This is a genomic window from Modestobacter altitudinis (assembly GCF_005930475.1).
Taxonomy (GTDB): Bacteria; Actinomycetota; Actinomycetes; order Mycobacteriales; family Geodermatophilaceae; genus Modestobacter; species Modestobacter altitudinis.
On the sequence record NZ_SJEW01000003.1, the window covers coordinates 1 to 56,640 of the forward strand.

Sequence of the window (56,640 nt, forward strand, 5' to 3'; positions counted from 1 at the left end):
GGATGAAGTAGCCTCCGCCCGGTGCTGCGCAACGACCCCGCCCAGTACGACGGCCTGGCCGACCAGTGGTGGGAGCCGGCGGGCGGCTTCGCCATGCTGCACTGGTTGGCGGCCGCGCGAGCGCAGCGGGTGCCACCGGCGACCCGCCCCGGTGCCGTGCTGGTCGACCTGGCCTGCGGCGGGGGTCTGATGGCACCGCACGTCGACCGGCTCGGCTACCGGCACGTCGGGGTCGACCTCGGGCTGGCGGGGCTGCAGGTGGCCCGCGACCACGGCGTCGCGCCGATCCGAGGCACGGTCCTCGCCGTCCCCCTGGCCGACGGGTGCGCCGACGTCGTCCTCGCCGGTGAGGTGCTCGAGCACGTCGAGGACGACGGTCAGGTGATCGCCGAGTGCGCCCGCCTGCTCAAGCCCGGCGGCACGCTGGTCATCGACGCCATCGCCCGCACCAGGCTGGCCGACGTGATCGCCGTCCGGATCGCCGAGCGCATGCCCGGCGGGCCGCCGCCCGGCATCCACGACCCGGCGCTGTTCGTCGACCGCACCCGGCTGCTGGCCACCGCCGACCGGGTCGGGCTCGACCTGCGACTGGTCGGCATCCGGCCCTCGGTGCGCGACCTCGTCGCCTGGCGCCGCGGACGGCGCGAGGGCGTGCGGATGCGCGAGATCGCACTGACCACCGTGCTCTTCGCCGGGTACGGCACCCGGCGATGAGATCGGCCGGGTGCCACCGGAGCGCACACGTCCGGGTCCGCACGTACCGTCGGGGCATGATCGGGACTCTGCTGGTGGCGGGCTGGTGACGGCCGCCGTCGTGACCGGCGCCGGGCACGCGCTGCCGGCGACCTACGAGCAGGGTCAGGTCTGGGACGGGTTCTTCGCCGCCCAGTACGCCGGGCTGCGGGCGGCGGAGCGGGTCTTCCGTGCCGCCGGGGCGCAGCGCCGGCACGCGGTGGTCAACCCGGTCGACGAGGACGTCTCCGGCTGGGGGACCGGCGCCCGGATGGAGCGGTACGTCACCGAGGCGCTGCCGCTGGGCAAGCAGGCGGTCGCCGGTGCGCTCGACGCGGCCGGGCTCGCACCGGGTGACGTCGGGCTCTTCGCCGTCGCCACCTGCACCGGCTACGCCACCCCGGGGCTGGACATCCGGCTGGCCAGCGACCTCGGCATGCCGCTGGGGCTGCAGCGGCTGCTGATCGGGCACATGGGCTGCTACGCGGCGCTCCCCGGCATCGCCGCGGTCAGCGACTTCGTGACGGCGCGGTCCCGACCCGCGGTGCTGCTCTGCCTGGAGCTGACCAGCCTGCACGTGCAGCCCGCCGTCGCCGACCTCGAGCAGGTGGTCACCCACGCCCTGTTCAGCGATGCCGCAGCCGCCGTCGTGCTGGAGCCCGACGCCGGCGGGGGCCGCAGGGTCGCCGGCATGGTCGCCCGCACCGACCACTCCACCGCCGACCACATGACCTGGGACGTCACCGACCTCGGGTTCCGGATGGGCCTGTCGCCGCGCGTGCCCGACGTGCTCGGCCGGCACGTCGGCGGGGTGGTCGAGGAGCTGCTGGGCGAGGCGGGCCTGCGCATCGAGGACGTCGCGGGCTGGGCCGTGCACCCCGGCGGACCGCGGATCCTGGACGTCGTCCGGGACACCCTCGGACTGACCGAGGAGCAGATGGGCGCCTCCCGCCGGGTGCTCACCGAGCACGGCAACTGCTCCTCGGCGACCGTCCTGCTGGTGCTCGAGGAGCTCGGCGACGTCGACGGCCCGGTGGTCGCGATGGCCTTCGGCCCCGGGCTCACCCTCTACGCCACGCTGCTGCTGCCCACCGGCTAGTCCAGGTGGGCCTGCTTGGGCGCCAGGCCGCGGAGGGCCTCGGCGGCCACCCGGTCGCGGTCGGCACCCCCGGCGGCGACGACCACCGCACCGACCAGGCCCTCCACCAGCGGCGCGGAGCTCAGCACGACGCGCTCCCGGACGTCGTCGTCCACGAGCTCGAGCGCCGTCTCGGCCGACATCACCGCGCTGCCCAGGTCCATCAGGACCACGACGCCGTCACCGGAGTCGGCCGCGGTGATGGCGGCGGAGACGGCGACCGCGTCGGTGCCCAGCCCACCGTCGTCGGTGCCGGCGGCCACCTCGACGGTCACCTCGGCGCTCGGCAGCATCTGCCGGGCCAGGGTGACGGCCGCCTCGGCGAGCGGCCGGCTGTGCGAGACGACGACCAGTCCGACCCGGGACACCGGCGTCAGCCCGCGCTGCCGGACAACACGGTCACCGCGGCGTCCAGCAGGAGTGCGGTCGAGGTCGCCCCCGGGTCCTGGTGGCCGGCGCTGCGCTCGCCCAGGTAGCTCGCCCGGCCCTTGCGGGCGACCAGCGGCACGGTGGCGTCCCGGCCCTCGGTGGCAGCCGCGGCGGCCGCCGCCAGCGCCGCGCCGAGCGGCTGCCCCTCGGCGAGCGCGGCGTCCAGGGCGTCGCAGGCGGGTGCCAGCGCGTCCAGCATGGTCTTGTCCCCGGGCGCGGCCTTGCCCCGGGCGACGACGCCGTCCAGCCCGGCCCGCAGCGCCCGGGCGAACGTCTCGTCGTCGGCCGGGTCGGGGCCCAGCACGCCGGCCATCCGCAGGAAGAATGTGCCGTACAGCGGTCCGCTGGCCCCGCCCACCTTGCTGACCAGCGTCATCCCGACCTGCTTGAGCAGCGCGGCGGGGTCCGCGGGTGGTGCGGCCTCCAGCGCCGCCACCGCCGCGGACATGCCGCGGTCCATGTTGGCGCCGTGGTCCGCGTCGCCGATCGCCGAGTCCAGTGCGGTGAGCTCGTCCTTGTGCTCCGCGACGGACCGCGCGAACTCGCGGACCCAGGCCTCCAGCGCCGCGACGTCGAGGGAGTCCGCCACCCTCAGACCCCCCACCGCAGGCCGGGGGTGCGCACCGGGGCGTCCCAGAGCCTGACCAGGTCGTCGTCCACCTTCAGCAGCGTCACCGAGCAGCCGGCCATGTCCAGGCTGGTCATGTAGGACCCGACCAGCGACCGCGCGACGGTCACCCCGGACTTCTCCAGCACCCGCGTCACCTCCGCGTACATCAGGTAGAGCTCGATGAGCGGTGTGCCGCCGAGGCCGTTGACGAAGGCGATGACGCCGTCGCCGCCGGAGAACTCCAGGTCGCTGAGCACCGGCTCGACCAGCATCTCGGCGATCTCCCGGGCCGGGGCGACCTTCACCCTGCGCCGGCCGGGCTCGCCGTGGATGCCGACGCCGATCTCCATCTCGTCCTCGGGCAGGTCGAAGGTCGGCTTGCCGGCGGCCGGCACGGTGCAGGAGGTCAGCGCCATCCCCATGCTGCGGCCCTGGGCGTTGACCGTGCGCGCGACCTCGGCGACCTCGGCGAGCGGACGGCCCTGCTCGGCGGCCGCGCCGGCCAGCTTCTCGAGCAGCACGGTGACGCCCACGCCGCGGCGGCCGGCGGTGTAGAGGCTGTCCTGCACGGCGACGTCGTCGTCGGTGACGACGGCGACCACCTCGGTGCCGGACTCGGCGGCCACCAGCTCGGCGGCCATCTCGAAGTTCATCACGTCACCGGTGTAGTTCTTCACGATGTGCAGGACCCCGGCGCCGCCGTCGACCCCGGTCGTGGCGGCGGCCATCTGGTCGGGGACCGGGGAGGTGAACACCTCCCCGGCGCAGGCGGCGTCCAGCATCCCCATGCCGACGAACCCGCCGTGCATCGGCTCGTGGCCGGAGCCGCCGCCGGAGACCAGCCCGACCTTGCCCTGCCGCGGTGCGTCCCCGCGGAACACCACCCGGTTCTCGTGGTCGATGCGCAGCTCGGGGTGCGCGGCCGCCATGCCCCGCAGGGCGTCGGCGACGACGTCGGCCGGGTCGTTGATCAGCTTCTTCATCGGTGCTCCTGGGTCTGGGAGAGGAGGGAAGTCAACCGCGGGACTCGGTGCGCCGCTCGGCGGCGTCGGCCTCGCGGGGGGTGGGGGTGTCGGTCCGTCCGGCGGCCCGGTCGTCGGGCTCCGGGGTGCTGGCGGTCCGGCCGGGCTCCTCGTCCTCGTCGGAGACGGGGAGGTTCCGGCCGACGAGCAGGTCGTAGAGCAGCGCGCCGATGAGCGCACCGATGATCGGGCCCACGATCGGCACCCAGAAGTAGATGTCCCCGTTCTGGTCCCGCCAGGCGCCCCCGTAGCCGGTGACGTAGGACAGCAGCCGGGGGCCGAGGTCGCGGGCCGGGTTGATCGCGTAGCCGGCGTTCGTGCCCCACGCCATCCCGATGGCGACCACGATCAGGCCGATGATGAACGGTGCCAGGTTGACGCCCGGCGACGTGTTGCGCAGGTCGGTGATGGCCAGGATGAGGAACAGCAGGATGGCCGTGCCGATGACCTGGTCCCGGAGGGCGCCCCAGGTGCCGACCGGCAGGCTGCCGTTGCCCGGCAGGGTCGAGAAGATGCCCTGGGTGTCGATGGTGTGGTTAGGGTCGATCGCGGCGATGACCTCGCTGTAGTTCCAGCGCACCAGCAGCGCGGCCACGAACGCGCCGGCCGTCTGGGCGAGGGAGTACGGCAGCACCTTGCGCCAGGAGAACCCGCGGAAGGCGGCGAGGGCGATGGTGACGGCGGGGTTCAGGTGCGCACCGCTGATCCGGGCGGCGACGTACACGCCGAGGACCACACCGAGGCCCCAGGCCCAGGCGATGCTGTCGTGGTCGCCGATGCCGCCCGCGACGACCTGGGCCACCACGCCCACACCGAACAGGATGAGGATGAACGTGCCGGCGAACTCGGCGGCGAGCTCGGCGGCCAGCGTGCGCTGCTTCGGGGTCTCGACCACGGTGTCCTCCACTGGAGGCTGGTTCGGGCACGGGATGCGCCCGGCGGGGGGAAGGCTAGGAGTGATCCAGGTCGCACGGCAATGACCTTCGTCCCGCATCGTCGGACAGCCCGCGCGAGAGCCGGCGGCGGCACGGCGGAGGGCTGCGGAGGCGGCGTCGGCAAGGCACACTCGTCGCACTCGAGCCTCCCGACGGGCGGCCGGAAGGAGGGATCAGGGGAGGCGACAGACCCAGACGCGGTCCATCCAACACGGAGGAGCTCACCGATGGCAGGCAACAGAGGCGTTGCGTACATCGAACCGGGCAAGGTCGAGGTCCACGAGACCGACTACCCGAAGCTGGAACTGCTCGACGGTCCGGGGGTGAACCCGGCCAACGTGGGGCGCAAGTTGAACCACGGCGTGATCCTCAAGGTGGTCACCACCAACATCTGCGGCAGCGACCAGCACATGGTCCGGGGCCGCACCACGGCACCACCGAACCTGGTGCTCGGTCACGAGATCCTCGGCGAGGTCGTGGAGAAGGGCTCCGACGTCGAGTTCATCGACGTCGGCGACATCTGCTCCGTGCCGTTCAACATCGCCTGCGGGCGCTGTCGCAACTGCAAGGAGGGCAAGACGGGGATCTGCCTGAACGTGAACCCCGCCCGCCCCGGCGCGGCCTACGGCTACGTCGACATGGGCGGCTGGGTCGGCGGGCAGGCCGAGTACGTCACGGTGCCCTACGCGGACTGGAACCTGCTGAAGTTCCCCGACCGGGACCAGGCGCTGGAGAAGGTCCTGGACCTGACCATGCTCTCGGACATCTTCCCCACCGGGTTCCACGGCGCGGTCACCGCCGGCGTGAAGCCCGGCGCGACGGTCTACATCGCCGGCGCCGGCCCGGTCGGGCTCGCCGCCGCTGTCGGCGCGCAGCTGCTCGGCGCGGCGGTGGTCATCGTGGCCGACCTCAACGAGGAGCGGCTGGCCCAGGCCCGCAGCTTCGGCTGCGAGACCGTCGACGTCTCCAAGGGCGCGCCGCAGGAGCAGATCGAGCAGATCCTCGGCGTGCCCGAGGTGGACGCGGGCGTGGACGCGGTCGGCTTCGAGGCCCGCGGCCACGGTGAGGGCGCGGGCAAGGAGGCGCCGGCCACGGTGCTGAACTCGCTGATGGAGGTCACCGCGGCCGGTGGGGCGATCGGCATCCCCGGGCTCTACGTGACCGGCGACCCGGGCGGCATCGACGAGGCCGCGAAGGTCGGTTCGCTGTCACTGTCACTCGGCACCGGCTGGGCGAAGTCGATCTCGTTCACCACCGGGCAGTGCCCGGTGATGCGCTACAACCGCGGCCTGATGATGGCGATCCTGCACGACCGGGTGCAGATCGCGAAGGCGGTGAACGCGACCCCCATCTCGCTGGACGAGGCGCCCCAGGGCTACCGGGACTTCGACTCGGGGGCGGCGAAGAAGTACGTCATCGACCCACACGGGATGGTCCGCGGCGCAGCGGCCTAGCGGCGGTCGGCGCCGGCCCGGTGCTCCTGCCCCGGGCCGGCGTCACCACAGGTCGCCGGGCCGCCAGTCGCAGAGCAGCCGGGTGGCGGTGTCCAGCCCGGCCGGGGTGTACGGCGTCGGCAGCACGAACACCGCCTCGCCGGGGCTGTCGACGACGCCGTGCGGGGTGAACGCGCCGACGGCGCCAGACCACCGCTGCCAGCCGCGCGCGGCGTAGAACCCCACCGCCTCCCGGCTGGAGGACAGCGCGCCGAGCTCGAAACCGCCGGCGACCAGCCGCTCCACCTCGGCCATGACCGCCGAGCCGACGCCGCGCCCGCGCCAGGGGGAGAGGGTCGCGACCGCCTCGACGTAGCCGGTGCGCAGCGTGCGGTCCCCGGCGACGAGCTGCCGGAGGACGACCGAACCGTGCCCGACCAGCTCGTTGTCCGCCGCAGCGAGCACGTGCACGCCGCCCAGCGCGTGCGACCAGTCGGCGTCGCCGAAGTGCGCGGGGAAGGCGCCCTCCAGCAGGGCGCGGAGCGCGGTGCGCTCGGCGGGGGAGAGGTCGGCGGTGGGCGCGGTCCGCAGTCGGACACCGGAGGGCGGCACGGCACCAGCCTGGCCGAAGGGCGGCCCGGGGTCGAGGGAGCGGGTGACGAGAATCGAACTCGCACTGTCAGCTTGGGAAGCTGATGTTCTACCATTGAACTACACCCGCGACGGCCTGAGCTGCACGTTCCTGTGCTGCTCGCGGCCTCGGCAGACAGCGTAGCAACACCGCCGCGCATCGCCGGAACCGGTGCCGTCCGCCCCGGGAGGTGGCCGACCCGGCGGGGGCACTCCCTAGACTCCGCGCCATGCTGCTGTCCGACCGCGACATCCGGGCCGCCCTGGCCGACGGCCGGCTGGGCCTGGCGCCCTATGACGCCGCGATGGTGCAGCCCTCGAGCATCGACGTCCGGCTCGACCGGTTCTTCCGGGTCTTCAACAACGCCCGGTACACCCACATCGACCCCGCGCAGCAGCAGGACGACCTGACCACGCTGGTGGAGCCCGACGGCGACGAGCCGTTCGTGCTGCACCCCGGCGAGTTCGTCCTGGGCTCGACGCTCGAGGTCGTGAGCATCCCCGACGACCTCGCCGCGAGGTTGGAGGGGAAGAGCTCGTTGGGGCGTCTCGGGCTGCTGACGCACTCGACCGCCGGCTTCGTCGACCCCGGGTTCTCCGGCCACATCACCCTGGAGCTCTCCAACGTCGCCAACCTGCCGATCACGCTCTGGCCCGGCATGAAGATCGGCCAGCTGTGCCTGTTCCAGCTCAGCTCGGTGGCCGAGCACCCCTACGGCTCGGCGGTCTACGGCTCCCGGTACCAGGACCAGCGGGGGCCCACGCCGTCCCGGTCGTTCCGCAACTTCAGCCGGGCGGAGACCCGGCGTACCGCCGCCGGGGACGCGCTCCCCACCTGACGGGCGTCCTACCGCCGGATGAACTGTCGTGCGAGGCCGGATGACGGACGGCCCTCCGGGGTAGACAGGTCCTCATGGACCCCCGGGACACCGCTGTTCTGCTGCCGCAGCCGTCGGGTGACCCCGTCGTGGACGGCCCCTTCGACTGCGCGGAGGAGTCGGCGCACTACGCGTTCTCGGTCCAGCTGCTGCTCACCCAGTACGCGGCATTGGTCCCCTGGCAGAGCGAGGGCGTGGCCGAGCTGGGCAGCGGTGACGCCCGGGCCATCGCGCACGTCGTCCGCGCCGTCCCGGGGCTGACCGTGCACGGCACCGACATCAGCCCTCGCTCGGTGGCCCGGGCCCGCCGGACGATCGACGACCTGGGGGTCGCCGACCGGTACACCGTCGAGCTCGGCGACTTCTTCGCCTGGGCCGACTCCCCGGACGGCGCCCGCCGCTCCACCGTCATCGCCAACCCGCCCTACATCCCCGCCCCGGACGGCGACATCCTGATGCCGGAGCTGTGGGGTGGCTGGTACGGCAACGACCTGGTGCTGCGGTTGCTCAAGGCGGGCTTCGACCACCTGCTGGTCGCGCTGCCCAGCTACTCCGACCCGGCGGCGACGCTGGCTGCCGCCGGCGAGCTGGGCTACCGGGTGGCCAACTTCCTGGCGATGGGGCTGGAGTTCGGCGCGTACAGCGGCGAGCCCAAGGTCGCCGAGCACATCGCCCGGCTCACCGCCGAGGGCCACGGCTGGGCCGGTGAGGGCTCCTACGTCGTGGCGGTCGCGCTGCTCACCCGCTCGCCCGCGGTCCCGCGGGACCGGTCCACCGAGCTCCTCCGCGCCCTCCAGCTGCCGGCCTGAGGTCAGCGCTCCGGGACGACGACCGCGGGCTCGGTGCCCGCCACCTCGACGGCGGCGTCGCCCCCGGCGGGCGAGGTGCCGCCGAACAGCCCCGGCACCTCGTCGTCGACGTAGCGCTCGCGGCAGATCATCCAGCCGGTGACCAGCAGCAGCGCGGTCGAGACGTAGGCGATGACGAACATGCCGGTGTACCCGCCGGTCAGCCCGCGCAGCAGGCCGACCAGCAGCGGCCCTGCCCCGGCCATCGCGTACCCCCAGCCCTGGGAGACGGTGGACAGCGCGGCCACCGACTCCGGGGTGCGGCCGCGCAGGCCGATGAGCGTCAGCACCATGGAGAAGGTCCCCATGCCCACCCCGAGCACGGACACCCAGAGCCAGGTCAGCGTCAGCGGGGCCAGCAGCAGCCCGGTCCAGCCGGCCAGGTAGCAGCAGGTGAAGCCGACCAGCATCGGCCGCTGCAGCCGCTGCCGCACCGCGCCCATCGGGACGACGGCGTTGAGCGGGATGACGATGAGCGCGTTGAGCCCGACCAGGGCGCCCGCGGCGTGGGCGGACATGCCCTCGTCGCGCAGGTACTGCGCCGTCCAGCCGACGATGACGTAGGCCTCCACCGCCTGCAGGCCGAAGAACGCCGCCATCACCCACGCCAGCCGGCTGCGGGTCAGCGCCCGCAGCCGCACGGCGCGCCGCGCGCTGCGTCCCGCGCCCGGGTGCCTCGGGACGAGGAGCCACGGCAGCGCCGCCAGGAACGCGAAGGCCGCCCAGATGCCCAGCGCCCACCGCCAGCCGTCGACGCCGACGGCCTCGGCGATCGGCGCGGTGGAGACGCTGGCGACCGCGCCGCCGATGGCCAGGGCGGTGCTGTAGGCGCCGACCAGCAGACCGGTGCGGTCGGGGAACCACTTCTTGACCAGGCTGGGGAGCAGCACGTTGCCCAGCGCACCGCCGACCATGGTCAGCACGGTGCCGGCCAGGAAGAACACCACGTCCGGGACGGCGACCCGGACCAGCAGGCCGGCGGTCATCACGATCAGCGCCGCGGCCAGCACGTGCCCGTCCCGGAAGCGGGCGGCCAGTGGCGGCCCGGCGAAGCCGATCAGCGCGAAGCAGATGAGCGGCATGCTGGTGATCAGGCCGGCGAGGCCCGAGGAGATGCCCAGCCCCTGCTCGATCTCCTCGAGGACCGGGCCGATGCTGTTCACCGCGGTGCGCAGGTTGAACCCGGTCAGCACGATCGCGACCCCGACCAGGAGCAGGCCCCGGCGCTGCACGGGCGGTCTCGGCGGCGCGGCAGCGGTCACGTCCGCTCATCCTCCTCCACGGACACCGGTCGGCTCGGCGCGGGTCAGCCGCGCGCCAGCCCGACCCGCTGGACCCGCGGGACGATCCGGGGCACCCGGTGCCACACGGCCTTCTGCAGCACCAGGGTGGCGACCGCGGCCACCAGGACGCCGGCGAGGTTGATGCCCAGCTGGGTGGCCGCCTCGCGGAGGTCGGTCCCGCTGCCGAGTGCGATGGCCAGCCCCATCTCCCCGGCGGCCGGGACGGTGGTCACCGAGATGAACACCCCGACCAGCGCACCTGACCGGGCGGACGTGAGGGAGAGGACGCCCGCGATCCCGGCGAGCACCGCCACCACCAGTGACCACCTGTCCGGCTGGGTGATGAACCCCGTCGCCGGCCGGTCGGCGACGAGCAGGTCGGTGCCGAACCAGCCCAGCCAGCGGCCCGCCAGGGTGGCCAGCACGGTGACGGCGATGGCCACGGTGAAACCGACGACGAGGGAGACCACCGCCCGCCGCCCCGTGCTCGCCCGTCGGTGCACCAGTGCGACCGCGAGCGCAGCCAGCGGCCCGAACTCGGGCCCGAGCACCATCGCGCCGATCACCAGCGGAGCCGAGTTGTTGACGATGGCGACGGCGGCGAGCAGCGTGGCGATGGTCAGGAAGGCCAGGTAGGAGACCGACAGGGTCGCGTCGGTGGCCGTCGAGCGGACGACCTGCTCCCAGACGACGGCGTCCGACCCGTCACCCGGCGCGCGCCGCTCGGCATCTTCCGCCGGCCGGGACACCGCGGCGTCCACCGCCTCCATGGCGATGCCGCCGTCGCGGTCCACGTGCAGCCGCCGGAGTGCGTCGATCAGCTGGTCGGTCGCCTCGCGCGCGACGTCGACGAGGAAGAGGTCCCCGGGCGGGCGCACCGAGCCACCGGGCACGACCGCCAGGTGGGCGACGCCGGGGTCGGCGTCGAGCAGGTCGCGCACGGCGCTGCTCCGGTCCGGCGGGACGGTGATGCGCAGGTGGAGGAGCACGCTGGAGTTCTACCGGGTGCCGCTCACCTGGACGGTGGCGGCGGCGACCTGGGTGGTGGTCCCGTCCGCGGCCAGCCGCAGCACGGCCAACTCGTGCGGGCCGTCCCCGGCCGGTGCGGCCAGCAGCAGCGTCGGGCTCAGGCACTGCTGCAGCCGCAGCGCGGGCCCGGCCGCCGTCTGCGTGTAGGAGACCGTGCTGCCGGCGTCCCCGCGGACGGGTGCGCCGTCGAGGGTGACCACGTAGCCGGTGTCGTCCGGCCCGGTCAGCCGGAAGCGCAGCGCCTGCCCGGCGGTCACCTCGCTGGTCGCGACGGCGATGGCCGGGGTGTCGCAGTCGGCGGTGATCGGCACCTCCTCCGCGCCCCGGCTGCCGGCGAAGCCGAGCACTGCCATGACGACGGCGGCGACCGCGAACCAGGTCCAGTTCCGGCTCCGCCGGATGGGCGAGGTGTCGTCGGCCAGCGCCCGCTGGTCGTTGACGTCGCGGGCGTAGTGCAGCCGGGTGCGCCGGTTGCCGGCCGCCAGCTCGGGGTCCTCCCGCCCGCGGACCCCGCCGAAGAAGGAGCTCACGCCGTCAGTGTCCTCCGGCCACCCTCCAGGGGCCCGCGCCGAGCGTGCCAGGCGTGGGGGGAAGGGCGGTCCTTCATCAGTCGTGCTGGGTGGCCGCCGAGCCGGTGCCTGCCGGGTCGTCGGGCTCGGTGCCCACGGCCGGCCCGGACTCGGTGCCCGGCGCGCCGACCGGGGCCAGCGAGCGGAGCAGGATCTGGCTGACGTCGAGCACCTCGACGTGCTCCTTGGCCTCCCCGGCCTGCTTCTTGCTGGTGACCGCGTCGCTCAGCATCGTGATGCAGAACGGGCAGGCGGTGGAGATGACGTCGGGGTCGAGGTCGAGGGCCTCCTCGGTGCGCTCGACGTTGATCCGCTTGCCGATCTTCTCCTCCATCCACATCCGCGCGCCGCCGGCGCCGCAGCAGAAGCCGCGGTCCTTGCAGCGGTGCATCTCCTGCGTGGTCAGGCCCTGGACGGAGTCGAGGATCTCCCGCGGGGGCGTGTAGACCTTGTTGTGCCGGCCCAGGAAGCACGGGTCGTGGTAGGTGACCTTGCGGTCGACCGGGGTGACCGGGGTGAGCCGGCCGTCCTCGACGAGCTGGCCCAGCAGCTGCGTGTGGTGCACGACGTCGTAGTCGCCGCCCAGCTGCGGGTACTCGCGGTTGATCGAGTTGAAGCAGTGCGGGCAGGTGGCGACGATCTTCCGCCGTCCGGCCGGGCGCCCCTCGAAGACCGTGTTGAGGGTCTCGACGTTCTCCATGGCCAGCTGCTGGAAGAGGAACTCGTTGCCCATCCGGCGGGCCGGGTCGCCCGAGCAGGTCTCGCCGTTGCCGAGGACGGCGAACTCCACGCCAGCCATGTGCAGCAGTTCCGCGACGGCCTTGGTGACCTTCTTGGCCCGGTCGTCGATGGCACCGGCGCAGCCGACCCAGAACAGGTACTCGACGTCGTCGGCGATCTCGCCGTCGACCTTGCGGACCTCGAAGTCCAGGTCCTTCATCCAGTCCTCGCGGACGTTGCCGCCCACGCCCCACGGGTTCCCGCGGTTCTCCAGGTTGCGCATCATCACGCCGGCCTCGGAGGGGAAGCTGGACTCGATCATGGTCTGGTACCGGCGCATGTCCATGATGTGGTCGACGTGCTCGATGTCGACCGGGCACTGCTCGACGCAGGCGCCGCAGTTGGTGCAGCTCCAGAGCACGTCGGGGTCGATGACCCCGCCCTCCTCCAGCGTGCCGACCAGCGGGCGGTGCGCCTGGGCGTCGTTGGTGCCCTCGATGCGGGCGTAGCCCGAGGCCCACTCCTGCTCGGCGCTGGGCTCCAGCGCGGTGAAGTCGGCGAAGTTCGGGGCGTCGTCGGTGGCCTTGGTCGCGCCGGTCAGGTACGGGGCCTTGGCGTAGAGGTGGTCCCGCAGGTCCATCACGACCATCTTCGGCGACAGCGGCTTGCCGGTGTTCCAGGCCGGGCACTGGCTCTGGCACCGCCCGCACTCGGTGCAGGTGGTGAAGTCCAGCATCCCCTTCCAGGTGAAGTCCTCGATCTTGCCGCGACCGAAGAGGTCGTCCTCGCCCGGGTCCTCGAAATCGATCGGCTTGCCGGCGCTCATCATCGGCTGCAGCGGGCCCAGGGCCACGCCGCCGTCGGCCTCGCGCTTCCAGTAGATGTTGAAGAACGCGCTGAACCGGTGCCACGCGACGCCCATGTTGAGCACGCGGGAGATGGTGATCAGCCAGACCAGGCTCACCACGATCTTGACGAACGCGATGACGCTCAGCAGGTCGGCGTTGCCCGGCACGATGTTCGCCAGCGCGCCGGAGATCGGGTGCGACCAGCCGGGGGCGTCGGTCAGCCCGGCAGCGATCTTGACCGCCCGGATCAGCAGGATGCAGATGCCGATGGTCAGGACGACGGCCTCGACGAAGTAGCCGCGACCCTCGTTCGAGCCGGCGAACCGGCTCTTCCGGCCCTGCCGGCGCGGGTGGTCGAGCTGGCGCCGGATGATCAGGTAGACGATGCCCAGGACCGTGCCGGTGCCGATGACGTCGACGAACAGGTTCCACAGGCTCCACTCGCCGATGAGCGGCAGGTGCCACTCCGGGTTCCACACCTCGCCGAACGCCTCGACCAGGGTGAGGAAGAGGCCGTAGAAGCCGAGGAAGACGAACCAGTGCGCGGCGCCGATGGCCGACCACTTGAGCATCCGGGTGTGGCCCAGGGACTCCACGGCGAGCGTCTTCAGGCGCGGGCCGACGTCCCCGGAACGGGTGGGGTCCGGCTGACCGGTCGCGAAGATGCGGAGCATGGCGCGGACCGCCTTGGTGGCGTAGACCACCGACACGACCAGCAGGAGCACGGCCAGCGTGCCGAGGACGATCTGCAACGGGCCCATGAGCTCCCTCTCGTGCGCGTGCGCGGGCGTCTTCGCCCACCCGGACGGACGATAACCGGGTCGCTGCAGGCTACTCGCCAGTAACACCGGGTCGCCCGGGGCCCGGGCAGGTGCTGCCGGTGGACCCCGGGAACACCAGCCCGCGGGCTGCCGTTACTCTGGGCAGGAAAGTTGAGCGGACCCGGCGCAAGGCCCCCTGCGGCACCGCGCAGCGCCTCCGGCCCTCGGCTCCCGGACCAGCACCACCCCGTCGCTACCGCAAGGAGAGGCCTCCATGGCACGAGCAGTCGGAATCGACCTCGGCACCACCAACTCCGTCGTCTCGGTCCTCGAGGGTGGTGAGCCCACCGTCATCGCCAACGCCGAGGGGGCTCGGACCACCCCGTCCGTCGTCGCCTTCGCGAAGAACGGCGAGGTCCTGGTCGGCCAGTCGGCCAAGAACCAGGCCGTCACCAACGTCGACCGCACCATCCGCAGCGTCAAGCGCGAGATGGGCACCAGCTGGAAGACCGGCCAGATCGACGGCAAGACCTACACCCCGCAGGAGATCAGCGCGCGGGTGCTGCAGAAGCTGAAGCGGGACGCCGAGACCTACCTCGGCGAGCCGGTCACCGAGGCGGTCATCACCGTCCCCGCGTACTTCGAGGACGCCCAGCGCCAGGCCACCAAGGAGGCCGGTGAGATCGCCGGCCTGAACGTGCTGCGCATCGTCAACGAGCCCACCGCGGCCGCGCTGGCCTACGGCCTGGACAAGGGCGAGACCGAGCAGACGATCCTGGTCTTCGACCTCGGTGGTGGCACGTTCGACGTGTCGCTGCTCGAGATCGGCGACGGCGTCATCGAGGTCAAGTCCACCGCCGGTGACAACAAGCTCGGTGGCGACGACTGGGACGAGCGCGTGGTCAAGCACCTCGTGCAGACCTTCAACGCGACCAGCGGCATCGACCTGGCCAAGGACAAGCTGGCCATGCAGCGCCTCCGCGAGGCCGCGGAGAAGGCCAAGATCGAGCTCTCCGGCGCGCAGTCGACGAACGTCAACCTGCCCTACATCACCGCCGGGGCCGACGGCCCGCTGCACCTGGACGTCACGATCACCCGCGCGGAGTTCCAGCGGCTGACCCAGGACCTCCTGGACCGCACCAAGGCGCCGTTCAACCAGGCGATCCGCGACGCGGGCGTCTCCGTGGGCGACATCGACCACGTCGTCCTCGTCGGTGGCTCCACCCGGATGCCGGCCGTGAGCGACCTGGTCCGTGAGCTCACCGGGGGCAAGGAGCCCAACAAGGGCGTCAACCCCGACGAGGTCGTCGCCGTGGGTGCCGCGCTGCAGGCCGGTGTGCTCCGCGGTGAGGTCAAGGACGTCCTGCTGCTCGACGTCACCCCGCTGTCCCTGGGCATCGAGACCAAGGGCGGGATCATGACCAAGCTCATCGAGCGCAACACCACGATCCCGACCAAGCGCTCGGAGATCTTCACGACGGCCGACGACAACCAGCCCTCCGTGCAGATCCAGGTCTTCCAGGGCGAGCGCGAGATGGCGTCCTACAACAAGAAGCTCGGCATGTTCGAGCTGACCGGTCTGCCCCCGGCGCCCCGCGGCGTCCCGCAGATCGAGGTCGCCTTCGACATCGACGCCAACGGCATCGTGCACGTGTCCGCCAAGGACCTGGGCACCGGCAAGGAGCAGTCGATGACCATCACCGGCGGCTCGGCCCTGCCCAAGGACGACATCGCCCGGATGATGGCCGACGCCGAGGCGCACGCCGAGGAGGACAAGAAGCGCCGCGACGAGGCCGAGACCCGCAACCTCGCCGAGTCGCTGCAGTACCAGACGGAGAAGTTCCTGGCCGAGAACGGCGACAAGATCCCGGCCGACAAGAAGGAGGAGCTGGGTGAGGCGCTGACCGAGCTGCGCTCCTCCCTCGGCGGTTCCGACATCGCCACGATCAAGGCGGCGCAGGAGAAGGTCGCCCGCGTCTCCCAGGAGGTCGGTGGCGCGCTGTACGCCCAGGCGCAGGCCGACGGTGCCGGCGCCGCGGGTGCCGGGGAGGGCGACGGTGGCTTCGACACCGGCGCGACCGGGAGCACCTCCTCGGCCGACGACGACGTCGTCGACGCCGAGATCGTCGACGAGGACTCCGACAAGAAGTGACCCGCCGTCCGTGAACGTGTCCACCGGCCCGGGGAACCGGGCCGGTGGCGCGGGGGGAGACGATGAGCCAACAGGACGAGCAGCCGCCCCGGGCCGTGATCGGGGACGAGCACCACATCGACGCGACCAGCGGTGCGGCCCGGGTGCCGACCGAGCACGAGCCGATCCGCGCCCGGCCGGCGCAGGCAGATCAGCGCAGCACCGCGCCGGAGCAGGGAGACCAGATGAGCGAGCAGTTCAGTGACACCCCGGCGGACGTCGCCGACCAGCCGGTGGGCGGGGTGGTCGTCGACGACGCCACCCGCCAGCTCGCCGAGCGCACCGAGGACCTCCAGCGGGTCACCGCGGAGTACGCCAACTACCGGCGCAGGGTCGACCGGGACCGGGTGCTGGTCGTGGACCAGGCCGCGGAGCGCTTCGCCGGCCAGCTGTTCCCGATCGTCGACGACATCGAGCGGGCCCGGGACCACGGCGACCTGACCGGGGCGTTCAAGGTCGTCGCCGACCGCGTGCTGGGGCTGCTCGAGGGCCTGGGCGTGACGTCGTTCGGCGCCCCCGGCGACCCCTTCGACCCGTCGCTGCACGAGGCGGTGCTGCACGACACCTCCCCCGAGGTGTCCGAGCCGACCGCCACCACGGTGCTCCGGCCCGGCTTCCGCCGCGGTGACCGGGTGCTGCGCACGGCGATGGTCGGCGTGACCGACCCGGAGTCCCCGGCGCCGGTCGCGGCCGAGCCCGCGACCCCCGACGCCCCCACCGACGAGCAGCCGGGCGCGGGCCCGGCCGTCGGCTGAGCACGACACCCCGGTCGGTCCCCCCTCCGCAGCGCGGAGGGGAGACCGGCCCGTCAGCAGCTGGACAGAGAGGAGGCGCCCGATGAGCAGCACCCGGGACTTCATCGAGAAGGACTACTACGCGGCCCTGGGCGTCGCCAAGGACGCCGACGCGGCGGCCATCAAGAAGGCCTACCGGCAGCTGGCCCGTGAGCTGCACCCGGACAAGAACCCGGGGAACACCCAGGCGGAGACCCGTTTCAAGGAGGTCTCCGAGGCCTACGACGTGCTGTCGGACGCGAAGCGGCGGGCCGAGTACGACGAGGCCCGCCGGCTGTTCGGCTCCGGCGGGTTCCGCCCCGGTGCCGGCGCCCCGGGTGGCTTCCCCGGCGGCTTCCCCGGTGGCGCCCCGGGTGGGCAGCCCTTCGACCTCGGCGACATCTTCGGCGGCGCCGGTGCTCCCGGTGCCGGCAACCGGGCGGGCGGCCTGGGCGACATCTTCGGCGGGCTCTTCACCGGTGGCGCCGCCCCCGGTGGCACCCGGAGCCGGCAGCAGGCCGCGTCCGGCCCGGCCCGCGGCCAGGACGTCGAGACCGAGGCGACGCTGGCGTTCGACGAGGCGGTGCTCGGCGTGACCGTGCCGCTGCGCATGCAGAGCCCGGGCACCTGCCCGACCTGCCACGGCAACGGCGCCCGACCCGGCACCAGCCCGCACACCTGCCCGGTGTGCAACGGTGCCGGCGTCACCAGCCGCAGCCAGGGCGCGTTCGCGTTCTCCGAGCCGTGCCGGGAGTGCCGCGGCACCGGCTCGGTGGTCGACGACCCGTGCCCGGAGTGCAAGGGCAGCGGCGTCACCACCCAGACCCGCACCATCACCGTCCGGATCCCGGCCGGGGTCAAGGACGGTCAGCGCATCCGGCTGGCCGGCAAGGGTGCACCCGGCCGGCGCGGCGGGCCGCCCGGCGACCTGTTCGTCGTGGTCCACGTGTCCGGGTCCGACCTGTTCGGCCGGAGCGGGAACGACCTGACCCTGACCGTCCCGGTCTCCTTCGCCGAGGCGGCGCTCGGGACGACGCTGACCGTCCCCACCCTGGACGGGTCCGTGTCGCTGAAGGTCCCCGCCGGCACGTCCAGCGGCCGCACCTTCCGGGTCCGCGGTCGCGGCGTGCAGGGCAAGGGCACCCCCGGTGACCTGCTGGTCACCGTGGAGGTCGCGGTCCCGGCCCGACTCACCCCGGGGGCTCGGGAGGCGATCGAGAAGCTCGCCGCCGAGCTGCCCGACGACCCCAGGCCGGAGATCACCGAGGTGTTGCGCAGCGGGGGTGCCCGATGACCCTCCCCGAGCCGGGACGTGCGTTCGCCGAGGACGCGCCGGTCTTCGTCATCTCCGTCGCCGCCGAGCTGGCCGGCATGCACGCCCAGACGCTGCGCCAGTACGACCGGCTCGGGCTGGTCAGCCCCGGCCGCACCGCCGGCGGTGGGCGGCGCTACAGCCCGCGCGACGTCGCGCTGCTGCGTGAGGTGCAGCGGTTGAGCCAGGAGGACGGCGTCAACCTGGCCGGCATCAAGCGCATCATCGACCTCGAGTCGCGGGTCGAGGCGCTGCAGGGCCGGGTGGCGGAGCTGCTCGACGAGCTCGAGCTGTCCGAGACCCGGCGGATCGCGGCCGAGTCGGCCGTATCGGCCGCCTACCGGCGCGATCTGGTTCCGCGCACCTCGAGCTCGGCGCTGGTGGTGTGGCGCCCCACCGCACGTCCGTGACCGATCCGGGAACGCAGCGGGCGCACTGCACGTGATGAACGATGTGACCGTCGACAGTGCACCTCGCGTCTCCGTGGAGCGACCTCTCGTGGACACCACGTCGGACAGCCATGCGGCGTTCGTCGTCCTCGAGCGGGAGATCGCCCTGTTGCTGCGCCGTTCGCGTGCGATCCAGGGTCGGCTGGCCGGCCAGCTGCACGCCGATCTCGACGGCGCCGCCTACGGGCTGCTCGTCCTGCTGGACGACGCCGGCCCCCTCCGCGCCAGCGACGTCGTGGCCCGGCTCGGGCTCGACAAGAGCACGGTCAGCCGCCAGGTGGCCTCGCTGGTCGCCCTCGGCCTGGTCGACCGGGCCGCCGACCCCGACGACGGGCGCGCCCAGGTGCTCTCCACCTCCCCGGAGGGCCACCGCCGGCTCAGCCAGCTGCGTGACGCCCGGCGCGAGCGATGGGAGGCCGACCTCGCCGGCTGGGAGACCACCGACGTCGCCACCCTGGCCCAGCTGCTCGGCCGGCTGAACCGGCTGGGCGAGGAGCGCGAGGCCGAGGTCACCCGCTGACGGACCCCGCTGCCCCCGGCCGGTCTGCCGGGGGAGCGGGGTGGTCCGTCAGGGGATCATCCAGCTGAGTGCGCCGGTCGACTGCAGCACCACGATGACGCACATGACCAGCAGCAGGAGCAGGCTCCAGCCGAACACCTTCCGGAAGAGCTCGCCCTCCTTGCCGGCCATGCCGACCGCAGCAGCCGCGATGGCCAGGTTCTGCGGGCTCACCATCTTGCCCAGCACGCCGCCCGAGGTGTTCGCCGCCGCGAGCAGGACCGGGTCGAGCCCGGCGCCGGCCGCCGTCTGCACCTGGAGCGCGCCGAAGAGCGCGTTCGCGGAGGTGTCCGAGCCGGTCACCGCCACCCCGATCCAGCCGAGGATGGGGGAGAGGAAGGCGAAGAAGCTGCCGGTCTGGGCCAGCCAGGCGCCCAACGAGGTGGTCTGGCCGGACTGGTTCATCACGTAGGCCAGCGCGAGCACCGCCATGACCGTGACGATGGCCCACTTGAGCTCGGCGTACGTGCGGCCGTAGGCCCGCAGGCCGCGCGCCGGGGAGACCTTGAGCACGATCATGGTCAGGATGCCGGCGAGGATCATCAGCGTGCCGGCGGCGGGCAGCCAGTTGAACGTGTAGTTGGTCGAGGAGAGCTCGGTGTCCGAGCCGGGACCGAAGACGTCGAGCCCGGGCCAGGCGAAGACCGTGGTCCACGGCGCGGCGGCCAGCGCCTCCTTGATCGCGGTGATGTTCGCCAGGGAGAAGATCACGATGATGATCAGGTAGGGCGAGTAGGCCTTGAGCACCTCGCCGCGGCTGTCCGGCACGGCCGGCCCGTCCTCCCGGCTGGCCGGGGCGCCGGGGTCGCGCGGGCCCTGGCTGCCGGGACGGTCGCCGAGCTCCTCGCCGACGGTCGCACCGGCGCCGGCCCCACCGGCGCGCGGCCCGCCGCCGGCGGCCACGGCCTCGCGCGCCAGGTCGGGGGACTCGGCCGGCGTCCACACCCGGAGCATCGCCACGATGGCCGCGGCGGAGACCAGGGCGGCGATGATGTCGGTCAGCGGCACCGAGATGTAGTTGGCGGCGACGAACTGGGCCAGGGCGAAGGCCAGGCCGGACACCAGCGCGACCGGCCACGTCTGCCGGACCCCGCGCTTGCCGTCGACCACGAACACCAGCACCAGCGGGACGACGACGGCCAGGATCGGCGTCTGCCGGCCGACCATCGCGCCCAGGTTGTCCACGGTCAGGCCGGGGTCGTCGTTGACGCCCGAGGTGACGGTGGCGAGGGTGACGATCGGGGTGGCCAGCGCGCCGAAGGCGACCGGCGCGGTGTTGGCGATCAACGCCACGGCCGCGGCCTTGAGCGGGGCGAACCCCAGCGCCATGAGCATGACCACGGTGATGGCCACCGGCGTGCCGAAGCCGGCCAGGGCCTCCAGCAGGGCGCCGAAGCAGAAGGCGATGATGATCGCCTGGATCCGCTGGTCGGGGCTGACCTTCTCGAACGACCGGCGCAGCACGTCGAAGTGCCCGGTCTCGACGGTCAGGTTGTAGACCCAGATGGCGTTCAGGACGATCCACAGGATCGGGAAGAACCCGAAGGCAGCGCCCTCGGTGGCGCTGAGCAGCGCCTGGTCGACCGGCATCGAGTAAAGGACGACGGCGACCAGCAGGGCGACCAGCAACGCCACCAGCCCGGCGATCCACGCCTTCACCCGCAGCGCCCCGAGCAGGACGAACAACGTCAGCAGCGGCAGGACGGCGCACAGGGCGGAGAGCCCGAGTGACCCGTTGACGGGGTCCAGGACCTGTTCGAACACGGACTCACCTCGTTGTGAGAAGGGGTGGAGCGGGTCGGGTCAGTGCTGAGGCCCCAGGGTGCTGACCGGCAGGCCGCGGATGGAGGCGTCGAGGACCTCGATGGTGTGCGCGAGCCCGATCCGGGTGCCCTGCCGTTGCAGCGAGGAGGACACCTGCATCAGGCAGCCGGGGTTCGCCGTCACCAGCAGCTCCGCGCCGGTGGAGGCGATGTTGCGGGCCTTGCGGTCGCCGAGCTCCCGGGCCGGCTCGGGGTTGAGCACGTTCCAGATGCCGGCCGACCCGCAGCAGATCTCGGCCTCCGGGATCTCCCGCAGCTGCAGGCCCGGGATCTCGCGCAGCAGGGCGCGGGGTTGCTGTCGGATGCCCTGGGCGTGCCCGAGGTGGCAGGCGTCGTGGTAGGCGACGGTGACCTCCAGCGGGTGCCGCTCGGCGACGGTGCCGAGCTCGGCGAGCAGCTCGGAGACGTCGCGCACCGAGGCGGCGAAGGTCCGCGCCCGCTCGGCGTAGGCCGGGTCGTCGGCGAGCACCTCGGCGTACTCCTTCATGCTCGACCCGCAGCCGGCGGCGTTGACCACGACGGTCTGCACCCCGGCGGCCTCGAACGAGTCGATCGTCGCCCGGGCGAACCGCTCGGCCTCCTCCTGCCGGCCGTTGTGCACCGAGAGGGCCCCGCAGCAGCCCTGCGCGCGGGGGATGACCACCTCGCAGCCCTCGGCGGCGAGCACCCGGGCGGTCGCGGCGTTGACCCCGGGGAAGAACTCGCCCTGCACGCAGCCGGTGAGCATCCCGACCACCGCCCGGCGCTCGCCCACCGCCGGTACCCGCGTCGGCAGCTTCTCCCGCTTCTCCAGGACCGGGGCGAGCCCCTCCATCGCGGCCAGCTTGGGCGCCAGCCGGTCCAGCAGCCCGCTGGTGCGGACCACCTTCGGCAGCCCGCTGGCCTGGTAGGCGCGCAGCGGGCCGCGCAGCGCCCGCAGCCGCCGCTTGTAGGGGAACAGCGCGAAGATGGCCGCACGCATCGCCCGGTCACCGGGGCTGCGGGTGTGGTGCCGCTCGACCTGCACCCGGGTCGCCTCGATCAGCTTGTCGTACTGGACGCCGGAGGGGCAGGCGGTCACGCAGGCCATGCAGCCCAGGCACGCGTCGAAGTGCTGGACCATCGTGTCGGTCATCGGCGCGCCCTGCAGGCCGGCCTTCATCAGGTCGATCCGGCCGCGCGGGGAGTCCATCTCCTCGCCCCACAGCGTGTACGTGGGGCAGGTCGGCAGGCAGAAGCCGCAGTGCACGCAGTCGCTGATCAGCTCGGCCGAGGGCGGGTGCTCGTCGTCGAACGCCGGTCGCACGGTCGGCGTCCCGACCGGCACGGGGCCGGCTGCCCGGACGCCGGCGGTGCGCGGGTCGTCCTGCGGCCCCTCGGCCTGGACGGTGGTGGGCTGTCCCATCAGATGCCTCCGACGAACCGGCCGGGCGCCAGGCGGCGCTCGGGGTCGAACTGTTCCTTGACCCGGCGCATCAGGTCGATCGCCGGCACCGGACCCCAGGTGTCCACGGCCGCCTGCACGGCGGCCGGCGCCTCGAGCACCACCAGCGACCCACCGTGCGCGGTGCACGCCGTGCGGGTGCGCTCGACCACGGCGGCGACCGCGTCGACCGGGGCGTCGGCCGCCAGTGCGCCGTACAGCACCCCGGCGCCACCGGAACCGCGCAGCGTCAGCGGCACCCCGGCGTCGGCGGCGGCGCGGCGGGCGGCGTCCAGCACCGGTGCCAGCCCGGACAGCGCGCAGGTGAGCTTCAGCCCGACCTCCGGCAGGTCGGCGTCGTCCCGCCAGGGCAGCACACCCCAGCCCGGCGGCGCCGTGTCGGCCGCCTCGGCACCGGCCCCGAGCAGCTGCAGCGTCGCCGCCGTCCGCGCCTCGACCCCGGCAGGGGTGCCGCCGAGCGCGACGCCGACCGTGCCGGCGCCGTCAACCCGCCACTCCACCTCGACCGCCGCGGGCACCACCTGCGCGTGCACCATGGTCTGGACCAGCGCCGCGGCGTCCTCGGCGGTGCCGAACGGCACCGTGACGAAGCGCTGGGCCGCCGGCAGCGGGTGCAGCCGGAAGACCGCCTCGGTGATGACGGCGAGGGTGCCGAACGAGCCGATGACCAGCTTGCCCAGGTCGTAGCCGGCCACGTTCTTGACCACCCGGCCCCCGGCCTTGGCGATCACCCCGTCGGCGCGGACCAGAGTCACCCCGAGCAGCAGGTCGCGCGCGGTCCCGACGACCAGCCGGCCGGGGCCGCTGGTGTTGGTCGCCAGGGCACCGCCGACCGAGGAACCGGGGACGGACTCGTCGAGGGAGAGCCGCTGCCCCGCCGAGCCGACGGTCCGCTGGACGTCGGCCAGCAGCGTGCCGGCCTCGGTGTGCACGATCAGGTCACCGGCGGCGTGGTCCAGGACGGCGGACATCCGGCTCATGTCCAGGACCAGGTCGGCGCGCTCGGGCGGCCGGCCCCACGACAGCTTCGTGCCGCGCCCCCGGGGGACCACGGTGAGCCCGTGGCCGGCCGCCGCCTGCAGCACACCCGCGGTCTCGGCGGTCGTGCGGGGCCGGGTGACCAGCGTGGCGGGCACCCCGTCGACGGCGTCGGCCGGGCCGGCGTCGGTGACGTCGCCGCACGCGGAGGACAGCGCGGTGCGGGCCGCGTCGAGGCTGATCGTGGTCATCAGAACGCGTCCGCCAGGCCGGCCTCGACGAGGGGGTGGGCGTGCTTGCGCTTGCCCGGCACCTCACCGCACAGCCGCGGGGTGGGGAACACCTTGCCCGGGTTGGAGATGTTGCCCGGGTCGAAGGCGCAGCGCACCAGCTGCATGGTGTCCAGGTCGTCGTCGGTGAACATCTTCGGCATGTAGGCGGCCTTGTCCACCCCGACCCCGTGCTCGCCGGTGATCGCCCCGCCGTGGGTGATGCAGAGGTCCAGGATCGCGCCGCTGACCTGCTCGGCGGCCTCGCCGGCCCCCGGCTTGGCGTCGTCGAAGAGCACCAGCGGGTGCAGGTTCCCGTCGCCGGCGTGGAAGACGTTGGCCACCCGCACCCCCGAGGACGACGACAGGTCGGCGATCGCGCGCAGCACCTCCGGCAGTGCGGTCCGCGGGATGACGCCGTCCTGGACGATGTAGTCGGGGCTGATCCGGCCGACCGCGGCGAAGGCGGACTTGCGGCCCTTCCAGATCAGCGCCCGCTCGGTGGCGTCGATGGCCAGCCGCTGCTCGAACGCCCCGTGCTCCGCGCACAGCCGCTCGACCTCGGCGTACTCGTGCGCGACCTCGGCCGCGGGGCCGTCGAGCTCGATGACCAGCACCGCGCCGGCACCCTCGGGGTAGTTGCAGTGCACGGCGGCCTCGGCGGCCTCGATCGCCAGGGCGTCCATCATCTCGATGGCGGCCGGCAGCACGCCGCTGCCGATGATCGCCGAGGTGGCCGCCCCGGCGTCGTCGGTGGAGTGGAACCCCACCAGCAGGGTGCGCACCTCCTCGGGCAGCCGGACCAGCCGGACCGTCGCGGTCGTCGCGATGCCAAGGGTCCCCTCCGAGCCGACCACGGTGCCCAGCAGGTCGTAACCGGGGGCGTCCGGTGCCAGCCCGCCGAGCTGCACGACGTCGCCCTGCGGGGTGACCAGTTCCGCGCCGAGTACGTGGTTGCTGGTGAAGCCGTACTTGAGGCAGTGCGCGCCGCCGGAGTTCTCCGCCAGGTTGCCGCCGATCGAGCAGATCTGCTGGCTGCTGGGGTCCGGCGCGTAGTAGTAGCCCTCGCCGGTCGCCGCCCGGGTGACGTCGAGGTTGATGACGCCGGGCTCGAGGACCGCGCGCTGGTCGGCCCGGCGCACCTCGCGGATCGTGCGCATCCGGGAGGTGACGACCAGGACGCCGTCGGCCCGGGGGAGCGCGCCGCCCGACAGCCCGGTCCCCGACCCGCGGGCGACGAAGGGGACGCCGTGCTCGGCGCAGGCCCGTACCACCCCGGCGAGCTGCTCGGTCGTCTCGGGGAGCACCACCAGCGCGGGGGTGACCCGGTAGTGCGCCAGGCCGTCGCACTCGTAGGTGCGCAGCTGGGTGGGGTCGGAGATGACCCCGGTGTCGGGCATCAGCGCCCGCGCGACCCGACCCACCGCCGCGATGCCCGCGGCGTTCTCGCCTGCCTCACCGGTGGCCGCGGTGGCCTCCGGTGGGGTGTCGCCCAGCACCGGGCCGGCCGACGTCTGCGTGCCGTGCGTGCCGCTCATGAGGTTCCGCCTTCGTCGCCGGACCTGCGTGGGTGGTGCGTCCCGGTTCCGCCAAAGTGGCCACAAAGGCGGAACCGGGAAGGTACTTCAGGGCATGCGCTCGTAGGCCGGGACGGTGAGGAAGTCGTTGTACTCGTCGGACAGGGCCATCTCGGTGAAGAGCGCCCGGGCATCGTCCCATCGGCCGGAGCCGAACGCATCTCCCTTGGCGGAGGCGATGGCGGCCATCTCCTCCTCGATCACCTGCTGCACGAGCTCGGTGGTGACCGGCCGGCCGTCGTTGAGCGTCACGCCGTTGTGCAACCACTGCCAGACCTGGCTGCGGCTGATCTCGGCGGTGGCGGCGTCCTCCATCAGGCCGTTGATGCCGGCGGCACCGGAGCCGCGCAGCCAGGACTCCACGTACTGGATGCCGACGCTCACGTTGGCCCGCAGGCCGGCCTCGGTGACCTCACCGGGGGTGGCCTTCACGTTGAGCAGGTCCCCGGCGGTGACGTGCACGTCCTCGCGCAGTTTGTCCAGCTGGTTGGGCCGGTCGCCGAGCACCTTGTCGAAGGCGTCCATCGCCGTCTGCACCATGCCGGGGTGGGCGACCCAGGAACCGTCGAAGCCGTCGTTGGCCTCGCGGGTCTTGTCCTCGGTGATCTTGTTGTAGGCGAACTCGTTTTTCGCCGGGTCCTTGCTGGGGATGAAGGCGGACATGCCGCCCATCGCGTGCGCGCCGCGCTTGTGGCAGGTGCGCACCAGGAGCTCGGTGTAGGCCCGCATGAACGGCACCGTCATGCCCACCGAGTTGCGGTCCGGGAGGGTGAAGTCCTCGCCGCGGGTCCGGAAGGTCTTGATGACGCTGAACATGTAGTCCCAGCGGCCTGCGTTGAGCCCGGCGGAGTGCTCCTTCAGCTCGAAGAGGATCTCCTCCATCTCGAACGCCGCCGGGTAGGTCTCGATCAGGCAGGTGGCGCGGATGGTGCCGCGCGGGATGCCGAGGGAGTCCTGCGCCAGGTTGAACGCGTCGTTCCACAGCCGCGCCTCGAGGTGGCTCTCCATCTTCGGCAGGTAGAAGTAGGGCCCCTGGCCGCGGTCGATCTGCTTCTGGCCGCAGGCGGAGAGGTAGAGCGCGAAGTCCACCAGGCTGCCGGAGGTCTGCTCACCGTCGACGGTGATGTGCTTCTCCGGCAGGTGCCAGCCACGCGGGCGCACGATGATCGTCGGCAGCTCGTCGTCCGGCCGCAGCGTGTAGCTCTTGCCGGCCTCGTTGGTGAAGTCGATGGTGCGGTCGATCGAGTCCATCAGGTTCAGCGGGCCGTTGACGACGTTCTCCCACAGCGGGGAGTTGGCGTCCTCCTGGTCGGCGAGCCAGCACTTGGCGCCGGAGTTCAGCGCGTTGATCGTCATCTTGCGGTCGGTCGGGCCGGTCATCTCGACCCGCCGGTCGACCAGGCCGGGCGCCGGCGGCGCGACCCGCCACGAGTCGTCCTCGCGGATCGACGCCGTCTCGGTGAGGAAGTCCAGCGTGCCGCCGTCGGCGAGGGCCTGCACCCGCTCCGCGCGCGCCTGCAGCCGCTCCAGCCGCCGGCCGTTGAGCTCGCGGTGCAGCCGGGCGATCAGCTCGAGCGCCTGCGGGGTCAGGACCTCCTCGAACCGCGAGCCCATCGGACCGGTGATCTCCACGCCGTCGACCGTGCTCATTGCTCTCCCTGGATGTCGTGCCGTCCGGCGACAGGCGCCGCGATGCGGGGCTGGCGGACGGGGCCTCCCGTGATGCGGAAGGTTCCCTCTGTGATGTGGAAAACGTATCCTCGGCCACGAGTCGGGTCAAGACGACGGCGGTCCGCCGGCCGGCCGTCCGGACCCGGCCGGGGCTCCGGCCGGGTCGGAGGACGGCCCAGCGGTGGGCGCGAGTCAGGGGAGAGGCACACATGGCCGACAGCAGCGGCCCGGGCAGCAACGGCGGGACCGGCAGCGACGGCGGTGTGCAGTCCCTCGAACGGGCCTTCCTCCTGCTGGAGCTGATGGCCGAGGACGGCGGCGAGGTGGCGCTGTCCCGGCTCGCCGTGGACAGCGGGCTCCCGCTGTCCACCATCCACCGGCTGGTCCGCACGCTCGTCGCACGCGGCTACGTCCGGCAGCTGCCCTCGCGGCGCTACGTGCTCGGGCCGCGGCTGATCCACCTCGGGGAGAGCTCGTCGCGCACGCTCGGGACCTGGGCGCGGCCACACCTGAGCGAGCTGGTCGACGCCACGGGGGAGACGGCGAACCTGGCGATGCTCGACGGCGACCGGGTGGTCTACGTCGCCCAGGTGCCCTCCCGGCACTCGATGCGGATGTTCACCGAGGTCGGCCGGCGGGTGCACCTGCACTGCACCGGGGTGGGCAAGGCGCTGCTGGCGCAGCTCCCGGCCTCCACCGCCCGGGAGCTGCTGGTCCGCGGGGGCATGCCCCGGCGCACGCCGCTGACGGTCACCGACCCGGACGAGATGATGGCCCGGCTGCCGCAGATCGCCGCCCAGGGTTACGCGCTCGACGACGGCGAGCAGGAGACCGGGGTCCGCTGCGTGGCCGTGCCGGTGCCCGGTGGGCCGCTGATGACCGCCATCTCGGTGTCCGGTCCCGAGGGGCGGGTGCCGATGGACAGCGTGCCGGGGATCGTCGCCCAGCTGCAGGAGGCCGCAGCCGCGCTCGCCGCCGAGCTGCGCGAGGACGGTGCCCGCGCGCTCAGCGGCCGGTCCAGCTGACCTGTCCACGGTCGACGAAGGCCTGGACGCCGGCCCGGAAGTCCGCGCTGCCGAACACCTCGCGGACGATGTCGTCGCCGTCGGGCAGGGTGGCCCGGCGCAGCCGCGCGAGCGCCTGGCCGGCGGCCTTCATGCTCAGCGGTGCGTGACCGAGCAGCGTCCCGACCAGCGCGGCCAGGGCCGGGTCCAGCTCGCCGTCGGGCACGACCTCGCCGACGAAGCCGGCCGCGTGCGCGTCCGCCGCCGACAGCAGCCTCGCCCGCAGCAGCATGTCCAGGGTGCGGCCCGGGCCGAGGTGGTGGACCAGCAGCGAGTAGCTGTTCATCGACAGGCAGTTGCCCAGCGTGCGGGCGATCGGGACGCCGAACCGGGACGACGTCGTGGCGATCCGCAGGTCGCAGGCGGCGGCCAGCGCCAGCCCGCCGCCCACGCAGGAGCCCTCGACCGCGGCCACCGTGGGGACGGTGACGTCCTCCAGCCGGTTGACCACCCGCTCGATCCGCGCCTCGTAGGCGATGCCGTCCTCGCCGCTGGTGGAGTCCCCGCGCCCGAAGTCCAGGAACTGGGCGATGTCGGTGCCGGCCACGAAGGCCCGGCCGCCCGCGCCGCGCAGCACCAGCACCCGCACCGACGCGTCCTCGTCGGCCCGCGCGCACGCCTCCTCCAGGCCCTCGTACATCGCGAACGTCATCGCATTGCGCGCCTCGGGCCGGTTGAACAGCACCGTGAGGACGCCGCCGTCCTGGCTGACCTCGAGCTCGCTCACGCCCGCCCCTCCCCGGCGCACACCGCGTCGACGACCTCGGCGGGCACGCCGGACCGTTCCAGCACCGCGCGGGTGTCGGCGCCCAGCGGTGGGCCGGCGACCCCGCGGACGGCCGGCGTCCGGGAGAAGCGCATCGGTGAGCCGACCTGCCGCACCGGCCCCAGCGCGGGGTGGGGGGCGTCCCAGAAGAAGCCGCGGGCAGCGAGGTGCTCGTCGGTGAAGACCTCGCCGTAGTCGTTGATCGGCGCGCAGGGCACCCCGGCGTCGCCGAGGGCGGCCAGCAGCTCGGCGGTGGTGCGCCGGCGGGTGCGGGACTCCACGACGTCCAGCAGCTCGCCACGGCGGGCGTGCCGGCGGGTGGCGTCGCCGTACCCGGGGTCCGCCAGCTCGTCGGCCATGTCGAGCGTGCGGCACAGGCCGGTCCAGGTGTTGGGCGTGTTCGCGCCGATGGTGATCCAGCCGTCGGCGGTCTGGAACGCCTGGTACGGCGCCTGGCTCTGGTGGGCCGAGCCCAGCGGCTCGCCGACCTCGCCGGTGGCGAAGTACTTGCCGGCCTCCCACACCGCCAGGCTCACCCCCGCCTCGAACAGCGAGACGTCGATGGACTGGCCGCGGCCGGTGCGGTCGCGCTCGCGCAGCGCGGCGGTCACCGCCAGGGCCAGGTACAGGCCGCACACCAGGTCGCAGACCGGCACGCCGACCTTCACCGGCTCACCGCCGGGGGTGCCGGTGATGCTCATGATCCCGCTGCGGGCCTGGGCCATGATGTCCAGCCCGGGCAGCGGCGCGAGCGGGCCGTCCTGGCCCCAGCCGGAGCCGGAGGCGCAGACCACCCGGGGGTTGACCGCCCAGATCGCTGCGGCGTCGAGCCCGAGCCGGGCCATGGCGCCGGGCCGCAGGTTCTCGATGACGACGTCCGCGGTCCGCGCGAGCGCGAGGAAGGCCTCCCTGCCGGCAGCGGACTTGAGGTCCAGCGCGACCGACTCCTTGTTCCGGTTCAGCCGGAGGTACGGCGAGCTCTCGCCGTCCAGGAACGGCCCGCTGGCGCGCACCGGGTCGCCGGCGCGCGGGTCCTCGACCTTGACCACGCGGGCGCCGAGGTCGGCCAGCTGCATCGAGGCGTAGGGCGCCGCCATGAAGACGCCCACCTCCAGCACGGTGACGCCGGTCAGGGGTGGCCGGTCCTCGGTCGGGTCCGGTGCGCTCATGTCAACCTCCACGGAGTCGTGCTCATCGTCGTCCGGACGTGACCGCGCCCCGGCGGCGGCTGCCGTCCGGGGCGCGGTCGTGCGGTCCGCTCAGAGCCAGCCAGGGACGACCAGCACCAGCCAGGTGACCAGCGGGATGATCGCGACCATCGAGAAGCCCCAGATCATCAGCGTCCGGAACGTCCGGTCCCGCTCGGTCTCGGTGGCGTTGGCGACCACCAGGGCGCCGCTGGTCGAGAACGGGCTGGAGTCGACGATCGAGGAGGACAGCGCCAGCGCGGTGATCAGCCCGATCGCCCCGACCGCGTTGTCACCCTGCAGGAAGGGGACGGCGAGCGGGATGAGGGCGCCGAGGATGCCGGTGGTCGAGGCGAACGCCGAGACCACGCCGCCGATGTAGCAGATCAGCAGTGCGGCGATCAGCGGGACGCCGAGCTTGGCCACGTTGTCGCCGAGCCAGCCGGGGACGTCCTCCTCCTGCATCAGGCCGACGAAGGTGACGATGCCGCAGATGAGCAGCACGGTCGGCCAGGCGATCTGGCCGACGGCGCCCTTCGCGCCCCGCGGCGCGACGATCGACAGCAGCACGCCGACGGTGATGGCCATCAGGCCGATGTCGAGGTCGAAGACCAGCGCGCCGACGACCAGCAGCACCAGCCCGCCCAGGGTGAGGGCGCGGTCCCGGTCGAGGGTGGTGACCTGGCTCTCGTGCGGCTCCTCCGCCAGCGCGGTCGTCTGCAGCGCCCGCTGGTCGGCCCGCTCCCCGGCGGTGGGGTGCTCGTGGCCCGGCTGGCCGTGCCGTGCCTCGGTGACCCGCCCCCCGGAGATCGCCGCCCCGCCGGTGCTGGTGCTGCCCACGGCCGTCCGCGCGGCGCTGGCACCCCCGGGGATGTCCTCCCCGGTGTCCTCGGTCGCGTCGCCGGCGACGGTGGCCGCCACGAAGTCGTCGTCCCGGGAGTCGTTGAGGTCGACCCGGCCACCACCGAGCAGCTTGCGGCCGCCGAAGAGGAAGAAGACGCCGATCGACAGCAGGATGTTGATGACGATCGAGGCGCCCCAGAGGAACAGCGGGCTGCCCTCGAGGTCGTTGTCCTCGACCACGGTGTTGGTGATGACGCCGAAGATCGACAGCGGGGAGAAGCCACCCGCGGTGGCGCCGTTGATGATGAACAGGCCCATCAGCACCGGGTTGATGGAGTAGCGCCGGGCGAACGACATGCCCACCGGGGCGATGATCGCCACCACGGCGGGCACCACACCGCCGATCGCGGTGAGCGCCCCGGTCACCGCGAACATCGCCCACGGGATGGCCGACAGCCGGCCACCGGAGGCCTTGACCGCAGCGTGCACCAGCCAGTCGACCGTGCCGTTGTTCTTCGCGATCGCGAAGAGGTAGGTCACCCCGACCAGGACGACGAACAACGACCCCGGGAAGAAGCCGAAGACCGCGTCGTCGTACGGCAGGTCCCCGTCGGTGCCGAAGATGAAGTACGCCGCGATGAAGGTCGCGACGAACCCGAGGGCTCCCATGTGCACGGGCAGGACCGTGGCGATCAGGAAGATCGCCAGGAGTATCAAGATCAAGACGAGCTGTACGGACACCGGCGTCCCCTGAGTCGTCGCGACGAGCCGGAAGCCCGTCGGAGTGATTCCGCGATACGGAAGTGCCATACCGCTAGCGGGGATCAGACACTGTGTGTCTCCCCAGTGTCAAGCGTCACAGGACGTCCGATACGTCGGGAGGTCATCCACCAGCCGGTAGTAACCTCCCGCATGGTGGACTTCGGGCGTCGCGCCTGAAGCCGCGTGACGAGAGGCTCCTGGCATGTCAGCGACGACGACCACCGGCGGACGCCACTTCCTGCAGATCCCCGGCCCGACGAACGTGCCCGACCGGGTGCTGCGGGCCATGGCGGCCCCGACCATCGACCACCGCGGCCCGGAGTTCGCCGCGCTCGGTCTCGAGGTGCTCGAGGCGGTCAAGCCGGTCTTCGGCACCACCCAGCCGGTGGTCTTCTACCCGGCGTCGGGCACCGGGGCGTGGGAGGCGGCGCTGACGAACACGCTGTCGCCCGGGGACACCGTGCTGGCCTTCGAGACCGGCCACTTCGCCACGCTCTGGCGGGAGATGGCCGAGCGGCTGGGTCTGCAGGTGCAGTTCGTCCCCGGCGACTGGCGGCACGGTGCCGACCCCGACGCCGCCCGGGAACGGCTGCAGGCGGACACCGGGCACACGATCAAGGCCGTCATGGTGGTCCACAACGAGACCTCCACCGGCGTCACCAGCCGGGTGGCCGAGGTCCGCCGGGCGATCGACGACGCCGGCCACCCAGCGCTGCTGCTGGTGGACACCATCTCCTCGCTGGGCAGCATCGAGTACCGGCACGACGAGTGGGGTGTCGACGTCACGGTCGCCGGCTCGCAGAAGGGGCTCATGCTCCCGCCCGGGCTGAGCTTCAACGCGGTGAGCGAGAAGGCGCTGCAGGCCAGCAAGACGGCCGGGCTGCCGCGCTCCTTCTTCGACTGGCAGCCGATCCTGGCCGCCAACGAGCGCGGATTCTGGCCCTACACGCCGGCCACCAACCTGCTCTACGCGCTGCGCGAGGCGCTGACGATGATGACCGAGGAGGGGCTGGCGCAGGTCTACGCCCGGCACACCCGGCACGCCGAGGCCACCCGCGCCGCGGTGCGCGGCTGGGGGCTGGAGGTGCTGGCCCTCGACGAGCGGGAGTACTCCGGCTCGCTGACCGCCATCTGGATGCCCGACGGGGGCGCGGATGCCGTCCGGGAGGTCATCCTGCGCGAGTACGACATGTCGCTGGGCGCGGGCCTGGGCAAGCTGGCGGACAAGGTGTTCCGGATCGGGCACCTGGGCCACTTCAACGACCTGACCCTGGTCGGCACCCTCGGCGGGGTGCAGATGGGCCTGGTCCGGGCCGGGGTGCAGGTCGACCCGCAGGGGATGCAGGCGGCCCTCGAGCGCCTGCAGCAGGCATGACGGCGGCCCCGGAGCGCACCGCGGTGCGCGCGGAGGACCTCGAGCGCGAGCTGACCCGGGCAATGGACGGCGAGGTCGCCTTCGACGACTACACCCGGCACCTGTTCAGCCAGGACGCCTCGATGTACACGATGACGCCGCTGGGGGTGGCCTACCCGGCGCACACCGCCGACGTCGTCGCCGCCGTCCGGCTGGCCGCCGAGGCCGGCGTCCCGGTGCTCGCCCGCGGGGCCGGTACCAGCCTCGCCGGGCAGACCGTGGGGCCGGGCCTGGTGCTCGACCTGTCCCGGCACATGTACCGGATCACCGAGCTGGACCCGGCCACGGCCACCGCGCGGGTCGAGCCCGGCGTGGTCCAGGACGACCTCAACCGGGCCGCCGCCGCGCACGGGCTGATGTTCGGGCCGGACACCTCGACGTCCAACCGCGCCACGATCGGCGGGATGATCGGCAACAACTCCGCCGGCAGCGGCTCGGTGCGCTTCGGCATGACCATCGACCACGTGCAGGAGGTCGACGTCGTCCTGGCCGACGGGTCGACGGCGACCTTCGGCGTCGTCGACGAGGCCGAGCGGGCCCGCCGGGCGCAGGGCGACACGCTGGAGGCCGAGATCTACCGCCGGCTGCCCGAGCTGGTCGCGGCCAACGCCGACGCGATCGCCACCGGCTTCCCGCGGTTCTGGCGGCGGGCCGGTGGCTACCGGCTGGACCGGCTGGTCGAGGGGCAGCCCTTCGACCTGGCGAAGTTCCTGGTCGGCTCCGAAGGGACGCTGGCGGTCATCACCTCGGCGCGGGTCGGGCTGGTGCCCAAGCCGTCCCGGCAGGTCTTCGCGGTGGGCCACTTCACCACCGTTCAGGCGGCGATCAACGCCACCGAGGACGCCCTGGCGTTCTCCCCGGCCGGGGTCGAGCTGCTGGACCGGACGATCCTCGACCTGTCCCGGCAGAAGATCGAGTACGCCGCGCTGGGCAAGATCCTGCAGGGCGACCCCGAGGCGCTGCTGTTCGTCTCCTTCACCGGGGACGACGAGGCCGAGCTGGTCGCGGCGATGGACTCCCTCGTCGAGCGCTGGGAGCGCAACGGCCACGGCTACCACACGCTGCGCGCGGTCACCCCCGCCCAGCAGGGCGCGCTGCTCAAGGTGCGCAAGTCGGCGCTGGGCCTGCTGATGGCCAACTCCGAGGGCGCCCGCCGGCCGCTGGCCTTCGTCGAGGACACCGCCGTCGACCCGGTGCACCTGGCCGAGTACACGGCGCGGTTCGCCGACGTGCTGGACCGGCACGGCCTGGAAGCGGGCTTCTACGGGCACTGCTCGGTCGGCTGCCTGCACATCCGGCCGTTCGTCGACCTGAGCAAGCCCGGTCAGGTCGAGGTCATGCGCGCGGTCGCGGTCGAGATCAAGGACCTGGTCCGGGAGTACGGCGGGGTCAACTCCAGCGAGCACGGCGACGGCCTGGCCCGCAGCGAGTTCAACCGGGAGCTCTTCGGCGACGAGCTCTACGAGGCGATGCGCCAGGTCAAGGGCATCTTCGACCCGCAGGGCACGCTCAACCCGGGCAAGATCGTCGACTCGCCGTCGATGACCGAGCACCTGCGCGACGAGCACCCGCCGCAGCCGGGGCCGTTGCGCACCCGGCTGCAGTTCGACGTCGTCGGCGGCATGTTCGGCGCCGCCGACCGGTGCATGAACATCGGGCTGTGCCGCAAGTCCACCACCGGCGCCATGTGCCCCTCCTACATCGCCACCCGGATGGAGGAGCACTCCACCCGCGGCCGTGCCGGCGCGCTGGTCAAGGCGCTGAGCGAGGGCGACCCGCACACCGCGCTGGCCGACGAGCGGCTGCACGAGGTGCTCGACCTGTGCCTGATGTGCAAGGCGTGCAAGAGCGAGTGCCCGCTGGGCGTCGACGTCTCGGCGATGAAGAGCGAGGCGCTGGCGGCCAAGCACGACGTGCACGGCACGCCGCTGCGCTCGCGGGCCTTCGGTGCCATCCGCACGCTCAACCGGCTCGGGGCGGCGACGGCACCGCTGTCGAACCTGCCGCTGAAGCTCAAGCCGCTGCGGGCGCTGATGGACTCCCGGCTCGGCATCGCCCGCCAGCGCGATCTGCCCAGGTTCCACCGGCAGACCCTCGTCCGGTGGTTCCGCAAGCACCAGGCGCCGGCGGGCGCGACGCAGCAGCCGGTCACCATGCTCGCCGACTCCTTCACCAGCTACACCGAGCCGGGCATCGGCCAGGCCGTGGTCCGGCTGCTGGAGGCGGCCGGGCACCCGGTCCGGCTGGAGAGCAAGGGCTGCTGCGGCCGGGCCAGCATCTCCAAGGGCATGCTGGACGACGCCCGGGACAAGGCCCGCCGGCTGGCCGCCAACCTGTGCGAGGGCAGCGAGCCGGGCTCGCCGATCGTGGGGTGCGAGCCCAGCTGCATCCTCACCCTGCGGGCCGAGCACGTGGACCTGCTGCCCGACGACCCGAACGTCCTCGACGTCGCCGGCCGGGTGAAGCTGCCCGAGGAGCTGCTGGTCGAGGCGATCGACGACGGCCGCCTGCCGCTGCGCGGGGACAGCTGGCTGGCCGGGCGGACGATCGTCTTCCACGGCCACTGCCACCAGAAGGCCGAGGCCGGGACGGCGGCCACGGTGGCGCTGCTCAGCCGGATCCCCGGGGTCACGGTGCAGGAGCTCGACGCAGGCTGCTGCGGCATGGCCGGGTCCTTCGGGTTCGAGTCCGAGCACTACGAGGTCTCGCTGCAGGTGGGGGAGGACCGGCTGTTCCCGGCGGTCCGGTCGGCCTCGGCCGACGCGGTCATCGCGGCCACCGGCGTCTCCTGCCGGCAGCAGATCTTCCACGGCACCCAGCGGACGGCGTGGCACCCGGCGGAGCTGGTGCTGGAGGCGCTCGCCGAGTAGATGAAGGACCCCACTGCCCCCCACCGCTCGCAGGCTCGCGGCGGGACCCTGCAGTGGGGCCGCGCCGTACGGCCCGTCCCCGCACCGCGGGGGCGGGCCGTCGGCGTCCCAGGGGAGATCCAGCTCACCGTGGCGCTTGTTGCGTACACCAACCAATGAGTGCAAGATGGTTGCTGTCTACATGTACCGGGTCGGCAGGGTCCGGTGCGCAGAGCAGAGGACGTCGTCGTGCAGCTGACCCGGGAGACCTCCGAACGGCTCACCGCCGGGGTGGCCCGGCTGGTCCGCACCACCAAGCACCTCGGGCACCGGGTCGCCGCCGACCTCTACGGCGACCTCCCCTCCTTCGGCTGGGCACTGCTGGTGCCGCTGGAGCAGGACGGGGAGCAGCGGTGCAGTGCGCTGGCCGGCCACGCCGGCGTCGACGTCTCGGTCGCCAGCCGGCAGGTGTCGGCGTTGGAGCGATCGGGGTACGTCCAGCGACGTCCGGACCCACTGGACGGCCGGGCGAGCCTGATCCGGCTCAGTGACGCCGGGGCGGCCGCCCTGGCGCACACCCGGGAGACCCGGGGTCTGTGGGCGGCCGAGGCGCTGTCGGACTGGACGGAGGACGACGCCCGCCAGTTCTCCGCCCTGCTGGAGAAGCTCGCCGACGGGCTGGACGCCACCGGCCGAGGTCGCCCTCCCCGGTCCGGTCCTGCACCTGGCTGAGCGCCCAGCCCCCGCCGACCTCCCTACACCCGCATCCCGCACCACCTGGAGACCCCGCACATGAGCACCCCCGCCCCCATCCGGGCCGCCGCCGGACCCGCGGCCGACCCGGCCGTCGCCCCGGCCGAGCAGCAGGGCCGGATGACCCACCGGCAGATCCTGAGCGCCCTGTCCGGGATGTTGCTGGCGATGTTCGTCGCCATCCTGTCCTCGACCGTGGTCTCCAACGCGCTGCCCACGATCATCACCGACCTCAAGGGCAGTCAGAGCCAGTACACCTGGGTGGTCACCGCCACGCTGCTCGCCTCGACCGCCTCGACGCCGATCTGGGGCAAGCTCGCCGACCTGTTCAGCAAGAAGCTGTTGCTGCAGGTCGCGATCGTGGTCTTCATCGTCGGCTCGATGCTGGCCGGGCTCTCGCAGTCCGTGCCGACCCTCATCGCCTGGCGGGCACTGCAGGGCCTCGGGCTCGGCGGCCTCACGGCGCTGGTGCAGATCGCCATGGCGGCGATGATCAGCCCCCGTGAGCGCGGTCGGTACTCGGGCTTCCTCGGTGGCGTGTTCGCCATCGGGACCGTCGCCGGCCCGCTGATCGGCGGCCTGCTGGTGGACACCAGCTGGCTCGGCTGGCGCTGGTGCTTCTACGTCGGCGTCCCCTTCGCAGCTGCCGCGCTCGTCCTGCTGCAGCGCACCCTGCACCTGCCCGTGGTCAAGCGGGAGGTCTCCATCGACTACCTCGGTGCGGCCTTCCTCACCGCCGGTGTCTCCGCTCTGCTCATCTGGGTCAGCCTGGCCGGGGAGAACTTCGCCTGGGCCTCGGTCGAGACCGCACTGTTCGTCGGAGGTGGCGTGCTCGCCATCGCCGCGTTCATCGTCACCGAGCTGCGGGCGAAGGAGCCGATCGTCCCGCTGCGGCTGTTCCGCGACCGGACGACGACCCTGGCGATCGTGGCCAGCATGGTCATCGGTGTCGCGCTGTTCGGCTCGACCGTCTTCCTCGGCCAGTACCTGCAGATCTCCCGCGGCTACTCGCCGACCGCGGCGGGGTTGCTCACCCTGCCGATGATCGGTGGCCTGGTGGCCTCGTCGACGGTCTCGGGGATCCTGATCTCCCGGTTCGGCCGGTGGAAGGCCTTCCTCGTGGTCGGCTCGATCCTGGTCGCCGTCGGGTTCGGACTGCTGTCGACCATCGACCACCGGACCGACATGGTGCTCCTCGGGCTCTTCCTGGCGGTGCTGGGCGTCGGCATCGGGTTGACGAACCAGAACCTGGTGCTCGCCGTGCAGAACACGGTCGCCGCAGCCGACCTGGGTGCGGCCAGCTCCGCGGTCGCGTTCTTCCGCAGCCTCGGCGGCACGATCGGTGTCTCGGTCCTCGGGGCCGTGCTCAGCTCACGGGTGGGCACACTCATCCAGCAAGGCCTGGCCGACGTGCCCGGCGCTGCGGCCGCCAGCGGGTCGGGTGACGTCGGGCTGGCCAACCTGACCGGTGCGCCCGCGCCGGTGCAGACGCTCATCCGGGTCTCCTACGGCGACGCGACCGGCCGGATCTTCCTGGTGGCGGGGCTCCTCTCGATCATCACGATCGTGGCGATCGCCTTCATCCGTGAGGTCGCGCTGCGCACCGAGTCCGGCGACCAGCGCCTGCAGGGCGGGGTCGCGGCCGACGTCGACGACAGCACCGCCGCGGTCGACGACGAGTTGGCCGGGCGCACCAGGAGCGCCGCGCGCGCCTGATCGCGGACGACGAAGGCCCGCCTCCCCCATCGGGGAGGCGGGCCTTCGTCGTTCGTGGTGCTCAGGCGAGCGCGGCGTCCAGGGTGATGTCGACGCCGGTCAGGGCCTTGCTCACCGGGCAGCCGACCTTGGCGTCCTGGGCGGCCTTGACGAAGCCGTCGGCGTCGAGGCCGTCGACCTCGCCGCGGACGGTGAGCGCGATGCCGGTCAGCCTGAAGCCGCCGTTGTCCTTGTCCGGGCCGAGGGAGACGTCAGCGGAGACCTCGAGGCTCTCCACCGTGCCGCCGGCCTCGCCGACGATCGCCGAGAGCTGCATCGCGAAGCAGGCGGAGTGCGCCGCGGCGATGAGCTCCTCGGGGCTGGTGGTGCCGCCGGCGTCGTCGGCAGCGCGCTTGGGGAAGTTGACGTCGTAGGTGCCGACCTTGGAGCTGGACAGCTCGACCTGGCCGGAGCCCTCCTGCAGGGAGCCGTTCCATGCGGTGCGCGCGGTGCGGGTGGGCATCGGACCTCCTCCTCGGCGGATGACCCGCGCCACCGGTGCGGCGCGGTCGGTCACCCGACCTGTCGGGCACAACCGTTCCGGGTGGGCGATGTTCCCGCCATTCGGCTCCCATGGCCCCCCTTCAGGGGCTCACCCCGAGCCCGGCCCCGCTGCAGGGGCCCACCGCGAGCGTGCGAGTGGTGGGGGGCAGCGGGGTCCTTCCGCTTCCTCAGGCCTTGGCCACCTGGGGGGTGTCGGAGACCCGGTCGGTGATGGTCCGCAGCTGGCCCTTGAGCTCGGCGAACTCGTCCGTCGACAGCGCCAGGGCGTCGATCATCTGCCCGGAGATCGCGCACGCCGGGCTCTGCAGGGCGCGGCCGGCGTCGGTCAGGCGGACCGACACGGAGCGCTCGTCGTCGGCCCGGCGGTGGCGGGTGACCAGGCCGGCGGCGGTCAGCCGCTTGAGCAGCGGGGAGAGGGTGCCGGAGTCCAGGGCGAGCCGGGACCCGAGCTGGCCCACCGTCTGGCCGTCCTCCTCCCACAGCAGCATGAGCACGAGGTACTGGGGATAGGTCACGCCGAGTTCGTCCAGCAGGGGCCGGTACCGGGCCGTGACCGCGCGGGAGGCCGCGTACAGGGCGAAGCAGAGCTGGTCGTCGAGTGCCACGCTCGGCGACGGTGTGTCCGTCATGTCCACAGAATAGGACGCGATCGGTCTTCGGGGGTCCCGCCTCACCCAGCGGTGTGCAGATCACAACCAGATCGCCTCACACTGGACGACCCAGGTTGAGTGGAACAGACTCAACTCCGGCGTCGTTGGATCATCTGACCGTCCCTGAGCAACCGGAGAGGACACCCGCACCGACCATGGCGCAGAGCAAGCTCACCACCCGTTCGCAGGAGGCCATCGCCGCCGCCCAGCGGCTGGCGGTCGACCACGGCCAGGCCGCCCTCGAGCCCCTGCACCTGCTGGTCGCGCTGCTCGAGCAGGCCGACGGCATCGCCGGCCCGCTGCTGCAGGCGACCGGCGCCGACCCCGCAGACGTCCGGGCCAAGGCCGAGGCCGCGCTCCGCCGGATGCCGAGCGTCAGCGGCTCGACCGTCCCGGCCCCGTCGCCGTCCCGCGAGCTGCTCATGGCGATCAACGCGGCCGGCGAGCAGGCCAGCGCACTCGGCGACGAGTACGTCTCGACCGAGCACCTGCTCGTCGGGCTGGCCACCACCGCCGGCGAGGCCGGCGCCGTGCTCAGCAGCGCCGGCGCGACGCGCGACGCGCTGCTGGCGGCCTTCCGCACGGTCCGGGGCAACCGCAAGGTCACCAGCCCGGACCCGGAGAGCACCTTCCAGGCGCTGGAGAAGTACGCCGTCGACCTCACCGCCCGCGCCCGCGAGGGCCGGATGGACCCGGTGATCGGCCGCGACGCGGAGATCCGCCGGGTGGTGCAGGTGCTCTCCCGGCGCACGAAGAACAACCCGGTGCTCATCGGTGAGCCCGGCGTCGGCAAGACCGCGATCGTCGAGGGCCTGGCCCAGCGGATCGTGGCCGGCGACGTCCCGGAGAGCCTGAAGGGCAAGCGCCTCATGGCGCTCGACCTCGCTTCGATGGTCGCCGGCGCGAAGTACCGCGGCGAGTTCGAGGAGCGGCTCAAGGCCGTGCTGCAGGAGATCACCGAGGCCGAGGGCCAGGTCGTCACCTTCATCGACGAGCTGCACACCATCGTCGGTGCCGGTGCCAGCGGGGACTCCGCGATGGACGCCGGCAACATGATCAAGCCGATGCTCGCCCGCGGTGAGCTGCGGATGGTCGGCGCGACCACGCTCGACGAGTTCCGCGAGCACATCGAGAAGGACCCCGCCCTGGAGCGCCGCTTCCAGCAGGTGTTCGTCGGCGAGCCCACGGTCGAGGACACGATCGGCATCCTGCGCGGCCTCAAGGAGCGCTACGAGGTGCACCACGGCGTCCGGATCACCGACGCCGCGATCGTGGCCGCGGCAACGCTGTCCGACCGCTACGTCACCGCCCGCTTCCTGCCCGACAAGGCGATCGACCTCGTCGACGAGGCGGCCAGCCGGCTCCGGATGGAGATCGACAGCCGTCCGGTCGAGGTCGACGTGGTGGAGCGGGTCGTCCGCCGCCTCGAGATCGAGGAGATGGCGCTGGCCAAGGAGGACGACGAGGCGACGGCGGCCCGGCTGGCGGCGCTGCGCACCGACCTCGCCGACCGGCGGGAGGAGCTCGACGAGCTGACCGCCCGCTGGCAGCAGGACAAGGGCGCGATCGGCCGCATCCAGCAGGTCAAGGAGGAGCTCGAGCAGCGTCGCCTGGAGGCGGAGCGGGCCGAGCGTGACGGCGACCTCGCCCGCGTCGCGGAGCTGCGGTACGGCCGGCTCCCCGAGCTGGAGCGTCAGCTCGCCACGGCCGAGGCCTCGGCTGCCGCGCGGGAGTCGATGCTCAAGGAGGAGGTCGGCCCGGACGACATCGCCGAGGTCGTGCAGGCCTGGACCGGCATCCCGGCCGGCCGGCTGCTCGAGGGCGAGACGCAGAAGCTGCTGCGGATGGAGGACGAGCTCGGCAAGCGGGTGGTCGGCCAGCCCGACGCGGTGCGCGCCGTGTCCGACGCCGTCCGCCGTGCCCGCTCCGGGGTCTCCGACCCCGACCGACCCACCGGCTCCTTCCTGTTCCTCGGCCCCACCGGCGTCGGCAAGACCGAGCTGGCCAAGGCGCTGGCGGAGTTCCTCTTCGACGACGAGCGGGCGATGGTCCGCATCGACATGAGCGAGTACTCCGAGAAGCACTCGGTGGCCCGGCTGGTCGGTGCCCCGCCCGGCTACGTCGGCTACGAGGCGGGCGGTCAGCTCACCGAGGCGGTCCGCCGGCGTCCGTACACCGTCGTGCTGTTCGACGAGGTGGAGAAGGCGCACCCCGACGTCTTCGACGTGCTGCTGCAGGTGCTCGACGACGGCCGGCTGACCGACGGGCAGGGCCGGACCGTCGACTTCCGCAACGTGATCCTGGTGCTCACCTCCAACCTCGGGTCGCAGGTGATCGCCGACCAGTCGGTCCCCGAGGAGCAGAAGAGCCGGGCGGTGCAGGACATCGTGCGGGCGCACTTCAAGCCGGAGTTCCTCAACCGGCTCGACGACGTGGTCACGTTCTCCGGCCTGGGCTCCGACGAGCTCGCCGGGATCGTCGACATCCAGGTCGGCGTGCTGGCCCGGCGGCTGGCCGCCCGTCGGCTGACCCTGACGGTCACCGACGCGGCGCGCGACTGGTTGGCGCTCAACGGCTTCGACCCGGTGTACGGCGCACGCCCGCTGCGCCGGCTGGTGCAGTCCGCGATCGGCGACCAGCTCGCCCGGGCGCTGCTGTCGGGCGGGGTCCGGGACGGCGACGAGGTCCTCGTCGACTGGCCGGGGGACGTCTCCGACGGCGACGCCCAGCTCAGCGTCACCCGGGTCGAGCCCACCGCATGACCGCCCGCAGCGCCCGTCGTCCCGACCGGACGGCGGGCGCTGCCGCGTCCTGCGGGTGCGACACGGGCTGCCCACGACGGGTGATGGGGGTGCCCTCGCGGCGCGGATGCTCGATGATCATGGACGTCCGTGTGCCGAGGTGATCCGAGGAGCGTCATGACGTCAGGACCGCAGGACCCGCAGCCCGGCGGCGGGCAGGAACCTCCCTACGGGCAGCAGCCGCCGTACGGGCAGCAGCCGCCGTACGGACAGCCCCCGCAGGGTCAGCAGCCGCCGTACGGCCAGCCCCAGTACGGCCAGCCCCAGTACGGCCAGCCGCAGTACGGGCAGCCGCAGTACGGGCAGCAGCCGGGCTACGGCTACCCGGCCGCCCCGCAGGGCGGGGAGTGGGGCGGGCCGCCGAGTGCGCCGACGGAGCGGCCGTCCACGGTGAAGTTCGGCATCTACGCCTTCCTCGCGAACGTGGCGCTGGGCCTGATCGGCCTCGTGATCAGCTTCGCCGACTTCGACAGCTTCCGGGCCGACCTGGCCGGGACGTCGGGCCTGACCCGGGACGAGGTCAACACCATCGCGGCGGTGACCGTGGCGATCACCCTGATCATCATGGCCGCGTTCCTGGCGGTGCTGTGGTTCGCCTGGCAGGGCCGCAACTGGGCCCGGGTCGTGCTCTGGGTGCTGGGCGGGCTCAACGTCCTGTTCGGCCTGCTCGGCGCAGCCGCCCTGACGTTCCTGTCGGCGGTCGGTCTGCTGCTGATCATCGCCGGGATCGTGCTGCTGGCGCTGAAGCCGTCCAACGACTGGTACCGGGCCGAGGGGCAGCGCCGGAAGCGGTTCTGACCCCGGTCAGCGCGCCGCGCGGCTGCGTGGGCCCGACCGGGTCCACGCAGCCGTCGTCCGGGTGAGCAGGCTCGCGGCGGCCGCGACGCACAGCACCAGGACCAGCTGGGAGGTCACCGCCAGGCCGCCGGCCAGCACGATGCCGACCAGCGTGACCAGCCCGAGGGCGGTGCTCGCGGCCAGGCCGGTCCACCGGGCCCAGCTCCGGCCCCGGGCCAGGAAGCCCGCCGCCACGGCCATCGCCAGCCCGAAGACCACGGACTGGGCGAGGTTGGCCCGCGCTGCCTGCTCCGCGTCGGACCGCGACGATCCGGACCGCCCGTCGGCGAGGGCGTCGACCACGGCGTCCCAGGCCGCGGCGGTGACCACCGCGCTCAGCAGGAGCAGCACCGCCAGTCCGGCGAGCACGCCGACCGCCACCCGCGCCGACACCGGCATCGCCGGACCCGCGCCGGCGGGATCGCTCGGGGACCGGGGCGACAGGCGGGCGTTCACCGCGCCAGGGTGGCACGCCGGACGACGCCCGTCGCGGATCCTCACGGTCGGCGGGGCAACGGGATGCCATGCTCGTCGGCCAATGGCACCGATCGCCGGTGCGCACGGTGCCGCCCGCGGCCCCCGGAGCAGGAGGAGACCCCCGTGAAGGCCGCCCGGCTGTCCCGCGCCACCGTCCGCCTCGCCGTCGGCGCGGCCGTCCCGGTCCTGCTGGCCGGCCTGACCGCGTGCAGCTCCACCGAGGGCGCCGACATCGTGAGCGCGAGCGGCGGCAGCACGTCGAGCGCGTCGTCGACCGCCGCCCCGACGCCGGCGGCACCGGTGGCCCAGGGGCCGATCGGGGCCGGCTGTGCCCTCTTCCCCGCCGCGGGGCCCGGCAGCGCCGGCGCGATCGCCGGCGTGCCGGTGGGGATCGCGGTCAGCACGGTGCCGCAGCTGAGCACGCTGACCCAGGCGATCATCGCGGCCAACCTCGTCGACGTGGTCAACACCCGCGAGGACGTGACGGTGCTGGCCCCCTCCGACGCCGCCTTCGCGGCGCTGGGCCCCGCGGCGGTCCCCGGGCTGCTGGCCGACGTCCCGCGGCTGACGACGCTGCTCACCCACCACGTCGTCCCCGGCCGGTTGACGCCGGACCAGCTCGTCGGCGAGCACACCACGCTCAACGGGGACTCGGTCACCGTTGCCGGCCCGGCCGGCAGCCCCACGCTCACCGCGGACCAGACGGTCCCCGCCGCCGCGGCCGCCACCGTCGTCTGCGGCGACGTGCCGACGGCGAACGCCACCCTCTACGTCATCGACCAGGTGCTCGCCCCGGCCGGCTGAGGGCGGACATTAAGGTCCTGACCATGGACGCTGCCCCGGCACACCCCGATCGCGACCGGCTGCGCGAGCTGATCGTCTCCCTCGCCGTGGTGCACGGGAAGGTGACGCTGTCCTCGGGCCGGGAGGCCGACTGGTACATCGACATGCGCCGGCTGACGCTGCACCACGAGGGCGCCCCACTGGTGGGCCGGGTGATGCGGCAGCTCACCGGCGACCTGCGCTACGACGTGGTCGGCGGCCTCACCCTCGGCGCGGACCCGGTCGCCACCGCGATGCTGCACGCCGCCTCCGACGGAGCCGGTTTCCTGGACGCCTGCGTGGTGCGCAAGGAGGGCAAGGCCCACGGGCTGCAGCGCCGGATCGAGGGCCCGGACGTCGACGGCCGCGTGGTGCTCGTCGTGGAGGACGTCTCGACCACCGGCGGCAGCCCGCTGGCGGCGGCCGAGGCGCTGCAGGAGGCCGGCGCGGAGGTGGTCGCGATCGCCGTCATCGTCGACCGCGGCGGCCGGGCCGCGGTCGAGGCCGCTGGCTACGAGTACCGGGCAGCGTTCGACCTCGCCGACCTCGACCTCGCATAGGCGGCCTCGTCCAGAGGCTCGCCCCGAGCCTGCGAGGGGTGAGGAGGACGTGGTCCTTCAGGCCTTGCGGTTGGTGCGGCGGGCGCGGAGCAGCTCGATGGCGACCGGGACCACCGAGAGGACCACGATCAGGATGGCGAACGCCTCGATGTGCTCCCGGATGACGTCGACCTGGCCGAGCCAGTGGCCCAGCGCGGTGATGCCGCCGGCCCAGGCGATGCCGCCGATCACCGAGTAGAGCGCGAAGACCCGGAAGTCCATCCGCGAGGCGCCGGCCATGACCGTGGCGAAGGTCCGCACGATCGGCACGAAGCGGGCCAGCACGACGGTGCGGGCGCCGTACCGCTGGAAGAAGCCGTGCGCCTGTTCGACGTACTCCGCCTTGAACAGGCGTGAGTTGGGCCGGCTGAACACCGCCGGTCCGGCTCGATGGCCGATCCAGTAGCCCACCAGGTTGCCGGCGATCGCGACGAGCGGCAGCAGGACCAGCAGGACCCACAACGGCGCCAGGGTCACCCCGGCCAGCCCGCCGGCCGAGACCAGCCCGGCGGTGAAGAGCAGCGAGTCACCGGGCAGGAAGAACCCGACCAGCAGCCCGGTCTCGGCGAAGATGATGAGCAGCAGGCCGATCAACCCGAAGGTGTTCAGCAGGTGCGTGGTGTCCAGGAAGGCCGGAGCCGCTTCGATCGCCATCGGGACGAACCGTACGTGCCCGGGCTGGCACCGGGCCGTCAGCGATGGGGTGCCGGTGACGCGCGGGACGTAACGTGACGGGGGTGACCGCTCTCGCGACGACGTGGGTCCGCGAGCTCCAGGACGCCCTGGGCCCGGACAGCGTGCTCACCGATCCCGACGTAACCGTCGCCTACGCGCGGGACCAGGCGATGCTGGTCGAGGCCGGGCTCCCGGCCGCGGTCGCGCTGCCGCGCAGCACCGAGGAGGTGTCCGCGGTGCTGCGGCTCGCCTCCCGGCACGGGGTGCCGGTGGTGCCCCGCGGCGCCGGCTCGGGCCTGGTCGGCGCGGCCAACGCCATCGACGGCGGGATCACCCTGGTGCTGACCCGGATGGACGCCGTCCTGGAGGTCTCCGCGGCCGACCGGCTCGCCGTCGTCCAGCCCGGCGTGGTGAACAAGACCCTGCGTGACGCCGTCCGGGAGCACGGGCTGTTCTACCCACCGGACCCGGCCAGCTACGACTGGTGCACCCTCGGCGGCAACCTGGCCATGAACTCCGGCGGGCTGTGCTGCGTCAAGTACGGCGTCACCACCGACTACGTGCTCGGCCTGGAGGTCGTCCTGGCCGACGGCCGGGTGCTGCGCACCGGCCGGCGCACGGTCAAGGGGGTGGCCGGCTACGACCTGGCCCGGCTGTTCGTCGGCTCCGAGGGCACGCTCGGGGTCATCACCGAGGCCACCCTGGCGCTGCGGCCGGCGCCGCAGCCGCCGGTCACCCTGGTCGCCAGCTTCGGCACCAGTGCCCAGACCGGCCAGGTCGTCGAGCAGGTGGTCACCAGCGGGCTGGTGCCCAGCATGCTCGAGGTGATGGACCGCACCTGCATCCGCGCCGTCGACGACCTGATGAAGGCCGACCTGGACCGGGACGCCGCCGCGCTGCTGCTGGCCCAGTCCGACAGCGGGGGCTCGGTCGCCGCCGCCGAGATCGCCGCACTGACCCGGCTCTGCGAGGCCGCCGGCGCGGACTTCGTGCACTCGACCGACGACCCCGCCGAGGGCGACCTGCTGATGACGGCCCGGCGGATGGCGCTGCCGGCGCTGGAGCGGCTGGGCAGCAGCCTGCTGCTCGACGACGTCGCCGTCCCCCGGTCGCGGGTGGCCACCTTCATCGACGGCTGCGAGGGCATCGCCGCCACCGCGGGCCTGGTGGTCGGCGTCGTCGGCCACGCCGGTGACGGCAACATGCACCCCACCGTCGTCTTCGACGGGGGAGATCCCGACCAGACCACCCGGGCCTACGCCGCGTTCGACGCCATCCTCGAGCTGGGGCTGTCCCTCGGCGGCACCATCACCGGCGAGCACGGTGTCGGGGCGCTCAAGGCCGACTGGCTGGAGCGGGAGATCGGCCCGGTGTCGCTGTCGGTGCACCAGGCGGTCAAGCAGGCGCTGGACCCGGCCGGGATCCTCAACCCGGGGAAGATGTTCCGCTCGGTCTCCGTGGCCGACGTCGCCGCGGTCGGGCGGCTGACCGGGGCCTGACCGGACCGGCAGGTGACAGGCTGCCCCGCATGAGCGGACGGCGGAAGCGGCTGGTGGTCATCGGCGGGGACGCCGCAGGGTTGTCCGCCGCGGCACAGGCGCGGCGGTTGCGACCGGCGACCGAGCTGGAGGTCCTCGTGCTGGAGCAGGGTCCGGACGCGTCCTACTCCGCGTGCGGCATCCCCTACTGGGTCGGTGACCTGGTCCCTGACCGGGATGCGCTGATCGCCCGGTCGCCGGCCCAGTTCGCCGCCCAGGACATCGAGGTGCGGACCGGCACGCGCGTCGCGGAGATCGACCTGGACGCCGGCACGGTCGGCACCGACGGCGGCGACCGGTTCGGCTACGACCACCTCGTGGTCGCCACCGGTGGGCGCCCGCCGCGGCCGCCCGTCCCCGGGCTGGACGCCGACGGCGTGTACGGGGTGCACCGGCTGGCCGACGGCGCCGACATCCGGGCCGCTCTCGCCGCCGGTGCCCGCCGCGCCGTCGTCCTCGGCGGGGGCTACATCGGGCTGGAGATGGCCGAGGTGCTGCTGCACCGCGGGCTGTCGGTGACCGTCGTGCTCGCCGACCCGCTGCCGATGGCCCAGCTCGACCCCGACATGGGCGAGCGGGTGTGCAAGGCCATGGGCGACCTGGGCATCGACGTGCAGAACGACCAACCGGTGCGCGAGATCGAGGTGGACGCCGACGGTGTGGCCCGCGCCGTCCGCACCGATGCCGGCAGCTACCCGGCCGACCTGGTGGTGCTCGGGCTGGGGATGGGCCCGGAGGTGGAGCTGGCCCGCGCCGCGGGGCTGCAGCTGGGGACCACGGGCGCGATCGACGTCGACCGGACCCAGCGCAGCCGCTCCCACCCGGAGGTCTTCGCCGCCGGCGACTGCGCGCAGACGTTCTCCCGGCTCACCGGTGAGCCCGTGCACGTCGCGCTCGGCACCCACGCCAACAAGCAGGGCCGGGTGGCCGGTTCGGTCATCGGCGGGCAGGCGGCCCGGTTCGCCGGCGTCCTGGGCACCGCCGTGACCAGGGTCGGCGACCTGGAGATCGGGCTCACCGGGCTGAACACCGCCGACGCGGCGCGGGCCGGCTACGACGTCCGCGCCGAGACCATCGAGGCGACGACGAGGGCCGGGTACTTCCCGGGCGCCGAGCCGATCACCGTGAAGGTGCTCACCGAGCGTGGTTCCGGGGTGCTGATCGGCGCGCAGGTCGTCGGCGGGCCGGGCAGCGCCAAGCGGGTCGACGTCCTGGCGACGGCGATCTGGGCGGGGCTGACCGCCGAGGAGCTGGCCGGCAGCGACCTGTCCTACGCCCCGCCGTTCTCCCCGACCTACGACCCGGTGCTCGTCGCCGCCCGCGTGGTCAGCCGCACCGAGCAGGGTTGAGCCCGTCACCGCCGCGGACGGACTCCACTAGGGTCAGGGCATGCCGATCGCGACTCCCGAGGTCTACGCCGACATGATCAACCGGGCGAAGGAGGGCGGCTTCGCCTACCCGGCGATCAACTGCACCTCGTCCGAGACGATCAACGCCGCACTGCGCGGCTTCGCCGACGCCGGCAGCGACGGCATCATCCAGTTCTCCACCGGCGGTGCGGAGTTCGGCTCCGGCACCCGGGTCAAGGACATGGTCACCGGGGCCGTGGCGCTCGCCGAGTTCGCCCACGTGGTCGCCGAGCGCTACCCGGTCCAGGTCGCGCTGCACACCGACCACTGCCCGAAGGACAAGCTCGACAGCTACGTGCGCCCGCTGATCGCCATCTCCCAGGACCGCGTGGACGCCGGCCAGGAGCCGCTGTTCCAGTCGCACATGTGGGACGGCTCGGCGATCGAGCTGACCGAGAACCTGGAGATCGCCCAGGAGCTCATCGCCAAGTGCGCCGCGGCGAAGATCGTGCTCGAGCTGGAGATCGGCGTCGTCGGCGGCGAGGAGGACGGCGTCGCCCACGAGATCAACGAGAAGCTCTACACCGCGGACGGCGACTTCGTGCGCACCGCGGAGGCGCTCGGGCTCGGCGAGAAGGGCGTCTACCTGCTGGCGGCCACCTTCGGCAACGTGCACGGCGTCTACAAGCCCGGCAACGTGAAGCTCCGCCCCGACGTGCTGCAGCGCGGTCAGTCCGTGGTCGCCGAGCAGCTGGGCCTGGGCGCGGACGCCAAGCCGTTCAACCTGGTGTTCCACGGCGGGTCCGGGTCGGACCTGGCCGACATCCGCGAGGCCATCTCCTACGGCGTGGTGAAGATGAACGTCGACACCGACACCCAGTACGCGCTGACCCGGTCCATCGCCGGGCACATGTTCCGCAACTATGACGGCGTGCTGAAGGTCGACGGCGAGGTCGGCGTCAAGAAGCAGTACGACCCGCGCACGTACATGAAGGAGGCCGAGGGCAGCATGGCCGACCGGGTCGTCCGGGCCTGCGAGGACCTGCTGTCCGCCGGCCAGTCGCAGGCGGGCTGACATGACGCACTCGCACAACCTCCTCGGTGAGCCCCCGGCCACCCTGCTCCCGGTCGATCCCGGCACCGCCGCGCTGGCCTCGGGCACCGACCCGGCCGAGGTGGCCGCCGCGCACCCGACGTCGAGTGCCGCCTGGGCGGCGCTGGCCGAGGCCGCGCTCGGCGCCGGCCGCACCATCGAGGCCTACGCCTACGCCCGCACCGGCTACCACCGCGGGCTGGACGCGCTGCGGCGCAACGGCTGGAAGGGCTTCGGCCCGGTGCCGTGGTCGCACGAGCCCAACCGTGGCTTCCTGCGCTGCGTCACCGTGCTCGCGCAGGCCGCGGAGCGGATCGGCGAGGCCGACGAGCACGACCGGTGCACCCAGCTGCTGCGCGACTGCGACCCGTCCCTGGCGGCTTGATCGGCTCTGAGATGCCGATGACCGCGGATCACTAGCTTCGCTCCACCGGCGCCACCGCGGCGCCTCACGTGGAAGGGGCTCACCATGGACGCGGCGACCCTGCTCTGGATCCTGGCCGTCATCCTCGTCATCGCCGGCATCTTCGCCCTGCTGCGCAGGCAGATCCTGTGGGGCATCGTGCTGATCGTCGTCGGACTGCTGGTCGGGCCCGGCGGGGTGAGCTTCTTCGACGTCTGAACGACGGCCCACCCCGCACGCGCTCAGCGGTCGGGGTGGGCCGTTCGCAGCTGCTCGCCGAGCCGGGTCAGCTCGTCGCCACCGGCGACCAGCCGGGTCAGGTCGTCGACGTCGACGTCGGCCCGGGTGAGGTCACCGGCGACCCGGCCGCCGCCCAGCAGCAGGAACCGGTCGCCCACGAGGTGGGCGTACTGCGGGTTGTGCGTCACGAACAGCACGGCCAGCCCGGAGCCGCGGGCGGTGACGACCGACTGCAGCACGAGCGCCCGCTGCGCGATGGTCATCGGCGCGGTCGGCTCGTCGACGACCAGCACCCGGGCGCCGAAGTGCAGTGCCCGGGCGATCGCCAGGCACTGCCGCTCGCCGGCCTGCAGCGCACTGGCCGGCTGGCCGGGGTCCAACCCGGGAACGCCGACCCGGGCCATCGCCTGCGAGACGATCTCCTCGGCCCGGCCGACGTCCAGCCGGCGGAGCGGCCACGTGCCCCGGGTCGGCTCGGCACCCAGCCAGAAGTTGCGCCAGACCGACATCAGCGGGGCGATCGCCAGGTCCTGCCAGACGGTGGCGATCCCGCGGCTGCGGGCCTGCTGGGGTGACCGGAAGCGCACCGGCCGCCCGTCGACGCGCAGCTCGCCCTCCGCGGGCCGCAGCAGCCCGGAGACGAGGGCGACCAGCGAGGACTTGCCCGAGCCGTTCTCGCCCAGCACGCAGGTGACCTCGCCCGCGCGCAGGGCCAGCGACACCCGGGACAGGGCGGGGACGCTGCCGAAGCGCACCGTGACCGCGCGCAGCTCCAGCACCGGCGGGGTGCGACCCTCCGCCGTCCCGTCGGCCCCGTCGGTGCCCAGCGCGGTGCTCACGACCGGGGCACCGCCCGCAGCCGGCGGCGGACGACGCCGTTGGCCAGCAGGGCGACCAGCAGCATCAGGCCGAGGAACGCCTGGAACCAGCGCGGGTCCCAGCCGGCCAGCGAGATCCCCGCCCGGGCGATCGCGTAGACCAGCGCGCCGAGCGAGGCGCCGACCGTCGACCCGTACCCACCGGTCAGCAGGCAGCCGCCGATGACCGCGACGACGATGAACTCGATCTCCGAGCCGAGCGCCGGGTCGACCTGCACACCCGCCAGCCGGACCAGGCCCAGCGTGCCGATCAGCCAGCCGGCGGCCGCGGTGCCCAGGAACAGCAGCACGGTGGTGCGCTGGACCGGGACGCCGAGCTCGCGGGCCGCCCGCGGCGCGCCGCCGGTGCCGAAGACCGCGTTGCCGAACCGGGTGCGCCAGAGCAGCCAGGTGGTGAGCGCGGTCGCCACCAGCCACCACACCAGCGAGATGCGGAACCGCCCGTCGCCCAGCTGGAGGGTCGACCCGAACACCGCGACCGCCGACTCCCAGCCGGGCGCCCCGGCCAGACCGGAGACCCGGGAGGAGCCGGCGATGGCCGCCGCGAGTGCCAAGGAGCTGCCCTGCAGCACCAGGAAGGTGGCCAGCGTGACCAGGAAGCTGGGCAGCCCGGTGGTCACCACCAGCAGGCCGTTGACGGCGCCGACCAGCAGGGCGACGACGAGCGACAGCAGCAGGGCCGGCCAGGTGCCCAGTCCCGTCTCGGTGACCAGCAGGGCGGTGACCAGGCTGGTGGTCACCGCGACCACCCCGATCGACAGGTCGAACTGCCCGGCGACCAGCAGCAGGGCCACGGCCACCCCGCCGATGCCCAGCGGCGCCGCGATGTCCAGGATCGAGGCCACCCCGCCCGTGCTGAGCAGGTCGGGCGCCTGCAGGGTGAAGAAGAGGCCCACCGACAGGACGCCGAGCAGGGCACCGATGCTCGGCCGGGCCAGCAGGCGGTCGTACAGCCGGCGTCCGGCCGACCGGGGCACGGCGTGTGCCGCGGGCGCGAAGGGCGCCAGCCGCTCAGGGCTCACCGGCAGCACGCCCGGCAGCGGGCGGACGGGCGACGGGACGACGACAGCGAGGCCTCCTCGGGCGCGCGGGGGTGCCCTCCAGTGTCCACGCGCCCCGCTGGCCCCGTTGCGGGGTCCCGCCGCGAGCCCGGTGACGTGCTGGAGCGGCCCCGTTGCAGGGTCCCGCCGCGAGCCTGCGAGTGGTGGGGGGGCAACGGGGTCCTTCATCAGGGACGCAGCCGCCACCGGACCCGGTCGTCGGCGTACCAGGTCCACCTGGTCACCTCGCGGTCGAACGGCACGCCGTCCCGGAGGACCTGCACCGGCTCGGAGGCGATCTGCAGCGCGCGGCCGGTGGTGCGCTGCACCGGGCGCAGCGGCAGCGACACCACCGCGACCGAGATCCGGTCGACCGCCGTCCAGTCCGGGCGCACGTCGATCCGGGTGATGGGGCCGTCGGCCACCCGGGTGGCGTCGGCGTAGGCCTGCGCCCCGAACCGGCGGCCGAGCACCGGGCGCTGCCCTCCGAGGGCGGTCACCCGGCCCGCCGCCAGCAGCACCCCGCCGTGGTCGTCACGGACCAGCGGGAGCTCTCGTTCCGCCCCGGTGCCCAGGCCCAGGGCGCGGGCCAGCCCCCGCGAGGCGGCGTCGTCGGCGGGCTCCCAGCCCACCGGGACCGAGGGCAGCCGCTCGGTGCGCCACAGCCGGTTGAGGACGGCGGCCAGGGCCTGCACCGGCCCCTGGACGACGACCTCGTCGACCCCGTCGACCACCGAGGCCACGTGCCGCTTCGACGGCCCCTGGCCCGGTGCCAGGCCGCGCAGGTCGAACTGTCGTGCGGGCATGCCGATACCCTGCCATCTGGCCCGCCGGGAACGACCGGTGTCGATGGACGAGGAGATCGCAGCGATGCCGGCAGTCGTGCTGATCGGTGCCCAGTGGGGCGACGAGGGCAAGGGCAAGGCGACCGACCTGCTGGGCGGCCGCGTGCCCTACGTGGTGCGCTACCAGGGCGGCAACAACGCCGGCCACACGGTGATCACCCCGGACGGCGAGCGGTACGCCCTGCACCTGATCCCGTCGGGGATCCTGACGCCGGGCTGCACGCCGGTCATCGGCAACGGCGTGGTCATCGACCCCGAGGTGCTGATCGGCGAGCTGGCCGGCCTCGAGGAGCGCGGCGTGGACACCTCGCGCCTGGTCATCTCCGCCGACGCGCACCTGATCATGCCGCACCACCGGGCCCTGGACCGGGTCACCGAGCGCTTCCTCGGCCAGCGGAAGATCGGCACCACCGGCCGCGGCATCGGCCCCGCCTACGGGGACAAGGTGGCCCGCAACGGCATCCGGGTCGCCGACCTGCTCGACCTCTCCATCCTCCGGCAGAAGCTCGAGGGCACGCTGATGGAGAAGAACCAGGTCCTGGTCAAGGTCTACAACCGCAAGGCGATCGACGTCGACGAGGTGGTCGAGGAGTACGCGGCCTACGCCGAGGCGCTCAAGCCGCGGATCGTCGACACCCGGCTGATGCTGGGCAAGGCGCTGGACGCGGGGGAGTGGGTGCTCCTCGAGGGCTCCCAGGGCACGCTGCTGGACGTCGACCACGGCACGTACCCCTTCGTGACGTCGTCCAACCCGACCGCCGGTGGCGCGGCCGTGGGCGCCGGCGTCGGCCCGACCCGCATCGAGCGGGTGGTCGGCATCCTCAAGGCCTACACGACCCGCGTCGGCTCCGGGCCCTTCCCGACCGAGCTCCACGACCAGTGGGGTGAGTACCTCCGCAAGCAGGGCGGCGAGGTCGGTGTGACCACCGGCCGCGACCGGCGCTGCGGCTGGTTCGACGCCGTCGTCGCCCGCTACGCCAGCCGGGTCAACGGCATCACCGACTACTTCCTGACCAAGCTCGACGTCCTCTCCGGCCTGGAGACGGTGCCGATCTGCGTGGCCTACGACGTCGATGGCGTCCGGCACGACGAGATGCCGATGACCCAGACCGAGTTCCACCACGCCACGCCGGTCTACGAGGAGATGCCCGGCTGGTTCGAGGACATCTCGGCCTGCCGCCGCTTCGAGGACCTGCCGGCCAACGCGCAGGCCTACGTCCGGCGCCTCGAGGAGCTCTCCGGCGCCCGGGTCAGCGTGATCGGCGTCGGCCCCGGCCGCGACGAGAACGTCGTCCTGCACGATCTGATCTGACGACGAGATCTGCGTTCTCGGCGTCTCCCGTCAGGGGAGCGCCCGGGAACGCAGATCTCGCTCCGACGGCCCCGCTCAGACGCGGGGGCGGATGGGGGCCATGGCCTCGGCGGTGAGCTCGGCGCGGGCGCGGTGCGCGGTCTCCGGGGCGTCGGTGATCACGCTGTCCACGCCGAGGGCCAGCAGCAGCCGGGCCTCGGTCTGCGCGTCGCCGAGGCCGCTCGGGTCGCTGCCGCGGCGCAGGTGGCTGGGCAGGAAGAGGTTCTCCGGCCGCAGCGTCCACGGCTCGACGGTCAGCCCCGCCCGGTGCGCCTGGGTGATGAGGTCGGAGACGCCGACGAGCGTGCCGTCGGCGCCGTGGAGCAGGATCCGGCCCTTGTGCGGGGAGATCCCGTCGGCGTACGTGGAGATCTCGCGCAGCCCGGCGGGGGTCACCAGGGCGTCCTGGATCCCCTCCTCCTCGATCAGCTGCACCAGCCGGGTGCCGTGCGTGCCGAGGGCCCGGCGGAGATCCCGCAGGGCCTGCGGCTCGAACGCCATGACGACCACCGGCCCGTCGGCGCGCCGGGCGTCCAGCCGGCCCAGCTCCGCGGTCAGCAGCTCGGTCATCGGCAGGCCCTGGGCGTCGAACCACGCCGGGTGCTTCAGCTCGGCCTGCAGCCGGACCCGCCGCGTGGCCGTGGACCGGCTCCGCACCAGCGCGACGACCTCGGCGAGGGTGAGCACGCCGTACCGGCCGTCGTAGGCGGTGTTCAGCGGCCGGACGCCGGGCATCCGCTCGACCGCGCCCAGGGTGCGCAGCTCGGCGAGGGTGAAGTCCTCGGAGAACCAGCCGGTGAGCTCCTCGCCGTCCACCTCCTGGGTGCGCCGGCGGTCGGCGAACTCCGGGTGCGCGGCGACGTCGGTGGAGCGGGACAGCTCGTTCTCGTGACGGGCGACGAGGACGCCGTCGCGGGTCACCACGAAGTCGGCCTCGATGAGGTCGGCGCCCAGGTCGATGGCCAGCTCGTAGCTGGCGCGGGTGTGCTCGGGTCGGTAGCTCGGTGCCCCCCGGTGACCGATGACGAGCGGCGTGCGCTCGCGGCGTGGCGCGTCGACGGCCTTCAGGCCGGTCTCGTGCATGCCTCCAGGGAAGCCCAACTCCATGTCATCGGGGAGAACGCGCGCCGACGCGCGGTGGACAATTGAGAGGACGGCCCGCTCACCTGCGGTCCACCATCGTCGGTGTGACGCATCTCGCACCCCTCGGCTGGGCCGCCGACCGCGCGTCGGACGTGCCCGACGGCACGCGTGTCGCCCGGGTCGTCCGGGTCGACCGCGGTCTGCTCACCGTGCTCACCGCCTCCGGTGAGGAGCGGGTCCACCCGGGCGGCGGTCTGCACGACGGGTCGAGCCCGGCGGTCGGTGACTGGGTGGCGCTGCGCGGGGAGCTCGCGGTCCGCGTGCTGCCCCGCCGGACGGCGTTCGTCCGCACCGCCGCGGGCCGCGGGTCGGCGCCGCAGGTGGTCGCGGCCAACGTCGACGTCGTGCTGGTGGTCGACGCCCTGGTCGGGGCCGCCCGGCTGCGCCGCATCGAGCGGTACCTCGCGGTGGCCTGGGCCAGCGGGGCGACGCCGGTCGTCGTCCTCACCAAGGCCGACCTGTGCCCGGACGTCCCGGCGGCGCTGGCCGCCGTCGCGGAGGACTCCGTCGGGGTCGACGTGCTGGCCGTCAGCGCGGTCAGCGGTGCGGGGCTCGCCGAGCTGCGCGCGCGGGTCCGTCCCGGGTGCACCGCGGCGATGGTCGGTCCCTCGGGGGTGGGCAAGTCCAGCCTGGTCAACGCGCTGGCCGGCCGGCCGGTGGCGGCGACCGCCGGGATCCGGGAGGACGGCCGCGGCCGGCACACGACCACCGCCCGGGAGCTGCACCGGCTGCCCGGCGGCGGCCTGCTCATCGACACCCCGGGCATGCGCGAGCTGGCGCTGCCCGGCGCCGAGGGGCTGGACACCACCTACGCCGACGTCGCCGACTGGGCGCAGGAGTGCCGGTTCCGCGACTGCGCGCACCGCACCGAGCCCGGTTGCGCGGTCGCCGCCGCGATCGACCGCGGTGAGCTCGACCCGGCCCGGTTCACCGCCTGGCGGAAGCTGCAGGCCGAGGCACGCCGGCAGGAGCTGCGGGCCGACGCCCGGGCGCGGGCGGAGGAGCACGCCCGGGTGCGTGCGTTCAGCCGTGAGCTGCGGGCACACCCGGGCAGGCCCAGCCGCCGGGATCGGTAGTTTCCCTGTCGTGCGCGTCCTCGTGATCGGCTCCGG

52 protein-coding genes and 1 tRNA gene (1 of these 53 only partly in view) are annotated in these 56,640 nt (G+C 73.3%); 27 read left to right on the plus strand and 26 right to left on the minus strand.

Annotated features, from left to right (window positions below; translation table 11 throughout):
• The first annotated feature begins 21 nt into the window (after positions 1-21).
• The gene (locus FHL79_RS01710; RefSeq protein WP_138756905.1) at positions 22-714 is read left to right on the plus strand and encodes a methyltransferase domain-containing protein; all 693 of its coding nucleotides are present in this window, start codon (positions 22-24) and stop codon (positions 712-714) included.
• Between the two features lie 85 nt (positions 715-799).
• A complete protein-coding gene (locus FHL79_RS01715; protein WP_138756906.1) occupies positions 800-1,831 on the plus strand; it encodes a type III polyketide synthase in 1,032 nt (343 codons plus the stop codon).
• On the opposite strand, the gene dhaM is transcribed toward FHL79_RS01715, so the two are convergent.
• From dhaM to FHL79_RS01735, 4 genes are read right to left on the minus strand one after another with little or no spacing between them, the layout of a single operon-like run.
• Complete coding sequence (gene dhaM / locus FHL79_RS01720; RefSeq protein WP_138756907.1) at positions 1,828-2,238, minus strand: dihydroxyacetone kinase phosphoryl donor subunit DhaM; 411 nt, start codon at positions 2,236-2,238, stop codon at positions 1,828-1,830. The genes FHL79_RS01715 and dhaM overlap by 4 nt on opposite strands.
• A gap of 5 nt (positions 2,239-2,243) precedes the next feature.
• Positions 2,244-2,888 (minus strand): dihydroxyacetone kinase subunit DhaL, encoded by a 645-nt coding sequence (gene dhaL / locus FHL79_RS01725; protein ID WP_138756908.1) that lies wholly within the window; start codon positions 2,886-2,888, stop codon positions 2,244-2,246.
• Between the two features lie 2 nt (positions 2,889-2,890).
• Complete coding sequence (dhaK, locus tag FHL79_RS01730) at positions 2,891-3,892, minus strand: dihydroxyacetone kinase subunit DhaK (protein WP_138756909.1); 1,002 nt, start codon at positions 3,890-3,892, stop codon at positions 2,891-2,893.
• A 31-nt stretch (positions 3,893-3,923) separates the two neighbouring features.
• Positions 3,924-4,826 (minus strand): MIP/aquaporin family protein, encoded by a 903-nt coding sequence (locus FHL79_RS01735; RefSeq protein WP_138756910.1) that lies wholly within the window; start codon positions 4,824-4,826, stop codon positions 3,924-3,926.
• Between the two features lie 267 nt (positions 4,827-5,093).
• Between FHL79_RS01735 and fdhA the strand changes: the two genes are divergently transcribed.
• Entirely contained in the window at positions 5,094-6,320 is a 1,227-nt protein-coding gene (fdhA, locus tag FHL79_RS01740) for a formaldehyde dehydrogenase, glutathione-independent (protein WP_138756911.1), read from the plus strand.
• A gap of 42 nt (positions 6,321-6,362) precedes the next feature.
• On the opposite strand, the gene FHL79_RS01745 is transcribed toward fdhA, so the two are convergent.
• Both FHL79_RS01745 and FHL79_RS01750 read right to left on the minus strand, forming a co-directional pair.
• On the minus strand, positions 6,363-6,911 hold the full coding sequence (locus tag FHL79_RS01745; RefSeq protein ID WP_138756912.1) for a GNAT family N-acetyltransferase: 549 nt from the start codon (positions 6,909-6,911) through the stop codon (positions 6,363-6,365).
• A gap of 38 nt (positions 6,912-6,949) precedes the next feature.
• Positions 6,950-7,020: transfer RNA gene (locus tag FHL79_RS01750), tRNA-Gly, on the minus strand.
• Between the two features lie 139 nt (positions 7,021-7,159).
• Between FHL79_RS01750 and dcd the strand changes: the two genes are divergently transcribed.
• Entirely contained in the window at positions 7,160-7,768 is a 609-nt protein-coding gene (gene dcd, locus FHL79_RS01755) for a dCTP deaminase (RefSeq protein WP_138756913.1), read from the plus strand.
• Between the two features lie 74 nt (positions 7,769-7,842).
• The gene (locus tag FHL79_RS01760) at positions 7,843-8,616 is read left to right on the plus strand and encodes a class I SAM-dependent methyltransferase (protein WP_138756914.1); all 774 of its coding nucleotides are present in this window, start codon (positions 7,843-7,845) and stop codon (positions 8,614-8,616) included.
• A 2-nt stretch (positions 8,617-8,618) separates the two neighbouring features.
• On the opposite strand, the gene FHL79_RS01765 is transcribed toward FHL79_RS01760, so the two are convergent.
• From FHL79_RS01765 to FHL79_RS01780, 4 genes are all read right to left on the minus strand, one after another.
• A complete protein-coding gene (locus tag FHL79_RS01765; RefSeq protein ID WP_246080230.1) occupies positions 8,619-9,917 on the minus strand; it encodes a CynX/NimT family MFS transporter in 1,299 nt (432 codons plus the stop codon).
• 44 nt (positions 9,918-9,961) lie between these two features.
• On the minus strand, positions 9,962-10,927 hold the full coding sequence (locus FHL79_RS01770; RefSeq protein ID WP_138756915.1) for a DUF389 domain-containing protein: 966 nt from the start codon (positions 10,925-10,927) through the stop codon (positions 9,962-9,964).
• A 9-nt stretch (positions 10,928-10,936) separates the two neighbouring features.
• Positions 10,937-11,497 carry a hypothetical protein gene (locus tag FHL79_RS01775; RefSeq protein WP_138756916.1) on the minus strand — a complete coding sequence of 187 codons (561 nt, stop codon included), beginning with the start codon at positions 11,495-11,497 and terminating at the stop codon, positions 10,937-10,939.
• A gap of 76 nt (positions 11,498-11,573) precedes the next feature.
• A complete protein-coding gene (locus FHL79_RS01780) occupies positions 11,574-13,865 on the minus strand; it encodes a (Fe-S)-binding protein (RefSeq protein ID WP_138756917.1) in 2,292 nt (763 codons plus the stop codon).
• 274 nt (positions 13,866-14,139) lie between these two features.
• Between FHL79_RS01780 and dnaK the strand changes: the two genes are divergently transcribed.
• From dnaK to FHL79_RS01805, 5 genes are all read left to right on the plus strand, one after another.
• Positions 14,140-16,017, plus strand: a complete 1,878-nt coding sequence (gene dnaK, locus FHL79_RS01785) for a molecular chaperone DnaK (protein WP_138756918.1) — start codon at positions 14,140-14,142, stop codon at positions 16,015-16,017.
• Between the two features lie 62 nt (positions 16,018-16,079).
• Positions 16,080-16,811, plus strand: a complete 732-nt coding sequence (gene grpE, locus FHL79_RS01790) for a nucleotide exchange factor GrpE (protein WP_171057956.1) — start codon at positions 16,080-16,082, stop codon at positions 16,809-16,811.
• A gap of 82 nt (positions 16,812-16,893) precedes the next feature.
• Positions 16,894-18,123 carry a molecular chaperone DnaJ gene (gene dnaJ / locus FHL79_RS01795; RefSeq protein ID WP_138756920.1) on the plus strand — a complete coding sequence of 410 codons (1,230 nt, stop codon included), beginning with the start codon at positions 16,894-16,896 and terminating at the stop codon, positions 18,121-18,123.
• Positions 18,120-18,551 carry a heat shock protein transcriptional repressor HspR gene (locus FHL79_RS01800; RefSeq protein ID WP_138756921.1) on the plus strand — a complete coding sequence of 144 codons (432 nt, stop codon included), beginning with the start codon at positions 18,120-18,122 and terminating at the stop codon, positions 18,549-18,551. Before dnaJ ends, FHL79_RS01800 begins: the two co-directional genes overlap by 4 nt.
• 88 nt (positions 18,552-18,639) lie before the next feature.
• Positions 18,640-19,110, plus strand: a complete 471-nt coding sequence (locus FHL79_RS01805; protein ID WP_138756922.1) for a MarR family winged helix-turn-helix transcriptional regulator — start codon at positions 18,640-18,642, stop codon at positions 19,108-19,110.
• Between the two features lie 48 nt (positions 19,111-19,158).
• On the opposite strand, the gene FHL79_RS01810 is transcribed toward FHL79_RS01805, so the two are convergent.
• The 5 genes from FHL79_RS01810 to aceB form a co-directional block, all read right to left on the minus strand.
• Positions 19,159-20,913: an L-lactate permease gene (locus tag FHL79_RS01810; RefSeq protein ID WP_138756923.1), complete on the minus strand. Its 1,755-nt coding sequence runs from the start codon at positions 20,911-20,913 to the stop codon at positions 19,159-19,161.
• 39 nt (positions 20,914-20,952) lie between these two features.
• The gene (locus FHL79_RS01815) at positions 20,953-22,356 is read right to left on the minus strand and encodes a (Fe-S)-binding protein (protein ID WP_171057957.1); all 1,404 of its coding nucleotides are present in this window, start codon (positions 22,354-22,356) and stop codon (positions 20,953-20,955) included.
• On the minus strand, positions 22,356-23,624 hold the full coding sequence (locus FHL79_RS01820; protein ID WP_138756924.1) for an FAD-binding oxidoreductase: 1,269 nt from the start codon (positions 23,622-23,624) through the stop codon (positions 22,356-22,358). Before FHL79_RS01820 ends, FHL79_RS01815 begins: the two co-directional genes overlap by 1 nt.
• Positions 23,624-25,180 (minus strand): FAD-linked oxidase C-terminal domain-containing protein, encoded by a 1,557-nt coding sequence (locus tag FHL79_RS01825; protein WP_218938288.1) that lies wholly within the window; start codon positions 25,178-25,180, stop codon positions 23,624-23,626. The genes FHL79_RS01820 and FHL79_RS01825 overlap by 1 nt, the downstream gene beginning before the upstream one ends.
• 87 nt (positions 25,181-25,267) lie before the next feature.
• Positions 25,268-26,869: a malate synthase A gene (gene aceB / locus FHL79_RS01830; protein ID WP_138756925.1), complete on the minus strand. Its 1,602-nt coding sequence runs from the start codon at positions 26,867-26,869 to the stop codon at positions 25,268-25,270.
• A 230-nt stretch (positions 26,870-27,099) separates the two neighbouring features.
• Here aceB and FHL79_RS01835 point away from each other — a divergent pair, with 230 nt between their 5' ends.
• Positions 27,100-27,915 carry an IclR family transcriptional regulator gene (locus tag FHL79_RS01835; protein ID WP_138756926.1) on the plus strand — a complete coding sequence of 272 codons (816 nt, stop codon included), beginning with the start codon at positions 27,100-27,102 and terminating at the stop codon, positions 27,913-27,915.
• On the opposite strand, the gene FHL79_RS01840 is transcribed toward FHL79_RS01835, so the two are convergent.
• The 3 genes from FHL79_RS01840 to FHL79_RS01850 form a co-directional block, all read right to left on the minus strand.
• Positions 27,896-28,681, minus strand: coding sequence for an enoyl-CoA hydratase/isomerase family protein (locus FHL79_RS01840; protein ID WP_138756927.1), 786 nt, complete (start codon positions 28,679-28,681; stop codon positions 27,896-27,898). The two genes, FHL79_RS01835 and FHL79_RS01840, sit on opposite strands and share 20 nt — an antisense overlap.
• On the minus strand, positions 28,678-29,889 hold the full coding sequence (locus tag FHL79_RS01845; RefSeq protein WP_138756928.1) for a CaiB/BaiF CoA transferase family protein: 1,212 nt from the start codon (positions 29,887-29,889) through the stop codon (positions 28,678-28,680). Before FHL79_RS01845 ends, FHL79_RS01840 begins: the two co-directional genes overlap by 4 nt.
• Positions 29,890-29,979: 90 nt before the next feature.
• Entirely contained in the window at positions 29,980-31,491 is a 1,512-nt protein-coding gene (locus FHL79_RS01850; protein ID WP_138756929.1) for an SLC13 family permease, read from the minus strand.
• A gap of 223 nt (positions 31,492-31,714) precedes the next feature.
• Here FHL79_RS01850 and FHL79_RS01855 point away from each other — a divergent pair, with 223 nt between their 5' ends.
• The 4 genes from FHL79_RS01855 (at position 31,715) to FHL79_RS01870 (ending at position 38,244) form a co-directional block, all read left to right on the plus strand.
• Positions 31,715-32,887 (plus strand): pyridoxal-phosphate-dependent aminotransferase family protein, encoded by a 1,173-nt coding sequence (locus tag FHL79_RS01855; RefSeq protein WP_138756930.1) that lies wholly within the window; start codon positions 31,715-31,717, stop codon positions 32,885-32,887.
• Positions 32,884-35,796, plus strand: a complete 2,913-nt coding sequence (locus tag FHL79_RS01860; RefSeq protein ID WP_138756931.1) for an FAD-binding and (Fe-S)-binding domain-containing protein — start codon at positions 32,884-32,886, stop codon at positions 35,794-35,796. The genes FHL79_RS01855 and FHL79_RS01860 overlap by 4 nt, the downstream gene beginning before the upstream one ends.
• A 204-nt stretch (positions 35,797-36,000) precedes the next feature.
• Complete coding sequence (locus tag FHL79_RS01865) at positions 36,001-36,507, plus strand: MarR family winged helix-turn-helix transcriptional regulator (protein WP_246080234.1); 507 nt, start codon at positions 36,001-36,003, stop codon at positions 36,505-36,507.
• Positions 36,508-36,567: 60 nt separating this feature from the next.
• Positions 36,568-38,244 carry an MDR family MFS transporter gene (locus FHL79_RS01870; protein WP_138756932.1) on the plus strand — a complete coding sequence of 559 codons (1,677 nt, stop codon included), beginning with the start codon at positions 36,568-36,570 and terminating at the stop codon, positions 38,242-38,244.
• 61 nt (positions 38,245-38,305) lie between these two features.
• On the opposite strand, the gene FHL79_RS01875 is transcribed toward FHL79_RS01870, so the two are convergent.
• Complete coding sequence (locus FHL79_RS01875; RefSeq protein WP_138756933.1) at positions 38,306-38,746, minus strand: OsmC family protein; 441 nt, start codon at positions 38,744-38,746, stop codon at positions 38,306-38,308.
• Positions 38,747-38,954: 208 nt separating this feature from the next.
• The gene (locus FHL79_RS01880) at positions 38,955-39,416 is read right to left on the minus strand and encodes a MarR family winged helix-turn-helix transcriptional regulator (protein WP_138756934.1); all 462 of its coding nucleotides are present in this window, start codon (positions 39,414-39,416) and stop codon (positions 38,955-38,957) included.
• A 176-nt stretch (positions 39,417-39,592) separates the two neighbouring features.
• Here FHL79_RS01880 and clpB point away from each other — a divergent pair, with 176 nt between their 5' ends.
• Entirely contained in the window at positions 39,593-42,199 is a 2,607-nt protein-coding gene (gene clpB / locus FHL79_RS01885) for an ATP-dependent chaperone ClpB (protein WP_138756935.1), read from the plus strand.
• Positions 42,200-42,355: 156 nt separating this feature from the next.
• The gene (locus tag FHL79_RS01890) at positions 42,356-43,036 is read left to right on the plus strand and encodes a hypothetical protein (protein WP_138756936.1); all 681 of its coding nucleotides are present in this window, start codon (positions 42,356-42,358) and stop codon (positions 43,034-43,036) included.
• A gap of 6 nt (positions 43,037-43,042) precedes the next feature.
• Here the strand turns inward: FHL79_RS01890 and FHL79_RS01895 are convergent, their stop codons facing one another.
• Entirely contained in the window at positions 43,043-43,531 is a 489-nt protein-coding gene (locus FHL79_RS01895; RefSeq protein WP_138756937.1) for a hypothetical protein, read from the minus strand.
• Positions 43,532-43,675: 144 nt separating this feature from the next.
• Here FHL79_RS01895 and FHL79_RS01900 point away from each other — a divergent pair, with 144 nt between their 5' ends.
• Positions 43,676-44,356, plus strand: a complete 681-nt coding sequence (locus FHL79_RS01900) for a fasciclin domain-containing protein (RefSeq protein WP_246080236.1) — start codon at positions 43,676-43,678, stop codon at positions 44,354-44,356.
• Positions 44,357-44,379: 23 nt separating this feature from the next.
• Positions 44,380-44,934: an orotate phosphoribosyltransferase gene (gene pyrE, locus FHL79_RS01905; RefSeq protein ID WP_138756939.1), complete on the plus strand. Its 555-nt coding sequence runs from the start codon at positions 44,380-44,382 to the stop codon at positions 44,932-44,934.
• Between the two features lie 57 nt (positions 44,935-44,991).
• Here pyrE and FHL79_RS01910 read toward each other — a convergent pair whose 3' ends face one another.
• On the minus strand, positions 44,992-45,627 hold the full coding sequence (locus FHL79_RS01910) for a DedA family protein (RefSeq protein ID WP_138756940.1): 636 nt from the start codon (positions 45,625-45,627) through the stop codon (positions 44,992-44,994).
• An 83-nt stretch (positions 45,628-45,710) separates the two neighbouring features.
• Here FHL79_RS01910 and FHL79_RS01915 point away from each other — a divergent pair, with 83 nt between their 5' ends.
• The 5 genes from FHL79_RS01915 (at position 45,711) to FHL79_RS24900 (ending at position 50,250) form a co-directional block, all read left to right on the plus strand.
• Entirely contained in the window at positions 45,711-47,147 is a 1,437-nt protein-coding gene (locus tag FHL79_RS01915; RefSeq protein WP_246080237.1) for an FAD-binding oxidoreductase, read from the plus strand.
• 29 nt (positions 47,148-47,176) lie between these two features.
• The gene (locus FHL79_RS01920) at positions 47,177-48,535 is read left to right on the plus strand and encodes an FAD-dependent oxidoreductase (RefSeq protein ID WP_138756942.1); all 1,359 of its coding nucleotides are present in this window, start codon (positions 47,177-47,179) and stop codon (positions 48,533-48,535) included.
• Between the two features lie 40 nt (positions 48,536-48,575).
• Positions 48,576-49,610 (plus strand): class II fructose-bisphosphate aldolase, encoded by a 1,035-nt coding sequence (fbaA, locus tag FHL79_RS01925; RefSeq protein ID WP_138756943.1) that lies wholly within the window; start codon positions 48,576-48,578, stop codon positions 49,608-49,610.
• Between the two features lies 1 nt (position 49,611).
• On the plus strand, positions 49,612-50,013 hold the full coding sequence (locus FHL79_RS01930) for a DUF3151 domain-containing protein (RefSeq protein ID WP_138756944.1): 402 nt from the start codon (positions 49,612-49,614) through the stop codon (positions 50,011-50,013).
• 84 nt (positions 50,014-50,097) lie between these two features.
• Positions 50,098-50,250: a GPGG-motif small membrane protein gene (locus FHL79_RS24900; protein WP_171057958.1), complete on the plus strand. Its 153-nt coding sequence runs from the start codon at positions 50,098-50,100 to the stop codon at positions 50,248-50,250.
• Between the two features lie 23 nt (positions 50,251-50,273).
• On the opposite strand, the gene FHL79_RS01935 is transcribed toward FHL79_RS24900, so the two are convergent.
• The 3 genes from FHL79_RS01935 to FHL79_RS01945 form a co-directional block, all read right to left on the minus strand.
• Positions 50,274-51,110: an ATP-binding cassette domain-containing protein gene (locus FHL79_RS01935; protein WP_138756945.1), complete on the minus strand. Its 837-nt coding sequence runs from the start codon at positions 51,108-51,110 to the stop codon at positions 50,274-50,276.
• Positions 51,107-52,171 carry an ABC transporter permease gene (locus tag FHL79_RS01940; protein ID WP_246080238.1) on the minus strand — a complete coding sequence of 355 codons (1,065 nt, stop codon included), beginning with the start codon at positions 52,169-52,171 and terminating at the stop codon, positions 51,107-51,109. Before FHL79_RS01940 ends, FHL79_RS01935 begins: the two co-directional genes overlap by 4 nt.
• A gap of 206 nt (positions 52,172-52,377) precedes the next feature.
• Entirely contained in the window at positions 52,378-52,995 is a 618-nt protein-coding gene (locus FHL79_RS01945) for a hypothetical protein (protein WP_138756947.1), read from the minus strand.
• Between the two features lie 64 nt (positions 52,996-53,059).
• Between FHL79_RS01945 and FHL79_RS01950 the strand changes: the two genes are divergently transcribed.
• Positions 53,060-54,346 carry an adenylosuccinate synthase gene (locus FHL79_RS01950; RefSeq protein ID WP_138756948.1) on the plus strand — a complete coding sequence of 429 codons (1,287 nt, stop codon included), beginning with the start codon at positions 53,060-53,062 and terminating at the stop codon, positions 54,344-54,346.
• 75 nt (positions 54,347-54,421) lie between these two features.
• Here the strand turns inward: FHL79_RS01950 and FHL79_RS01955 are convergent, their stop codons facing one another.
• Positions 54,422-55,468 carry a glycerophosphodiester phosphodiesterase family protein gene (locus tag FHL79_RS01955; protein ID WP_138756949.1) on the minus strand — a complete coding sequence of 349 codons (1,047 nt, stop codon included), beginning with the start codon at positions 55,466-55,468 and terminating at the stop codon, positions 54,422-54,424.
• A gap of 104 nt (positions 55,469-55,572) precedes the next feature.
• On the opposite strand from FHL79_RS01955, the gene rsgA reads away from it, so the two are divergent.
• Complete coding sequence (rsgA, locus tag FHL79_RS01960; RefSeq protein WP_246080240.1) at positions 55,573-56,604, plus strand: ribosome small subunit-dependent GTPase A; 1,032 nt, start codon at positions 55,573-55,575, stop codon at positions 56,602-56,604.
• Positions 56,605-56,614: 10 nt separating this feature from the next.
• Positions 56,615-56,640, plus strand: the 5' end (the start) of a protein-coding gene (gene purD / locus FHL79_RS01965; RefSeq protein WP_138756951.1) for a phosphoribosylamine--glycine ligase. The gene runs 1,231 nt beyond the window's last position; 26 of the gene's 1,257 nt are visible here — the first part of the coding sequence; its start codon is at positions 56,615-56,617; its stop codon lies beyond the right edge, outside the window.

Excerpts from the sequence above, each read along its gene's own strand:
- dhaK (WP_138756909.1), bottom strand. The coding sequence starts at position 3,892 with ATGAAGAAGCTGATCAACGACCCGGCCGACGTCGTCGCCGACGCCCTG.
- fdhA (WP_138756911.1), top strand. The coding sequence starts at position 5,094 with ATGGCAGGCAACAGAGGCGTTGCGTACATCGAACCGGGCAAGGTCGAG.
- dcd (WP_138756913.1), top strand. The coding sequence starts at position 7,160 with ATGCTGCTGTCCGACCGCGACATCCGGGCCGCCCTGGCCGACGGCCGG.
- FHL79_RS01760 (WP_138756914.1), top strand. The coding sequence starts at position 7,843 with ATGGACCCCCGGGACACCGCTGTTCTGCTGCCGCAGCCGTCGGGTGAC.
- FHL79_RS01780 (WP_138756917.1), bottom strand. The coding sequence starts at position 13,865 with ATGGGCCCGTTGCAGATCGTCCTCGGCACGCTGGCCGTGCTCCTGCTG.
- dnaK (WP_138756918.1), top strand. The coding sequence starts at position 14,140 with ATGGCACGAGCAGTCGGAATCGACCTCGGCACCACCAACTCCGTCGTC.
- grpE (WP_171057956.1), top strand. The coding sequence starts at position 16,080 with ATGAGCCAACAGGACGAGCAGCCGCCCCGGGCCGTGATCGGGGACGAG.
- dnaJ (WP_138756920.1), top strand. The coding sequence starts at position 16,894 with ATGAGCAGCACCCGGGACTTCATCGAGAAGGACTACTACGCGGCCCTG.
- FHL79_RS01800 (WP_138756921.1), top strand. The coding sequence starts at position 18,120 with ATGACCCTCCCCGAGCCGGGACGTGCGTTCGCCGAGGACGCGCCGGTC.
- FHL79_RS01815 (WP_171057957.1), bottom strand. The coding sequence starts at position 22,356 with ATGGGACAGCCCACCACCGTCCAGGCCGAGGGGCCGCAGGACGACCCG.
- FHL79_RS01820 (WP_138756924.1), bottom strand. The coding sequence starts at position 23,624 with ATGACCACGATCAGCCTCGACGCGGCCCGCACCGCGCTGTCCTCCGCG.
- FHL79_RS01825 (WP_218938288.1), bottom strand. The coding sequence starts at position 25,180 with ATGAGCGGCACGCACGGCACGCAGACGTCGGCCGGCCCGGTGCTGGGC.
- aceB (WP_138756925.1), bottom strand. The coding sequence starts at position 26,869 with ATGAGCACGGTCGACGGCGTGGAGATCACCGGTCCGATGGGCTCGCGG.
- FHL79_RS01835 (WP_138756926.1), top strand. The coding sequence starts at position 27,100 with ATGGCCGACAGCAGCGGCCCGGGCAGCAACGGCGGGACCGGCAGCGAC.
- FHL79_RS01845 (WP_138756928.1), bottom strand. The coding sequence starts at position 29,889 with ATGAGCGCACCGGACCCGACCGAGGACCGGCCACCCCTGACCGGCGTC.
- FHL79_RS01855 (WP_138756930.1), top strand. The coding sequence starts at position 31,715 with ATGTCAGCGACGACGACCACCGGCGGACGCCACTTCCTGCAGATCCCC.
- FHL79_RS01860 (WP_138756931.1), top strand. The coding sequence starts at position 32,884 with ATGACGGCGGCCCCGGAGCGCACCGCGGTGCGCGCGGAGGACCTCGAG.
- FHL79_RS01870 (WP_138756932.1), top strand. The coding sequence starts at position 36,568 with ATGAGCACCCCCGCCCCCATCCGGGCCGCCGCCGGACCCGCGGCCGAC.
- FHL79_RS01875 (WP_138756933.1), bottom strand. The coding sequence starts at position 38,746 with ATGCCCACCCGCACCGCGCGCACCGCATGGAACGGCTCCCTGCAGGAG.
- FHL79_RS01880 (WP_138756934.1), bottom strand. The coding sequence starts at position 39,416 with ATGACGGACACACCGTCGCCGAGCGTGGCACTCGACGACCAGCTCTGC.
- clpB (WP_138756935.1), top strand. The coding sequence starts at position 39,593 with ATGGCGCAGAGCAAGCTCACCACCCGTTCGCAGGAGGCCATCGCCGCC.
- FHL79_RS01890 (WP_138756936.1), top strand. The coding sequence starts at position 42,356 with ATGACGTCAGGACCGCAGGACCCGCAGCCCGGCGGCGGGCAGGAACCT.
- pyrE (WP_138756939.1), top strand. The coding sequence starts at position 44,380 with ATGGACGCTGCCCCGGCACACCCCGATCGCGACCGGCTGCGCGAGCTG.
- FHL79_RS01910 (WP_138756940.1), bottom strand. The coding sequence starts at position 45,627 with ATGGCGATCGAAGCGGCTCCGGCCTTCCTGGACACCACGCACCTGCTG.
- FHL79_RS01920 (WP_138756942.1), top strand. The coding sequence starts at position 47,177 with ATGAGCGGACGGCGGAAGCGGCTGGTGGTCATCGGCGGGGACGCCGCA.
- fbaA (WP_138756943.1), top strand. The coding sequence starts at position 48,576 with ATGCCGATCGCGACTCCCGAGGTCTACGCCGACATGATCAACCGGGCG.
- FHL79_RS01930 (WP_138756944.1), top strand. The coding sequence starts at position 49,612 with ATGACGCACTCGCACAACCTCCTCGGTGAGCCCCCGGCCACCCTGCTC.
- FHL79_RS24900 (WP_171057958.1), top strand. The coding sequence starts at position 50,098 with ATGGACGCGGCGACCCTGCTCTGGATCCTGGCCGTCATCCTCGTCATC.
- FHL79_RS01945 (WP_138756947.1), bottom strand. The coding sequence starts at position 52,995 with ATGCCCGCACGACAGTTCGACCTGCGCGGCCTGGCACCGGGCCAGGGG.
- FHL79_RS01950 (WP_138756948.1), top strand. The coding sequence starts at position 53,060 with ATGCCGGCAGTCGTGCTGATCGGTGCCCAGTGGGGCGACGAGGGCAAG.
- FHL79_RS01955 (WP_138756949.1), bottom strand. The coding sequence starts at position 55,468 with ATGCACGAGACCGGCCTGAAGGCCGTCGACGCGCCACGCCGCGAGCGC.